The sequence below is a fragment of the Hydrogenophaga defluvii genome, assembly GCF_042665235.1.
Taxonomy (GTDB): Bacteria; Pseudomonadota; Gammaproteobacteria; order Burkholderiales; family Burkholderiaceae_C; genus Hydrogenophaga; species Hydrogenophaga defluvii_A.
The window spans coordinates 54,690-105,513 of sequence record NZ_JBHTBZ010000034.1 but is presented as its reverse complement, the minus strand read 5'-3'; the positions used below and the strand labels follow the sequence as shown (position 1 = coordinate 105,513).

The 50,824-nt window shown below is 66.5% G+C and carries 57 protein-coding genes (1 of these 57 running past the window's edge); 28 read left to right on the top strand and 29 right to left on the bottom strand.

Going from position 1 to position 50,824, the window contains the following annotated elements; all coding sequences use genetic code 11:
- Nucleotides 1–191: 191 nt before the first annotated feature.
- From ACFQU0_RS12880 to ACFQU0_RS12865, 4 genes are all read left to right on the top strand, one after another.
- Complete coding sequence (locus ACFQU0_RS12880; protein ID WP_382201394.1) at nt 192–617, top strand: hypothetical protein; 426 nt, start codon at nt 192–194, stop codon at nt 615–617.
- Between the two features lie 67 nt (nt 618–684).
- Nucleotides 685–1,152, top strand: coding sequence for an NUDIX hydrolase (locus ACFQU0_RS12875; protein WP_382201392.1), 468 nt, complete (start codon nt 685–687; stop codon nt 1,150–1,152).
- Nucleotides 1,149–1,307 (top strand): ASCH domain-containing protein, encoded by a 159-nt coding sequence (locus ACFQU0_RS12870; protein WP_382201389.1) that lies wholly within the window; start codon nt 1,149–1,151, stop codon nt 1,305–1,307. The genes ACFQU0_RS12875 and ACFQU0_RS12870 overlap by 4 nt, the downstream gene beginning before the upstream one ends.
- A 196-nt stretch (nt 1,308–1,503) precedes the next feature.
- Nucleotides 1,504–1,623 carry a toxin-antitoxin system HicB family antitoxin gene (locus ACFQU0_RS12865; RefSeq protein ID WP_382201387.1) on the top strand — a complete coding sequence of 40 codons (120 nt, stop codon included), beginning with the start codon at nt 1,504–1,506 and terminating at the stop codon, nt 1,621–1,623.
- 79 nt (nt 1,624–1,702) lie between these two features.
- Here the strand turns inward: ACFQU0_RS12865 and ACFQU0_RS12860 are convergent, their stop codons facing one another.
- The 3 genes from ACFQU0_RS12860 to ACFQU0_RS12850 form a co-directional block, all read right to left on the bottom strand.
- Entirely contained in the window at nt 1,703–2,677 is a 975-nt protein-coding gene (locus tag ACFQU0_RS12860) for a Bug family tripartite tricarboxylate transporter substrate binding protein (RefSeq protein WP_382201385.1), read from the bottom strand.
- A gap of 76 nt (nt 2,678–2,753) precedes the next feature.
- The gene (locus ACFQU0_RS12855) at nt 2,754–3,095 is read right to left on the bottom strand and encodes an AtuA-related protein (RefSeq protein ID WP_382201382.1); all 342 of its coding nucleotides are present in this window, start codon (nt 3,093–3,095) and stop codon (nt 2,754–2,756) included.
- On the bottom strand, nt 3,092–4,432 hold the full coding sequence (locus ACFQU0_RS12850) for an acyclic terpene utilization AtuA family protein (protein WP_382201379.1): 1,341 nt from the start codon (nt 4,430–4,432) through the stop codon (nt 3,092–3,094). The genes ACFQU0_RS12855 and ACFQU0_RS12850 overlap by 4 nt, the downstream gene beginning before the upstream one ends.
- Before the next feature lie 86 nt (nt 4,433–4,518).
- Here ACFQU0_RS12850 and ACFQU0_RS12845 point away from each other — a divergent pair, with 86 nt between their 5' ends.
- The 4 genes from ACFQU0_RS12845 to ACFQU0_RS12830 all read left to right on the top strand — a co-directional run bounded on the left by ACFQU0_RS12845 (nt 4,519) and on the right by ACFQU0_RS12830 (nt 9,641).
- On the top strand, nt 4,519–4,899 hold the full coding sequence (locus tag ACFQU0_RS12845) for a rhodanese-like domain-containing protein (protein ID WP_382201377.1): 381 nt from the start codon (nt 4,519–4,521) through the stop codon (nt 4,897–4,899).
- A 29-nt stretch (nt 4,900–4,928) separates the two neighbouring features.
- Complete coding sequence (locus ACFQU0_RS12840) at nt 4,929–6,704, top strand: diguanylate cyclase domain-containing protein (protein ID WP_382201374.1); 1,776 nt, start codon at nt 4,929–4,931, stop codon at nt 6,702–6,704.
- Between the two features lie 98 nt (nt 6,705–6,802).
- Entirely contained in the window at nt 6,803–8,602 is a 1,800-nt protein-coding gene (locus tag ACFQU0_RS12835) for an ATP-binding protein (RefSeq protein ID WP_382201371.1), read from the top strand.
- 19 nt (nt 8,603–8,621) lie between these two features.
- On the top strand, nt 8,622–9,641 hold the full coding sequence (locus ACFQU0_RS12830; protein ID WP_382201370.1) for an HD-GYP domain-containing protein: 1,020 nt from the start codon (nt 8,622–8,624) through the stop codon (nt 9,639–9,641).
- On the opposite strand, the gene ACFQU0_RS12825 is transcribed toward ACFQU0_RS12830, so the two are convergent.
- The 3 genes from ACFQU0_RS12825 to ACFQU0_RS12815 form a co-directional block, all read right to left on the bottom strand.
- Nucleotides 9,622–9,999 (bottom strand): SirB2 family protein, encoded by a 378-nt coding sequence (locus tag ACFQU0_RS12825; RefSeq protein WP_382201368.1) that lies wholly within the window; start codon nt 9,997–9,999, stop codon nt 9,622–9,624. The two genes, ACFQU0_RS12830 and ACFQU0_RS12825, sit on opposite strands and share 20 nt — an antisense overlap.
- 10 nt (nt 10,000–10,009) lie before the next feature.
- Entirely contained in the window at nt 10,010–10,663 is a 654-nt protein-coding gene (locus ACFQU0_RS12820) for a trimeric intracellular cation channel family protein (protein ID WP_382201365.1), read from the bottom strand.
- Between the two features lie 146 nt (nt 10,664–10,809).
- On the bottom strand, nt 10,810–11,745 hold the full coding sequence (locus tag ACFQU0_RS12815; RefSeq protein WP_382201363.1) for a LysR family transcriptional regulator: 936 nt from the start codon (nt 11,743–11,745) through the stop codon (nt 10,810–10,812).
- Nucleotides 11,746–11,956: 211 nt separating this feature from the next.
- Between ACFQU0_RS12815 and ACFQU0_RS12810 the strand changes: the two genes are divergently transcribed.
- Nucleotides 11,957–12,370, top strand: coding sequence for a hypothetical protein (locus ACFQU0_RS12810; protein WP_382201361.1), 414 nt, complete (start codon nt 11,957–11,959; stop codon nt 12,368–12,370).
- Between the two features lie 202 nt (nt 12,371–12,572).
- Complete coding sequence (locus ACFQU0_RS12805) at nt 12,573–12,734, top strand: pirin-like C-terminal cupin domain-containing protein (protein ID WP_382201358.1); 162 nt, start codon at nt 12,573–12,575, stop codon at nt 12,732–12,734.
- A gap of 3 nt (nt 12,735–12,737) precedes the next feature.
- Here ACFQU0_RS12805 and ACFQU0_RS12800 read toward each other — a convergent pair whose 3' ends face one another.
- The 20 genes from ACFQU0_RS12800 to ACFQU0_RS12705 form a co-directional block, all read right to left on the bottom strand.
- Nucleotides 12,738–13,520 (bottom strand): GntR family transcriptional regulator, encoded by a 783-nt coding sequence (locus ACFQU0_RS12800; RefSeq protein WP_382201357.1) that lies wholly within the window; start codon nt 13,518–13,520, stop codon nt 12,738–12,740.
- A complete protein-coding gene (locus ACFQU0_RS12795; protein ID WP_382201354.1) occupies nt 13,517–14,485 on the bottom strand; it encodes a Bug family tripartite tricarboxylate transporter substrate binding protein in 969 nt (322 codons plus the stop codon). The genes ACFQU0_RS12800 and ACFQU0_RS12795 overlap by 4 nt, the downstream gene beginning before the upstream one ends.
- Nucleotides 14,486–14,502: 17 nt before the next feature.
- Nucleotides 14,503–16,275, bottom strand: a complete 1,773-nt coding sequence (locus tag ACFQU0_RS12790; RefSeq protein ID WP_382201352.1) for an acyclic terpene utilization AtuA family protein — start codon at nt 16,273–16,275, stop codon at nt 14,503–14,505.
- On the bottom strand, nt 16,272–17,045 hold the full coding sequence (locus ACFQU0_RS12785; protein ID WP_382201350.1) for an enoyl-CoA hydratase-related protein: 774 nt from the start codon (nt 17,043–17,045) through the stop codon (nt 16,272–16,274). The genes ACFQU0_RS12790 and ACFQU0_RS12785 overlap by 4 nt, the downstream gene beginning before the upstream one ends.
- Before the next feature lie 19 nt (nt 17,046–17,064).
- Complete coding sequence (locus ACFQU0_RS12780) at nt 17,065–18,282, bottom strand: CaiB/BaiF CoA transferase family protein (protein WP_382201348.1); 1,218 nt, start codon at nt 18,280–18,282, stop codon at nt 17,065–17,067.
- A gap of 115 nt (nt 18,283–18,397) precedes the next feature.
- On the bottom strand, nt 18,398–19,975 hold the full coding sequence (locus ACFQU0_RS12775) for an MFS transporter (RefSeq protein WP_382201346.1): 1,578 nt from the start codon (nt 19,973–19,975) through the stop codon (nt 18,398–18,400).
- A 48-nt stretch (nt 19,976–20,023) separates the two neighbouring features.
- Entirely contained in the window at nt 20,024–20,314 is a 291-nt protein-coding gene (locus tag ACFQU0_RS12770; RefSeq protein ID WP_382201344.1) for a muconolactone Delta-isomerase, read from the bottom strand.
- Between the two features lie 3 nt (nt 20,315–20,317).
- Nucleotides 20,318–21,187, bottom strand: coding sequence for an isocitrate lyase/PEP mutase family protein (locus ACFQU0_RS12765; RefSeq protein ID WP_382201342.1), 870 nt, complete (start codon nt 21,185–21,187; stop codon nt 20,318–20,320).
- 10 nt (nt 21,188–21,197) lie between these two features.
- The gene (locus ACFQU0_RS12760) at nt 21,198–22,601 is read right to left on the bottom strand and encodes an FAD-dependent oxidoreductase (protein WP_382201340.1); all 1,404 of its coding nucleotides are present in this window, start codon (nt 22,599–22,601) and stop codon (nt 21,198–21,200) included.
- Nucleotides 22,598–23,098 (bottom strand): LeuD/DmdB family oxidoreductase small subunit, encoded by a 501-nt coding sequence (locus tag ACFQU0_RS12755; RefSeq protein ID WP_382201338.1) that lies wholly within the window; start codon nt 23,096–23,098, stop codon nt 22,598–22,600. Before ACFQU0_RS12755 ends, ACFQU0_RS12760 begins: the two co-directional genes overlap by 4 nt.
- The gene (locus tag ACFQU0_RS12750; RefSeq protein WP_382201335.1) at nt 23,095–24,387 is read right to left on the bottom strand and encodes a 3-isopropylmalate dehydratase large subunit; all 1,293 of its coding nucleotides are present in this window, start codon (nt 24,385–24,387) and stop codon (nt 23,095–23,097) included. The genes ACFQU0_RS12755 and ACFQU0_RS12750 overlap by 4 nt, the downstream gene beginning before the upstream one ends.
- Before the next feature lie 13 nt (nt 24,388–24,400).
- Entirely contained in the window at nt 24,401–25,192 is a 792-nt protein-coding gene (locus tag ACFQU0_RS12745; protein WP_382201333.1) for a GntR family transcriptional regulator, read from the bottom strand.
- Between the two features lie 16 nt (nt 25,193–25,208).
- On the bottom strand, nt 25,209–26,636 hold the full coding sequence (locus ACFQU0_RS12740; RefSeq protein WP_382201331.1) for an acyclic terpene utilization AtuA family protein: 1,428 nt from the start codon (nt 26,634–26,636) through the stop codon (nt 25,209–25,211).
- Nucleotides 26,633–26,959 carry a DUF4387 domain-containing protein gene (locus ACFQU0_RS12735; RefSeq protein ID WP_382201328.1) on the bottom strand — a complete coding sequence of 109 codons (327 nt, stop codon included), beginning with the start codon at nt 26,957–26,959 and terminating at the stop codon, nt 26,633–26,635. Before ACFQU0_RS12735 ends, ACFQU0_RS12740 begins: the two co-directional genes overlap by 4 nt.
- Nucleotide 26,960: 1 nt before the next feature.
- Nucleotides 26,961–27,722 carry an SDR family NAD(P)-dependent oxidoreductase gene (locus tag ACFQU0_RS12730; RefSeq protein WP_382201326.1) on the bottom strand — a complete coding sequence of 254 codons (762 nt, stop codon included), beginning with the start codon at nt 27,720–27,722 and terminating at the stop codon, nt 26,961–26,963.
- Between the two features lies 1 nt (nt 27,723).
- Nucleotides 27,724–28,425 (bottom strand): ABC transporter ATP-binding protein, encoded by a 702-nt coding sequence (locus ACFQU0_RS12725; protein ID WP_382201324.1) that lies wholly within the window; start codon nt 28,423–28,425, stop codon nt 27,724–27,726.
- Nucleotides 28,418–29,170 (bottom strand): ABC transporter ATP-binding protein, encoded by a 753-nt coding sequence (locus ACFQU0_RS12720; protein WP_382201322.1) that lies wholly within the window; start codon nt 29,168–29,170, stop codon nt 28,418–28,420. The genes ACFQU0_RS12725 and ACFQU0_RS12720 overlap by 8 nt, the downstream gene beginning before the upstream one ends.
- Entirely contained in the window at nt 29,170–30,156 is a 987-nt protein-coding gene (locus tag ACFQU0_RS12715; protein ID WP_382201320.1) for a branched-chain amino acid ABC transporter permease, read from the bottom strand. Before ACFQU0_RS12715 ends, ACFQU0_RS12720 begins: the two co-directional genes overlap by 1 nt.
- Complete coding sequence (locus ACFQU0_RS12710; RefSeq protein WP_382201318.1) at nt 30,153–31,022, bottom strand: branched-chain amino acid ABC transporter permease; 870 nt, start codon at nt 31,020–31,022, stop codon at nt 30,153–30,155. Before ACFQU0_RS12710 ends, ACFQU0_RS12715 begins: the two co-directional genes overlap by 4 nt.
- Before the next feature lie 106 nt (nt 31,023–31,128).
- Nucleotides 31,129–32,346: an ABC transporter substrate-binding protein gene (locus ACFQU0_RS12705; protein WP_382201316.1), complete on the bottom strand. Its 1,218-nt coding sequence runs from the start codon at nt 32,344–32,346 to the stop codon at nt 31,129–31,131.
- 125 nt (nt 32,347–32,471) lie between these two features.
- Here ACFQU0_RS12705 and ACFQU0_RS12700 point away from each other — a divergent pair, with 125 nt between their 5' ends.
- The 12 genes from ACFQU0_RS12700 (at nt 32,472) to ACFQU0_RS12645 (ending at nt 41,954) form a co-directional block, all read left to right on the top strand.
- On the top strand, nt 32,472–33,371 hold the full coding sequence (locus ACFQU0_RS12700; RefSeq protein ID WP_382201313.1) for a polysaccharide deacetylase family protein: 900 nt from the start codon (nt 32,472–32,474) through the stop codon (nt 33,369–33,371).
- 10 nt (nt 33,372–33,381) lie between these two features.
- Nucleotides 33,382–34,740 carry an MmgE/PrpD family protein gene (locus tag ACFQU0_RS12695; protein ID WP_382201311.1) on the top strand — a complete coding sequence of 453 codons (1,359 nt, stop codon included), beginning with the start codon at nt 33,382–33,384 and terminating at the stop codon, nt 34,738–34,740.
- Between the two features lie 98 nt (nt 34,741–34,838).
- The gene (locus ACFQU0_RS12690; RefSeq protein WP_382201309.1) at nt 34,839–35,525 is read left to right on the top strand and encodes an isochorismatase family protein; all 687 of its coding nucleotides are present in this window, start codon (nt 34,839–34,841) and stop codon (nt 35,523–35,525) included.
- A gap of 2 nt (nt 35,526–35,527) precedes the next feature.
- Nucleotides 35,528–36,445, top strand: a complete 918-nt coding sequence (locus ACFQU0_RS12685) for a polysaccharide deacetylase family protein (protein ID WP_382201307.1) — start codon at nt 35,528–35,530, stop codon at nt 36,443–36,445.
- Nucleotides 36,442–37,380 carry a polysaccharide deacetylase family protein gene (locus ACFQU0_RS12680; protein ID WP_382201305.1) on the top strand — a complete coding sequence of 313 codons (939 nt, stop codon included), beginning with the start codon at nt 36,442–36,444 and terminating at the stop codon, nt 37,378–37,380. Before ACFQU0_RS12685 ends, ACFQU0_RS12680 begins: the two co-directional genes overlap by 4 nt.
- 13 nt (nt 37,381–37,393) lie before the next feature.
- On the top strand, nt 37,394–37,954 hold the full coding sequence (locus ACFQU0_RS12675; protein WP_382201303.1) for a nuclear transport factor 2 family protein: 561 nt from the start codon (nt 37,394–37,396) through the stop codon (nt 37,952–37,954).
- Entirely contained in the window at nt 37,951–38,847 is an 897-nt protein-coding gene (locus tag ACFQU0_RS12670) for a polysaccharide deacetylase family protein (protein ID WP_382201301.1), read from the top strand. The genes ACFQU0_RS12675 and ACFQU0_RS12670 overlap by 4 nt, the downstream gene beginning before the upstream one ends.
- Nucleotides 38,844–39,521 carry a cysteine hydrolase family protein gene (locus tag ACFQU0_RS12665; protein WP_382201299.1) on the top strand — a complete coding sequence of 226 codons (678 nt, stop codon included), beginning with the start codon at nt 38,844–38,846 and terminating at the stop codon, nt 39,519–39,521. The genes ACFQU0_RS12670 and ACFQU0_RS12665 overlap by 4 nt, the downstream gene beginning before the upstream one ends.
- Nucleotides 39,514–40,299 carry an aspartate/glutamate racemase family protein gene (locus ACFQU0_RS12660; protein ID WP_382201297.1) on the top strand — a complete coding sequence of 262 codons (786 nt, stop codon included), beginning with the start codon at nt 39,514–39,516 and terminating at the stop codon, nt 40,297–40,299. Before ACFQU0_RS12665 ends, ACFQU0_RS12660 begins: the two co-directional genes overlap by 8 nt.
- 11 nt (nt 40,300–40,310) lie before the next feature.
- Complete coding sequence (locus ACFQU0_RS12655; RefSeq protein WP_382201295.1) at nt 40,311–40,679, top strand: phytanoyl-CoA dioxygenase family protein; 369 nt, start codon at nt 40,311–40,313, stop codon at nt 40,677–40,679.
- Nucleotides 40,613–41,032, top strand: a complete 420-nt coding sequence (locus ACFQU0_RS12650; protein ID WP_382201293.1) for a phytanoyl-CoA dioxygenase family protein — start codon at nt 40,613–40,615, stop codon at nt 41,030–41,032. Before ACFQU0_RS12655 ends, ACFQU0_RS12650 begins: the two co-directional genes overlap by 67 nt.
- Nucleotides 41,033–41,096: 64 nt before the next feature.
- The gene (locus tag ACFQU0_RS12645; protein WP_382201403.1) at nt 41,097–41,954 is read left to right on the top strand and encodes a pirin family protein; all 858 of its coding nucleotides are present in this window, start codon (nt 41,097–41,099) and stop codon (nt 41,952–41,954) included.
- On the opposite strand, the gene putA is transcribed toward ACFQU0_RS12645, so the two are convergent.
- A complete protein-coding gene (putA, locus tag ACFQU0_RS12640) occupies nt 41,955–44,897 on the bottom strand; it encodes a bifunctional proline dehydrogenase/L-glutamate gamma-semialdehyde dehydrogenase PutA (protein ID WP_382201291.1) in 2,943 nt (980 codons plus the stop codon). It lies immediately after the preceding gene.
- 91 nt (nt 44,898–44,988) lie between these two features.
- On the opposite strand from putA, the gene ACFQU0_RS12635 reads away from it, so the two are divergent.
- Both ACFQU0_RS12635 and ACFQU0_RS12630 read left to right on the top strand, forming a co-directional pair.
- The gene (locus tag ACFQU0_RS12635) at nt 44,989–45,450 is read left to right on the top strand and encodes an Lrp/AsnC ligand binding domain-containing protein (RefSeq protein ID WP_382201288.1); all 462 of its coding nucleotides are present in this window, start codon (nt 44,989–44,991) and stop codon (nt 45,448–45,450) included.
- A 48-nt stretch (nt 45,451–45,498) separates the two neighbouring features.
- Nucleotides 45,499–46,068, top strand: coding sequence for a DUF3617 domain-containing protein (locus ACFQU0_RS12630; protein WP_382201286.1), 570 nt, complete (start codon nt 45,499–45,501; stop codon nt 46,066–46,068).
- A 10-nt stretch (nt 46,069–46,078) separates the two neighbouring features.
- On the opposite strand, the gene ACFQU0_RS12625 is transcribed toward ACFQU0_RS12630, so the two are convergent.
- Nucleotides 46,079–46,777 carry a YggS family pyridoxal phosphate-dependent enzyme gene (locus ACFQU0_RS12625; protein WP_382201284.1) on the bottom strand — a complete coding sequence of 233 codons (699 nt, stop codon included), beginning with the start codon at nt 46,775–46,777 and terminating at the stop codon, nt 46,079–46,081.
- Between the two features lie 42 nt (nt 46,778–46,819).
- Here ACFQU0_RS12625 and ACFQU0_RS12620 point away from each other — a divergent pair, with 42 nt between their 5' ends.
- Together ACFQU0_RS12620 and ACFQU0_RS12615 are read left to right on the top strand one after the other, a co-directional pair.
- On the top strand, nt 46,820–47,863 hold the full coding sequence (locus ACFQU0_RS12620) for a type IV pilus twitching motility protein PilT (protein ID WP_382201282.1): 1,044 nt from the start codon (nt 46,820–46,822) through the stop codon (nt 47,861–47,863).
- Nucleotides 47,864–47,983: 120 nt separating this feature from the next.
- Complete coding sequence (locus tag ACFQU0_RS12615; protein WP_382201280.1) at nt 47,984–49,120, top strand: PilT/PilU family type 4a pilus ATPase; 1,137 nt, start codon at nt 47,984–47,986, stop codon at nt 49,118–49,120.
- Between the two features lie 18 nt (nt 49,121–49,138).
- On the opposite strand, the gene ACFQU0_RS12610 is transcribed toward ACFQU0_RS12615, so the two are convergent.
- On the bottom strand, nt 49,139–49,600 hold the full coding sequence (locus ACFQU0_RS12610; protein WP_382201277.1) for a type IV pilin protein: 462 nt from the start codon (nt 49,598–49,600) through the stop codon (nt 49,139–49,141).
- A 222-nt stretch (nt 49,601–49,822) separates the two neighbouring features.
- Here ACFQU0_RS12610 and ACFQU0_RS12605 point away from each other — a divergent pair, with 222 nt between their 5' ends.
- Nucleotides 49,823–50,605: a pilus assembly FimT family protein gene (locus tag ACFQU0_RS12605; protein ID WP_382201275.1), complete on the top strand. Its 783-nt coding sequence runs from the start codon at nt 49,823–49,825 to the stop codon at nt 50,603–50,605.
- Nucleotides 50,599–50,824, top strand: the start of a protein-coding gene (locus ACFQU0_RS12600) for a PulJ/GspJ family protein (protein WP_382201273.1). The gene runs 530 nt beyond the window's last position; 226 of the gene's 756 nt are visible here — the first part of the coding sequence; it begins with the start codon at nt 50,599–50,601; the stop codon falls past the right edge of the window. The genes ACFQU0_RS12605 and ACFQU0_RS12600 overlap by 7 nt, the downstream gene beginning before the upstream one ends.

Below are 50,824 nucleotides of genomic sequence, written 5' to 3'. Positions count from 1 at the left end.
ATGCCGCTGTAGTCCTCCAGCCAGAGCGAGGCGGGGGCAAGGTCAAACATCTGTTCAAAGTCGGAGCGGGCGGGCATGGTGGTGGGGCAGGGGGGGGGGCTGCCGGTTTGGTCGGAGGTAGTCACTTTAACAATCTGCCGGCGTGTGTCCGATATGCTGCGGGGCGTTTGCATTGGTTTTATGGGTAAAGCATGAGCACCTCGTCCATTCTTCTCACCGTCGCGGCGGCGGCATGTGTTGTGGCTGCGCTGCTCCACTTTGTGTGCATTCCATGGGGTGCTGCGGGCTATCGGTTTTTGGGTGCGGGTGAGAGTGTGGCCAATGCGGTGGCTGCAGGCGATTGGCGACCGCATGTGTCTGCCGTGCTGGTTGGAGCCATGTTGTTGGTTTGGGCTTGGTGTGCACTGGCAGGCGCCGGACTGGCTGCGCCGCCGCCGCTGCTTCAGCCTGCACTTTTCACGATCGCGATCGTGCTGATGCTGCGCGCGCTCGCATTTCCATGGCTCCGTCCGATTTTTCCAGGCAACAGTGAGCTCTTCTGGTGGGTCTCTTCAGCGCTGGTCGGTGCACTTGGCCTCTTGTTTTTGGTTGGAGCCATTTTGGGCAGCAAGCCATGACATCTTGCAACCGACTGGCACAGGTGCTCCACTGCGCTGTGCATCGTTGAGCAGAAACGCAAGTCTCATGATCTCGGTCCAGTTGAACGGCCAGCGCTTTCAAGTGCGCGCTGCGGCGATCATTCTTCACGAGGACTTCGTCCTCCTCCATCGAGCACCAAGCGACGACCATTGGGCATTGCCCGGGGGAAGGGTTGAGGTTGGCGAGTCGGCCTCAACGACCATCGTTCGGGAGCTGAAGGAAGAACTGGGCGAAAACGTTGAATGTGGACCGTTGCTGCATGTTGTCGAGAACTTCTTTGAACTCGCGGGGGCACGGAACCATGAAATCGGTTTCTACTTCCAGGTCTGCTTGGCTGAGTCTTCCGTTTTCTTGGACACATCCCGCACATACCGCGGTGTTGAACCCGAGCTGAATCTCGAGTTTCGGTGGTTTCCTTTGCAGGAGCTGGTGTCTGTCAACTTGAGGCCGGCATTTTTGCGAACCTATCTGTCGGCCAGCCCGCTTGCATTTGGGCATGCTGTTTGCAAATGACCAAGTACGTTGCGCTGTCCATCGTTTCGCCTCATGGCGGAAACATCGCTGCGGGAAGGAAGACGATGGAGGTTCGCTCATGGGTGCCGCCGACGCTGCTGATCAAAGACCTGCTGATCGTAGAGAACGCAAACTTCCTGACCGATGGGTTTTAAGTCGATCCGAATGGGCGAGCCGTCGCGCTGGTGGATGTGCGACTTGTCGAACCCTGGTTACCGCCACAGGTGGAGCCTGCCTGCTCAAGTGGGTGGCAACCTGGGTACTTTGCTTGGCACCTTGAGAATGTGCGGCCATTGGCCTCCACGGGTCGGGTATGGGCCAAATGGAAGCTCTACGAGGTTGAGTTGCCTCATGCAGGGTGTGGGCATTCCGCCGGAACTGCATGAACGGTTCGCCATCGCCGCACAGGCCGAAGGCAAGAGCATCAACGTCCTCGCTCAAGAGGCGCTTGCTCAGCGTGTCACTGCCTGATCAAGGTCAAAAGCGCCACCCATGAAAAAACCCGCCAGCCAGAAGGCGGGCGGGTTGTTCGTTGCAAGAGGCTCGCGGCTTATTGCGGTTCGATCTTGGCTTCGCGGATGGCTTTTTCCCACTTGACCGTTTCGATCTTGTTGCGCTCGGCCAGTTGCTGCGGCGTGCCGGGGTCGATGGCGAAGCCGTTGGGGGCGAACTTGTCCTGGATGTCCTTGCTGTTCGCCGCAGCATTGACGGCCGCGTTCATCTTGTTGATGGCATCGGCCGGGGTGCCGGCTGGGGCGAACACCGCAAAGTAGGCGGTCAGTTCGTAGTCCTTGAGGCCCAGGGCCTCGTTGACGGTGGGCAGGTCGGGAACGGCGGCGGCGCGTTTGGTCGAGGTCACGGCCAGGCCACGGATTTTGCCGCCTTTGTGCTGGGGCACGGTGACGCCAAAGTCGGCGGTGAACACCATCACCTGGCCGCCGATCAGGTCGGTCATGGCGGTGGGGCCGCTCTTGTAGGGGATGTTGTTGAACTGCACGCCGGTCATGCTGGCCAGCACGGCCGAGCTGACCTGTTGCGAGGTGCTGGCGTAGGCCACGCTGACCTGGCCGGGCTTGGCCTTGGCGAGGTCGATCAGCTCCTTGAGGGTCTTGGCCGGCACGTCGTTGTTGACCGCGACCATCAGCGGCACCGAACCCACGTAGGCCACCGGCGCAAATGCGGTGTCCTGGTCGTAGGGCAGTTGCTTCATCAGGAACTTGAGTGCCGCGTTGGTGCTGTTGGTGCCCAGCAAAAAGGTGTAGCCATCGGGCGCGGCCTTGGCCACGTCGGCCGCACCCAGCATGCCGTTGACGCCCGGCTTGTTCTCTACCACCACGGTCTGTCCCAGGGTCTCGGAGACCTTGGCCATGAAGGCGCGACCGATCTGGTCGGTGGCGCTGCCAGGGGCAAAGGGCACCACCACCCGGATGGGTTTGCTGGGGTAGCTCTGGGCCTGGGCCAGTGGTGCAGCGAAGCAGGCTGCGACGGCGGTGGCCATGGCGAGGCGGCGGGTCAACTGGGGCATGCGTGTGTCTCCGTGTGTTTGAGGTGAAAAATTCACATTTGAGTGTAGTGGCTGCCGAACGTGTGTGCTCTCATGGTTAGTGCGGAGGCCCGTCGCCGATGGTGATGGCCATCGCCAGCAGCAGAAAGCCAAATGACTTGCCGTGGGCGTCGAGGTTGAGCGACGCGTTGACGCCGCCTTCCAGCGCCTCGTGGAACACGAAGTTGATGCCCTGCAGGTGGGGCAGCTCAAAGCGCTCGATGGCACCGCGCCACAAGCTGGGGTGGGTGGCCTTCAGGCGTTCCACGGTGAGCGCGGCCTTGACCGCTTCATAGTGGCGTGGCTCGTACACCCACACGCACACGTTGGAGATGTTGCCTTTGTCGCCGGAGCGCGCGCCTGCAATCTCGCGCAATGCCACCGTGTGTGTGTTGGTCATGATGTCAGCACCTCGATGTTGAGCGCGATCGCCTCGCGGCCCACGTACATGGGTTGGGTGGTCACCGAGGGCGTGATGTGGCCCCGGTAGCCACCGCCGCCGGCCGGGCCGCCCAGCCACAGGCTTTCCACCTCTTCGAGCAGGTTCTCGGCCATGGCACGCGAGGGGGTGCGCAGGGCCGCGCGCAGGCGCACATCGGTGCACAACGCGGCGTGGGCGGGCAGGCCGTTCATGGCCGTGCCATGCAGGGCGTTGAGACCGATGAGGTCCAGCCGCAGCGGCTCGGTGTTGCCATGCACCTGGGCCATGCGTTCGCGCACGATCTCGGCCGCCAGCTGCGCGCGCGCGGCGGCACCCGGGCCGGCGTAGCTGATCTCGCCCTCGGCCAGAAAACCGCCGTCAAAGCCGACGATGGCCTTGAGCTGGCGCGGCCGTTCGCGCCCGCCCACGCCGCGCACGGCCACGCGGTCGGCGCCGGCTTGCGCGATGCGCGCGGTGGAAAAATCGGCCGCCACATCGGGTGTGAGGTAGGCGGCCGGGTCGTGCACCTCGTACATCAGTTGCTCCTTCACGGTCAGCTCGCTCACCAGGCCACCGGTGCCGTCGAGTTTGGTGATGACCGCGCTGCCATCGGCCGCCACCTCGGCCAGCGGAAAACCCAGCTGCGCGATGTTCGGCACCACCTTGTGCGGCGGGTCGGCAAAGTAGCCACCGGTCACCTGCATGCTGCACTCCAGCAAATGCCCCACGGCCGTGCCGGCGCCCAGGCGCGCCCAGTCGTCGCGCGCCCAGCCCAGGCGGTGCACCAGCGGCGCCAGAAACAGCGAGGGATCGGCCACACGTCCCGTGATCACCAGATGCGGCTGCTCGTCGAGCGCGGGCAACAGGGCATCGATGCCGAGGTAGGCGTTGGCGCCAACCACGCGCTGGCCGTGCTCGCGCAAGGTCTTGCCCATCTCGGGCAGCCAGGTGTCGCCGTTCACCTGCGTGGTCACGTCATCGCCCGTGACCACCGCGATGCGGATCTTCAATCCCAGCCGCTGCGCCAGTGCCTGCGCCGCGCGCCCGGCCGCGCGCGGGTTGGCCACGCCCATGTTGGTGACGATGGTGGTGCCGTGTTGCACACAGGCCGGCAGCACCGCGCCCAGGCGTTTGTCGAGCGCGGTGTGAAAGCCCTTGTCCGGGTCGGCCGCGCGTTGCAGGTGGCCGTAGGCCAGGGTGCGTTCGGCCAGGCATTCGAAGGCGATGAAGTCGAGCCGGCCACGCTCGGCCAGGTCGCGGGCGGGGGCGATGCGGTCGCCGGCAAAACCGGCGCCCGCGCCGATGCGCAGGGTCATGGGGCGTCCTCTGGGTGTGCCTATGGGGGTATGCACCGGCATTGTGCCTGCCCACCTAGAATGTCAAAAAAACATTGGAGATCCGCATGAAGTCTGCCCACGATCTGGTGGTTGCCGCCAAAAGCCGAGTCACCGAAGTGCCGCTGGAGCAGGCGGAGCAGGCCATCCGCGAGGCCGATGTGCTAATCGATGTGCGCGAGGCCGACGAATACGCGGCCGGCCACCTGCCCGGCGCGGTCCACATCTCGCGCGGTTTGCTGGAGTTCAAGCTCAGCGGCACACCGACCCTGGCCGCACGCGACCAGAAGGTGGTGCTGTACTGCAAGACCAGTGGCCGTGCCGCCCTGGCCGCTTGCGCCATGGCCGACATGGGTTACCTGAACGTGGTGTCGCTGGCCGGGGGCTTTGACGCCTGGCTGGCGGCAGGCAAGCCGGTGCAGCGGCCGGTGCCGCCGTCCTTCGATTGAGCCCGTCTGTGCTGGTGCCGCGCTTACGCTTGTTGCCTGCCCGGTGGCTGGCCTGGCTGGTGGGGTGGTGCCTGGGTGCCGCGGTGTGGGGTGTGGCGGCGTCGGCCGTGGCACAAACCCCGACGCCGTCGGTGCAAGGGGCTCCGGCCGAACTGGTGCTTGGGCCCAGCGCGCCTTCGGTCGCCGTATGGCCGGCGCTGCGCCGCTACCAGGGCGACACGCCCCTGCGCGACTGGACGCAGGCCAGCCTGTTGCGCGACAACTTTGTGCCCATGCCAGGAACCCATGCCACGCTGGGTCTGCAGCCGGAGCCGGTGTGGCTGCACCTGCCGCTGCGTGTGTTGCCCGGCGCCGAGGGCGTGTGGGTGCTGGACATCGACTACCCGCCGCTGAACCACGTGTCGCTCTATCTGGTGCGCAACGACATGGTGGTGGCGCAGGACAAGATGGGCAGCCGCGTGCCACGCGACGAACGGCGGCAGCCCGCGCGCGCACCGACCACCCAGCTCACCCTGAGCGAAGGCCAGTACGACCTCTGGCTGCAAGTGCAGACCAGCGGCGCCATGGTGCTGCCCATGACGCTCAGCCGCCCGGCGGTGTTTTATGCCCGCACGCTCGACGAGCAGATGCTGCAGGGCCTGCTCACGGGCCTGGCCCTGTGCCTGCTCTGCTACAGCCTGGCGCAATGGCTCTCTTTGCGCGACAGCCTGTTCCTCAAATACGGGTTGCTGTTGAGTGGCAGCCTGGCGTTTTCGCTGCACATGTTCGGCGTGGGTCGCCAGTACGTGTGGGGCGCCTGGCCTGGGGTGGAGGTCTATGCCTCCGGGGTGGCCGCCCTGGCGGCGGCGGCAGGCTCGTTTCTGTTCATCGAGCACACCTTGCGCGGGCCCGATCAGGCACGCTGGTGGCGCCTGGCCATGCGCGGTGGCGCTGCCCTGTGTGGGGCGGTGGCGTTGGGCTACGTGCTGGGGCTGCTGCCACTGCGGGTGGTCACGGCGCTCATGAGTGTGCTGGGCGTGGTGCCCGCGCTCATGGGGCTGCGCGGGGCCTTTCGTCGCGCGCGCGCGGGCGATCAGGTCGGCCTGACCCTGCTGCTGGCCTGGGCGGTGTACGGGCTGGGCACGGCGGTGATGATTGGCGTCATTCGCGGCTGGATGCCGGTGAATTTCTGGACCCAGCACGCCTTCCAGTTCAGTGCCACACTGGACATGTTGCTGTTCATGCGCGTGCTCGGTCTGCGCACCCACGCCATGGCACAGGCCGCCCTCCAGGCGCGGCACGACCTGGGCGTGATGGCCTCGCTGGCCCACACCGACCCCCTCACCGGCCTGCCCAACCGGCGTGGGCTCAATGCGGCACTGGCCGAGGTGTTGCCCCACGCCAGCCCCGGCCGGCTGGTGGCCTTGTACGCGCTGGACCTGGACGGCTTCAAACCCGTCAACGACCGCTTTGGCCACGACGTGGGCGACGAACTGCTGGTGGCGGTGGCGCAACGTCTGCGCGCCCACATCCGCAGCAGCGATCTGGTGGCGCGTGTGGGCGGTGACGAATTTGTGCTGGTGGCCCACGGCTTGCCCGACGAGCGCAGCGCGCACGAACTGGGCCTCAAGCTGTGCGACGCCTTTGTGTCACCGTTTGAGGTGCTGGGCGCGCCGGTGCGGGTGGGCCTGACCGCCGGCTACGCGCTGGCGCCGGTGGACGGCCACGACGCGGTGGACCTCCTCAGACGCGCCGATGCCGCCATGTACGCCGGCAAGCAGGCGGGCAAACAGCGGCTGGTGCGGGCCCAGCCGGTGCCGGTTTGATGTGGTAAAAACATGCCAATTTGAACCTGAAATTGACAATAAAATGATAATTTATTACATTTTCGGTTTGTGCCGGATGGTCCGGCCCGCCCGCCCCCATGCCAGATTCCCCTCCCCCGCCTGAGCCGGCTTCGGCAGACGATCCACTGCGCGTGCAACGCGAGCGCGAGTTGCAGTTGGCGCGCGCGTTGATCGCCGGCTCCAACGACGCCATCGTGGCGCAGTCGCTCGACGGCATGATCGAGTCGTGGAACCCGGGCGCCGAGCGCCTGTACGGCTACAGCGCACAGGAGGCCATCGGCCGCCACATCCAGCTGCTGCTGCTGCCGCAAGACCACGCGGCCGAGAGCCGGCTGCTGAGCCGGGTGCGCAAGGGCGAGGTCGTGCCCAACTACGAAGCCACCCGGCGGCGCAAGGACGGCAGCCTGGTCGAGGTGTCCATCAACGTGTCGCCCATGCGCGACGATGCGGGGCAGGTGGTGGGTGTGTCCAAGATCGCCCGCGATGTGGGCTACCGCCGCGTCCGGGCCGAGTTGGAGCAGGCGCGCGAGCGCGCCGAGCAGATGGCCGCCACACGCTCCGCCTTCCTGGCCACCATGAGCCACGAACTGCGCACACCCATGAACGCCGTGCTGGGTTTCACCAGCCTGCTCATGGACACGCCGCTGAACGAGGTGCAACGCGGCCACCTCGTCACGGTGCAAAACGCCGCACGCAGCCTGCTGCGCCTGCTCAACGACATCCTGGACGTGGCGCGCCTGGAAAAAGGCAAGCTGCAGCTGGAGGAGAAAGACCACGACCTGCACGAACTGCTCAACGGTCTGCGCCACGACTTCGGTGCCATCGCCCAGGCCAAGGGCCTGACCTTGTCGGTCCAGGTGCGGCCCGCCGTGCCCCAACGCGTGCATGGCGATGCCGTGCGGGTGGGGCAGATCCTGAGCAACCTGCTGGACAACGCGATCAAGTTCACTGCGGCCGGGCAGGTGCAGCTGCGCGCGCAGGTGCTGGATGGTCAGTTGTGTTTCGAGGTCAGCGACACCGGGCCGGGCATGGCGCCCAACCAACTGGCCCGCCTGTTTGAACCTTTCACACAGGGCGATGCTTCGCTGGACCGTCGATTTGGGGGCGCCGGCCTGGGCACCGCCTTGTGCAAACAACTGGCCACCCTCATGGGCGGCGACGTGGGCGTGCGCAGCACCCCCGGCGAGGGCAGCGTGTTCACCGTGCGCCTGCCGCTGCGCCATGCGGCGGCAGCGGCGCCGGCCGAGAGCACCCCATCGGTTTTTTTGGCCGAAGACCTGCCGCTGGTGAACGAGGCCGAGGCGCTGGAGATTTGGGGCGACATGCGCGATGTCTGGGTCGATGGCCTGACGCTGTTTGTGGAGCACCTGCCGGGGCACCGCGCCAACATTTTGGCCGCCTTGGGCAACAACGACCTGAGCGCCGCCGTGGCCCCGGTGCACGCCCTGCGCGGCAGTGCCGCCACGCTGGGCTTGCAGGCCCTGAGCCAGTTGCTCGCCATCGTCGAACACGCCTTGCGGCATGGCGACATCGCGCACGCCCAGGCCTTTGCCGCCGAACTCGGCCCCTTGCTGGACCGCACCGAGCAGGCGGTGTTGCCCTTGCTGGCGCCCACACAGAACCAGCCGCTGGACGTGCTGGGTGCGCCGCCCCGTGTCGTCGACGCGCTGGCCGCCATCGACCAGGTGGTGAGCACCTTGCAACGCGGCGAAGCCCCGCTGCGCCAGGTCGAGGTGCTCAAGGACGCCCTGGGGGCCGGCGTCGTGCAGGCCAGTTGGCAGGCGGCGGCCAAAGCGCTGGACAACTTCGAATTTGACCGCGCCGAGCTGGCCCTGGCAGACTTGCGTGCCTGGCTGACCCAGCAGCCGCAGACCTGACGTTCACACGGAGATGCACATGGTTGCGCAAGCAGAACAAGACGCCCGCAAGCTGTTGCTGCTCGTGGATGACGAAGCGGTCAACCTCAGGCTGTTGCAGCAAATCTTGCAGGACGACTACCGCCTGCTGATCGCCAAGGACGGCGCGCGGGCGCTGGAGCTGGCCGCCAGCGCTTTGCCCGACCTCATCCTGCTCGACGTGATGATGCCGGGCATGACCGGCCACGAGGTGTGCGAACGCCTCAAGGCGAGCGACGCCACACGCCACATCCCGGTCATCTTCGTGACCGCGCTCAGCGACGAGACCGATGAAACCCAGGGCTTTGCACTGGGCGCGGTGGACTACATCACCAAGCCCTTCAGCAACCCGGTGGTGCGTGCGCGCATCAAAACCCAGCTCTCGCTGGTGCGCGCCGAGGTGTTGCTGGCCACCCGCCAGCAGGTGGTGCAATGCCTGGGCGCAGCGGCCGAGTTCAAGGACAACGAAACAGGCCTGCACGTGGTGCGCATGAGCCACTACTCGCGCCTGATTGGTCAGGCGCTGGGCATGCCCAAGGTTTTGCTCGAAGACCTGTTCAGCGCCGCGCCCATGCACGACGTGGGCAAGATCGGCATCCCCGACGCCATCCTGCGCAAGCCGGGGCGGCTGGACGAAGACGAGCTGCTGGTGATGCGCCAGCACCCCGAAATTGGCGCCCGCATCATTGGCCGGCACCAGGACGGCATGTTGGCCATGGCGCACCGCATCGCGCTCTACCACCACGAAAAGTGGGATGGCAGTGGCTACCCCTTCGGCCTGGCCGGCGAGGCCATTCCGCTGGAAGCGCGCATTGTGGCGATCGCCGATGTGTTCGACGCACTCACCAGCGTGCGCCCTTACAAACGTGCCTGGACCTTCGACGAGGCACTGGGCCTGCTGCGCCAGGAGGCGGGCCGGCATTTCGATCCGAGCCTGGTGGCCGTGTTCCTGGGCCTGCTGCCGCAGGTGGCGGCGGTGGCGGCCGAATTCGGCGAGCCGCTCAACCACCCCAGCGCGTGAGCGCCAACGTCACCATGCTGCCCACGCAGACCAGGGCCAGCGCAAACCATGGGGCCTGGTGTTTGGCCGGCAGGTCGGCGCGCAAGGCCTGCTTGCCCGCCACGATGTAGGCCAGCAGCAGCACCAGCTTGGCCGCCAGCCACGGGTGTTGCGCGCCGGGGTACTGCGCGCTCCACACCATCAGCCCCACGCCGGCCGCCATCAGCACGCTGTCGTTGGCATGGGGCAGCCAGCGCAGCACCGGCCAGCGGCGGCGCCAGTCCACGCCCCACAGCCCCAAGCCACCGCGCAGCACAAACAGCGTGACCGACACCACCACACAGGTGAGGTGCAGGTGGCGCAACGCCAGGTAGCTCATCGTGCAGGTTTCAACGGTGGATGCGCAGGTCCGGCAGCCGCCAGTCGCGCCACATGGCCAGCAGGCGCAGGCCGCTGGCGGCCGACGCACCCAGGGCCAGGGCGATGCCACTGTCCAGCACGAGAAAGTGGCACGCCACCACCACCCAGCCGCCGGCAAACGCGCACACCGCGTAGGGCTGGTGGCCGTGGAAGGCCGAGGGGATTTCGTTGCACACCACGTCGCGCAGCACACCACCGAACACGGCCGTCATCACGCCCATCAGCACCGCGATGAGCGGGGGCATGTGGGCGGCCAGCGCGATCTGTGTGCCGCTGGCCGCAAACAGGCCCAGGCCCAAAGCGTCGGGCCACTGCATGGCGCGTTCGGTGAGGGCCAGGTGGTGGCCACGCAGCCACGCGCCTGTCACCACACACAGGCCCAGCACCGCCCACACGTACCAGCTGTGCTCGACCCAGAAGAAGGGCCGGCGGTCGAGCAGCACGTCGCGCAGCGTGCCACCGCCGAAGGCCGCCAGAAAGGCCACCACCGTCATGCCGACCACGTCCAGCTTTTTGCGCACGGCTTCCAGGATGCCGGAGAGCGCAAAGGCCGCCGTGGCCGCGATCTCGATGGCAATCTGTGCGGTTGTCAGCGTCTGGGTGACCAGCGGGTTCAGCGTCATACGGCCCGATGGTAGTCGGGGATGACCATGCCGGGGTGGTGAAGGGGCCGTCAAGTGCGCGCGCCAGCGGCGAGTCGGCCGAGTGTGGCGAGCCCAACAAGGCCGTGCTTTTGTCGGCCTGATCCGCGTCCACTTCAGCGCTCTGTTCAGCCCTCGCCGCAGCCCAGCTTCTGCGCCAGCGCAATGCGCTGGCGCATCTGGGTGACCAGGTGGTCCAGAAACGCGCGGCTGCGCGCCGGCATGAACTTGCGGCTGGGCAGGGCGGCATAGAGCTCCAGGCGGGCCGTGATCCAGGGCGACAACACGCGCACCAGGTCGCCGTTGCAAAGGTGTTCGGCAATCAGTTCGATGGGCTGCGAACTGATGCCCGCGCCCTCCAGCGTGGCGCGCAGCAGGGTGTCGGTGTGGTCGGCCAGAAAGGCCGGGCTCACCTCCTGTTCCACCACCCGGTCGCCTTCTAGCGGGTGCATCAGCCGCCACGGCGCCAAGCGCGCACCCGGCGTGCGCAGCCGCAGGCATTGGTGTAGCGCCAGGTCTTCGGGGGTTTGGGGCGCGCCGTGTTGGGCGATGTAGCTGGCCGAGGCGCAGACCACCGCCTCGCTGGAGGCCACATGCCGCGCCACCACCTGCTCGCCCAACTGATCGGTGGAGCCCACCAGGGTGATGTCGTGGTCCTCGACCGACAGCTCGTAGGCGGTTTCGACGTGCAGGTCGATGGTGATGCGCGGGTACTGGGCGCGAAAGCCTGCCACCAGCGGAGCCACGATGTTGACTGCCAGCACCGGAGGCGCCAGCACGCGCAACACACCCGACAGCTCCGAGGTGTGCGACTGCGTGACCGCAAAGGCCTCGTCTACATCCTGCAGGATGTGCCGGCTGCGCTTGAGCAGTGCATCACCGGCATCGGTCAGCGAAACCCGGCGCGTGGTTCGCTGCAGCAGCCGTGTGCCCAGGTGTTCTTCGAGGTCGGCCACCAGGCGGGTGACGCCGGCGGGGGCCATGTCCAGGGCGCGCGCGGCGGCCGCAAAGCCGCCTTCATCCACCACTTTCTGGAAGGCGCGCAGGCTTTGGAGTCGGTCCATGGGAGGGCTTTCGGTTTTTCAAGGTCTCTATTATTTCAAAATCAACAATAGAAAATTGAAAATGTGGATATTTATCTCGAAATAAAACGGTAATAAAGTACACCCCATCGATGAGGCAAACACCAGCGCGACTCACCGAGCAACGGGCAACCAGACGCTGTACCGGCGGATCAAGCCCGAAGGAAACACCCTCAACCTTCTAGGAAATACCATGAACATGACTTCGAAAATCACCTCCGCCATCGTTTTGTCTTTTGCCGCACTGGGTGCCGGCCATGCCATGGCTGTTGAAGGCGGCGACCGTGGCGTGGGTCTGGCCCAACACTTTGCCGCCACCAGCAATCAGACCCGCGACGCCGTTCGCGCCGAGTACCTGCGTGCCGCCGCTGCCGGCGAAGTGGTGGCCAGCGGCGACCGCGCCAGCCGCCTGGCAGCGCCGGTGGTGGCCCAGACCAACACCACCCGCGAGCAGGTGCGTGCCGAATACTTCCGCGCTGTGCGCAGCGGCGACATCGTTCAAAGCGGCGACGCTGGCGTCAAGCTCAATGAACTGTATCCCTCGCAATACCCCCAGGCCGAGCGCGCCAGCCGCGTGGCCGGTACGGCAACTGCCACCCAGCTGTAATCCGCACTTGTGTTTTGAGGCACGGGGGTGATCCCGCCGTGCCCTCGCCACACCCACGGCGCCGGTCATCCCCGGCGCCGTTCGTGTTTGTGGGGCGCCGTTTTATCGTTTGCCATCCAGCATGCGCACGGCCTGGTGTTGCAGCAGGTGCCGGCACAACACATGGCGTTGCTGGCCAAACGGCGCTGCGGCCGATGGGGTGGTGATCACCGCCAGCTCCGAGACCTGGTTGTTGCTGATCGCGGGCCAGCAGCTGCAAGAGCCCATCGTGCAGTACGGCCCGTTCGTGATGAACACGCAGCAGGAGATCTGGCAGGCGCTGAGTGATTTTTTGCGCCGGGCGCTTGGGCAACCAGCGGGTTGAGTGTCATGGCCCGCGATGGTAATCGGGGATGACCATGCCGGGATGGTGCAGCCACACGTCGAAGGGGATGGACTGGTCCATCACGAAGCGGTCGCCCCGGTACCAGAAGCGACCGGCCAGCACCACCTGGCCTTGGCGGTCGAGCACACGGCGCGTCATCTGCAGCACCGGTGTGCCGAAGGGGCAGTCGAGCGCGCGCGACAGTGGCAGGTCGGCCGGGGCCACGCTCAGCGTCTGTTGCACCTCGTGCAGCCGGCCGGGCGCGTGCTGGTTGATCAGCCAGGCGATCTTGTGGCGTTTTTCAGCGCCACGTGGAAACAGCGCGCGCACGCTGCTGTCCACGTGCATTTCGATCAGGCAGAAGGGCTCACCCTGGTGGATGTGGCGCTTCTTCACCATGTCGTAGCTGGCGCAAGGCTTGAAAGGGCCCAGCAGATCGGCCGGCAGCGGTTGGCGGCGTTGTTGCTCGATCAGGTCGATGCGCAGCTCGGCAGCGGCGGGGTCGTTGATGGCCGCGCGCAGGTGGGCGTCCAGCCCGGCGCCACGCTGCGTGGGCGCGTCGGCCACAAAGGTGCCGCGCCCTCGCGCGCTGTGCACCAGACCTTCGCGCGCGAGCACGCCGTAGGCCTGGCGCGCGGTGATGCGGGCCACGCCGTGGGCCTCGGCCAGCTCGGCCACGGTGGGCAGACGGGAGCCTGCGGGGATTTCGCCTTGGGCGATCTGGTGGCGCAGCACACTGGCCAGTTGCGCGTACTGCGCCACACCGGCTTCCACCGCCGTTTTCATGAGGTCTCGATGTTCATGGCGCGCACAAAAGGCACCCAGCGCGCGCGTTCGCGCTGGCCAAAGCTGTCGGCATCGGTGGGCGTGCTGGGGCCCAGGGCCTCGGAGCCGCCTTGCGCCAGCCGCTGCAACAAACCCGGTTGCGCCAGGGCCTGGTTGAGCGCGCGGTTGAGGCGGTCGATCACCGGCTGCGGCGTGGCGGCGGGCGCGAACAGGTTGTTCCAGGTGTAGGCCTGGTAGTCGGGCAAACCGGCCTCAGCAAAGGTGGGCACCTGTGGGCCCATGGCACTGCGCTGGGGCGCCGAGAGCGCGAGGATATGCGCCTTGCCTTGTTGCACCAGCGGGTTGGTGGCGAGGAAACCGTCGAACAGCAGATCCACGTGGCCGCCGGCCAGGTCGGCCAATGCCGGGCCGTTGCCCTTGTAGGGCACGTGCATCAACGAAATGCCTGCCGCCTTGGCAAAGGCCTCGCCCACGATGTGGCTGATGGAACCCGGCCCGCCCGAGCCGTAGGTGATCTTGCCCGGTTGTGCCTTGGCCTGGGCAATGAGCCCGGCCAACGTGGGCGGCATTTTGCTGCTGGCCACCAGGATCATGCCGGTGCGTGCCACCAGGCCGATGCTGCGCAGGTCGCGCTCCACGTCGAAAGGCAGGGTTTTGTACAGGCCCACGTTCATCACCATCTGAGAGCTGGTGCCCAGACCGATGGTGTAACCGTCGGCAGGCGCCTTGGCCACCGCGTCGGTGCCTACCGAGCCGCCTCCGCCAGGGCGGTTTTCCACCACCACCGGCTGACCCAGGGACTCGCTCATGTGTTTGGACAACTCGCGCGCGATCAGGTCGTTGCCGCTGCCCGCGCCAAAGGCCACGATCAGCTTGATGGGTTTGCTGGGAAAGTCCTGCGCCCACGAGGTGGCGGGCGCCAGGGTGGTGGCGAGCAGGGCGGTGAGGGTTTGGCGGCGGTCCATGGGCTTGTCTCCTTGTTCTACAGCAGGTGGGGGGGGACACGTAGGGGCATGGAAAGAAGGATCTGGGCCATGCCTTTGCCCAGCGGGTCGTTGCGCAGCGAGGCCATGCCCCCGCCGCCCAAGGCCTGTTCGCACACAAAATTGAATGCGTGGATGCCGGGCACTTCGAAGCGCGTGACCGGGCCTTGCACGAGGTGCGCGAGCCAAGTGGCCACGCGCTCGGGCGTGAGTTGTGCCCGCAGCAGCGGCAGCAGCTCGGGCCGGCGCGCAATCACGCCGATGTTGGAGGTGTCGCCCTTGTCGCCGCTGCGCGCCCAGGCCAGGCGCACCAGGGGCACGTCTACCGAGTCGGGTCCGGCGTCGACTGTGTGGCTGTTGTGTGTGGGTGCGGGCGGTGTGATGGGGGTGCCGGCGGGCACCGTCACGGCGATCGTTTCGCCATCGAGATGCACCTGCGGCATGACCCGTGACTTGTCGACCAAAAACGCGTACTGCCGGATAGAGGGTGACACCGAGGGCCGCCCGGCCGCGCCCGTGGTGCCGGGCGACCACGAGGTGCCGGCCGGTGCGATTTCGCGCGCAAACAGCTCCAGCGCCTCTTTGCTGCGGTGGGTCACGGTCAGGCGCAGGATGGCCTCGCGCGTGTCGGCGTGGCGCGCGTGTGGGCCGTAGCACGACTCGGCACCCAGCACCTCCAGGTGGTGTTCCTTGAACGCGCCCAGGCCCAGTGCAGCCAGCATTTTACCGGTGCGGATCAGGATGGCTTCGCCCGTGCGGCGCGCCTTGGCCACCGCGTCGATGCCGACGATGGTGAGCTGCGCCGAACAACGGAAGCCCGCCATGTGGGTGGCGCTGACCTTGTAAAAGGGCGTGGGCGGACGGCCCCGCGCGCCTTCCACGCGCACGCGGTGTTCGCCGGTCTGCGCCATGTGCACCTGGGTGAAGTCGCACACCACGTCGGGCAGCAGGTAGGCGGCGGGGTCGCCAATCTCGTACAACATTTGCTCGGCCACCACGGCGGGCACCACCAGGCCGCCGGTGCCCGTGGGTTTGGTCACCGTGAAGGCGCCGTTGGCCTCGCATTCCACGATGGGGTAGCCGATGTGTGCCCAGTCGGGCACACGGTCCCAGTCGGTGTGCAGGCCGCCCGTGCCCTGGGCGCCGCACTCGATGATGTGGCCGGCCAGCGCGCCGGCGGCCAGCAGGTCGTGCTGCTCGGGTGCCCAACCGAATTCGTGCATCAGCACGCCCAAGGTCACGGCCGAATCCACGCAGCGCCCGGTGATGACCACTTGCGCGCCCGCATCGAGCGCGGCCTTGACCGGCAGGGCACCCAGGTAGGCGTTGGCGCTGACCAGCTTTTCGGGCAACGGCGCGCCGCTTTGAAGCTCGCGCACGGGTGGCTGGGCTTCGCGCAGCGCGCCCACCTGGGGCATCAGGTCATCGCCGGTGACGACCGCGATTTTCAGCGCCACACCTTGCTCGGAAGCCAAGGCCGCCAACGCATCGGCGCAACCTTGTGGGTTCACGCCGCCGGCGTTGCTGACCACACGTATGCCCTGATCCACCACGTCTTTGAGAACTTGTTTCATGGCCACCGTCACGAAGTCGGTGGCGTAGCCCAGCTCCGGCTTCTTCAGGCGCGCGCCGGCCAGCAGCGACATGGTGAGTTCGGCCAGGTAGTCGAACACCAGGTAGTCGATCTGGCCACTGCGCACGAGCTGTGGGGCGCCCACGGCGCTGTCGCCCCAGAAGCCGCTGGCGCCGCCTATGCGTACCACTTTGCTCATCGGCCACTCCAGTTGGGTTGGCGTTTTTCGCGGAATGCGGCCTGGCCTTCGGCGGCGTCCTCGGTCAACGCAAACAGCGCGATCTGGCTTTCGGTGAAGGCCATCGATTGTTCGAAGCTCATGTGCTCGGTGTGTTTGAGCGTGTAGAGGCCGCGCCGGATGGCGGCGGGCGATTTGTCGAGCAACTTGTTCAGCACGGTTTGCAGCGCCTCGTCCACGTCGTCGGACACGCCGTTGATCAGCCCAACGTTCAACGCGCGTTCCGCGCTGAACGGTTCGCCCGTGAGGCACAGTTCGTTGAGCACACGCCGGGGCAACAGATCGCCCAGCACGCTGAGCACCTGGGCCGGGAACACGCCCACCTTGACCTCGGGCAGACCAAAAATGGCGTGGCGTGCGGCCACCACCAAATCGCACATGCCCATGAGGCCCATGCCACCGGCCATGCAGGCGCCGTTGACGCGGGCGATCAGCGGCACGTTGCTGGCGCGCGCCTGCCGCAGCACATTCGCAAAGCCCTGGTGTGGCTCCGAGTAGTCGAACTTGAACGAACTGCCGGTCTGCAAATCGGCCCCGGCACAAAAGGCCTTGCTGCCCGCACCGGTGATGACGATGGCCCGCGCCTCGCGTGTCTGGTTGACACGAGCGATGGCCGCGCCGATACCGTTCAGCACGGTCGCATTCATCGCGTTGCGGCGTTCTTCGCGTTGTATGGTCAGCCACAACACGTCGCCGCGTTGTTCTTCCTGCAGTTCGGAGATGTTGCTCATGGTTGTCCTTGTCAAGAAGTCATTCGCGCAGTGCGCCGCTGGCCAGCAGGGCCTTGATGCGCGTGTCGTCAAATCCGGCCTCGCGCAGCACGCTGCGGCTGTGTTCACCCGCGCGCGGTGCCGGCGTGGCCGGGCCGGGCGGTGTGCCCGACCACTCGCTCGGCACGGCGGTGTTGCGCACCGTGCCCACTTGTGGGTGTTCAAGCTCATTGAAGAAGCCGATGTCTTGCAGGTGGGGGTCGCCCAGCACCGACTCAAAGGTGTGCATGGGAAACACCGGGATGTCGGTGCCGCTCAGCAGCGCCTGCAGCTCGGCCGTGCTGCGCTGCGCGATTTCGTCTGATACCCACTGGTACAGCTCGGTGATGTGGCGGGTGCGGGTGCCGATATTGGCCAGGCGCGGGTCGGTGTCAAAGGCCTCGGGCTGGCCGATGGCGTTGAGGAACTGGCGCCACTGCTGGTCGGTGTAAATCAGGCAACACACATGGCCATCGCGCGTGGCGTAGGGCCGGCGCTCGGGCGACAGCAGGCGTGGGTAGCCAAAACCACCCTGTGCCGGCACAAAGGTCTGGCCGTACAGGTGGTCGCCCAGCACCTGCGGCAGCAGCGTTTCGAACATCGGTACGTCCACCCGTTGGCCCACGCCGGTTTGTTCGCGCGCGTACAGCGCCGCGCAGATCACACCGAAGGCGTGTTGTCCCACCATGCGGTCGGCCAGGGTGAAGGGCACGTAACGTGGCACGTCGCCGCTGCCCAGGGCCACGGCCTGGGGCAGGGCACAGGCCGCCTGGATGAGGTCGTCAAAGGCCGCGTTGCCGGCGTAGCGGCCGCGTTCGGAGAAGCCGAACATGCCCACATAGATGAGCCGCGGGTACAACGCCGCCAGCGTTTCAAAGTCCAGCCCCAGGCGGCGCATGGCGGGCGGACGCACGTTGTAGGTCAAGACGTCGGCGTCTGCCAACAGGTCCAGCAAAGCCTGTTTGCCCTCGGGGTGTTTCACGTCCAGCACCACACTGCGCTTGTTGCGGTTCAACCCCAGGAACAGCGGCCCCAAACCTTGCGCGCCTTGCGGGCCAATGCCGCGAATCACATCGCCGCCCGGCGCTTCGACCTTGATCACGTCGGCCCCCAGGTCGGCCAGCATCTGCGTGGCCGACGGGCCCATGAACACGGCCGTCATGTCGATGACGCGCACGCCCGAGAGTGGGCCGGCGCGGGGTGGTTCTGAGGGTTTCAATGCTGCACCTAAAAACCTATCAATAGGTTTAATGGGTGCATGTTATGAGGCGCTGGGTATCTCGCGTTTTAGGGGAAACCCGAGCCAGCTTCCAAGGCCCAGCGAAATCGGCGCCTCACCGCTCCGCAATGTAGTGCGTCATCTTCGCACTCTCACCCTCGGCCAGAAAGGCGCGCAACTGGGCTTCGAGTGACTGGTCGGCCACGGTGGCGCGGGCGCGCTGGTGCAGGTAGTCGGCCCAGGACTCGACGATGAAGCGTTCGGTGTAGCGCGCGGGCTGGCCCAGATCTTTGTAGACCCGCCAGAAGGTGGCGCCGTCGCGTTTGCGGGGTGCGCGCAGGCGGGCGGCGGCGTCCAGAAAGGCTTCGTCGGTGCCGGGGCGTATGCGGTAGCTGATCTCTACCGCGATGGGGCCGGCCTCGGGCGCAGGTTCGGCTTCGATGAAGAGTTCGTCCCAGGGCGTGCTCTGGGTCACCTCGTGTGTATCGCCCACACGCAGCGGGAAGGGTTTGACCAGCAGCAGGCCGGCGGCCATCAGGGCGGCGGCGCTCAGCAGGGCGGTGTTCAGCCCGAGGATGTCGGACACCGCCCCCCAGAAGGCCGAACCCATGGCGTAGGCGCCCAGAGCGGCCACCATGTGCAAGGCCACGGCGCGCGAGCGCACCCAGGGCGGCGCGCTGGCCTGGGTGGCGCTGTTGAAGATGGACATGGAGGTCATCCATGCCGCACCACCGGCGCCCATGGCCAGGTAGATCAGCCAGGGCACACGCACCAGCGCCGACAGTGTGAGCACCAGCGCAAACACCACGACGGTCACGATGACGATGCGGTCGAGCGAGAAGCGGGCGCGCAAGCGGCCCGCCACCATGCCAGCCATCACCGCGCCGGAACCCATGCAGCCCATCAGCAGGCCAAAGCCCTCGGCGCCGGTGCCCATGCGCTGGGCAATGGTGGGCAACAGCGCCCACAGGGCTGAGCCCGCCGCGCCATAGGCCATGACGCGCACCAGCTGCGCCAGGATGATGCGCGAGTGCCAGGCGAAGCGCAGGCCGCTGAGGGTGCCACCCCACAGGCGCTCGGCGGGCAGGCGGCTGGGCGGGTGGGGCTTGGGTGGCCAGCGGCGGGTGGCCTCCCACATGAGCGCGGTGGTGAGCACCGTGACGAGAAACACCCAGCCCGCCCCCAGGCGGGTGAACATGAGGCCGGCCAGTGTGGGACCGACAGCGCGTGCGGCGTTGTAAGCGATGCTGATGACGGTGATGGCTTGTGGCCATTCCTCGCGCGGCACCGGGTCCACCACCGAGGAGTTCCAGGCCGGCGTGAGCATGGCTAGGCAGCAGCCGCAAACAAACACGAGGAACAGCACCGATGCCGGCCCACCCCAGTGCCCCAGGGCCAACACGGCCAACAGGGCGCTGGCCACCAGTTGCGCCACCAGCGAGATGCTGATGAGGCGGCGGCGGTCGGTGGTGTCGGCCAGCACGCCGGCCGGCAATGCCAGCACAAACATGGGCAGGAACACGGCGGTCTGTACCAGCGCGGCCAGGAAGGACGAGCCGCTGAGTTCCATCATCAGCCAGGCCGCCACCATGGCCTGCATGCCGTTGCCGATGAAGAAGGCGGCGCCACACAACCACAGGCCTCGGAAGGCGGGTTGGCGCAGGGGGCTCCAGATCGAGGCGGTGGTGGACATCACCGCATTATTCATGGATCGACTGCGGCGATGTGCGGCGACGGGAGTTCAGAGACCCAGCGAGCGCGGGTCGTTCGGGTGTTCGGCCAGGGCGTGCACCTGAATGTTCATCCACGGGTACAGGGGGAGCGACGTCAGACAGGCGTGCAGCTCGGTGGCGTCGGCCACCTCGTACAGGGTCCAGTTGGCCCAGCGGCCGGGGATGCGCCACAGCCGCTTGAGCTTGCCCTCGCGCGCTAGCTTCTGGCCCTGCAGCAGCTCGGCGGCAAAGATTTCGTCTTTCAGCTTGGGGTCGTTGCCGGGCGGCCACTCGATCTCGATGTGCACCAGGAATTCCATGGTTCAGCCTTCGTAGGTTTTGCCCAGCGCCAGCAGTTCGGGCGTGCCGATCAGTTCGTTGAGCTGGTCGAAATCCAGCATCTCGTCCTTGAAGGGTGCGGTGGTGCGGTGCTGGTGCAGGCTGCCGTAGTAGCGGCGCAGGGTGTGGGCCACGGCGCGCGCGGTACCGCCGGGGAAGATGACGATGCGGTAGCCGATCTCGCCCAGCAGGTCGGCGCTCTGCACCGGCGTCTTGCCGCCTTCGACCATGTTGGCCAGCATCGGGATGCGGTGGGCAAAACGGCCGCAGGCGGCGTCCATCTGCTCGCGGCTGCGAACGGCTTCGATGAACAGCGCGTCCACGCCGCAGGCCAAGTAGGCCTCGGCGCGTTCCATCGCGGCATCAAAGCCTTCCACCGCTACCGCGTCGGTGCGTGCGAGGATGAGTGTCTGGTCCGACTGGCGCGCATCCAGCGCGGCGCGCAGCTTGCCACACATCTCGGCCACGGGCACCACGCCCTTGCCGTCCAGGTGGCCGCAGCGTTTTGGGAAGGTCTGGTCTTCCAGTTGCACCATGGCCGCGCCCGCGCGTTCGAAGGCGCGCACCGTGCGCTGGGTGTTGAGCGCGTTGCCAAAACCGGTGTCGGCATCCACGATCACCGGCGTGCGCACCCGCTCGGTAATGCGCGCCAGCGTGTCGGCCACCTCGGTGGCGGTGGTCAGGCCGATGTCGGAGCGGCCCAGGCGCGTGTAGGCGATGGAGGCACCCGAAAGGTACAGGGCCTCAAAGCCGGCCTGCTCGGCCACCAGAGCGGTGAAGGCGTCGTAGATGCCCGGGGCCAGCACTGCGCCGGGGTGTTGGAGGCGTTGTTTGAAAGGGGTGGGGGTGTTCATGGCGTTGGCATCAGGCCTGGAGTTGTTCAATGAGCGTGGTGGCCGCCACCCAGCCGCCGCCCACGGCGCTGAGCAGCCCGTTGCCGGCCAGGTAGCCCCAGGCGTCGTTGCCCGAGACACCGCGCGCCGCACCGCCCGCGGCCAGCAGGTTGGGCAGCACCGAGCCATCGGCGCGGCGCACGCGGCAATGGGCGTCGATGTCGAGGCCGCCCTGGGTGTGGAACAGCGCGCCGGTGACCTTGACCACGTAATAGGGCGCTTGCAGGCGGCGCTTGAACCGGCGCCCCAGCGGATCGGGCCGGGCCGGGTCCACGCTGTCCAGCGTGGCTTGCAGCGTGGCCTCGTCGCAGCCAATGATCGCCGCGAGCTGAGCCACGTCGTCGGCGCGCTTGAGGGCGCCGGCGGCTTCGGCCGGAACGAAGTCCGGGAAGCTGCGGGTCAGCGGCAGCAGCGCTTCGTCAAACACCTCCCAGGCCACGCTGCCGGGCTGGTGCAGCACGTGCACGGCCGCTTCCGAGTAGCCCTGTGACTCGTCCTGAAAACGCTCGCCCCGCGCATTGACCTGGATGCCGCCTTCCATGATGGTGGCCCAGCTCATCAACGCGCCCTGCGGTGTGATCCACGAGCCGTGGCCCTGGTAGCCGTGCAGGTCGGCGAGCGCCGCGCCGAGGCCGCGGCCCCAGGCGATGGCGCTGCCGTCGTTGCCCACATGGCCGCCGAAAGCGGCATCGGCCATCGGGGGCAGCAGTTCGCGCACCATGTCGGCGTTGCCGCCAAAGCCGTTGCAGGCCAGCACCACCGCGCGGCAGGCCAGGTGCTCGAGGCTGCCGTCTGGGCGCTGATAGCCCACGCCGATCACGCGGTCGTTGTCATCGGCCCAGACCTCGCGCACCAGCGCTTCGGTCAGCAGGTCGGCGCCCAGGCCGGTGGCGGTGCGCTCCAGCGCCGCCATCAGCGCAGCACCGGTGTGTTCGGGCACGCCGTGCATGCGCCGCACGCGGTGGCCGGGGTACAAAAAACCGTCCTGTACCTCAAACGCAATGCCCAGCGACTCCAGCGTGTCCAGCGCCTGCGGCACCGCGGCCACGTAGGCCTGCACCAGGTGTGCGGGCGCCTCGCCATCGGTCTTGGTGATGATGTCCTCGGCCAGCATCGCCAGCGAATCATCAATGCCCAGCGACTGTTGCAGCCGCGTGCCCGCCGCCGGGATCAGCCCCGAGGACAGCGCGGTCGAGCCGCTGGGCAGCGCGTCGCGCTCCAGCAACACACAGTCGATGCCGGCCTGGCGCAGGCGGATGGCAGTGGTCAGGCCGCAGGCGCCAGCGCCGACGATGGCCACGGCCACCTCGGGCGCATCGGCGGGCATGGTGGTGGCGCGCACCACGCGCGGGGCAGAAGTCGTGTCCTGGGTCATGCGGGGGTTTGCAGTCGCTGTCGGAGTTGGTTGAGCAGGCCGCCGGCCTCGACCATGTCGAGCAGGAAGCCTGGAATGGGTTCGCACGGCAGGCGGCTGCCGTTGGCGCGCAGCACGCGGATGTCGGGCAGGTGCTGCAGGTCCAGCGCCACCTGTTCGCCTTCCTGTAGTTGTTCGGCCTCAGCGCAGGTCAGCAGCAGCAGGCCCAGGTTGAACGCATTGCGGAAATACAGCCCGCTGAACGAAGGCGCAATCACCGCCTTGACGCCCAGCTTCACCAGCGCGCCCACAGCTTGTTCGCGCGAGGAGCCGATGCCGAAGTTGGGCCCGGCCGCGATCACGTCACCCGGCTGCACTTGCGCTGCAAATTCAGGCCGCACACCTTCAAGGCAATGCGGCGCAATGCCTTCAATGCCCAGCTTCATGTAAGCGCCGGGCGCGAGCTGGTCGGTGTCGATGTCGGCGCCGAGCTTCCATACCTTGTGTGCCGTGTTCATGCCATCACCTCGCGGGGGTCGGCGATGCGCCCGCGCAGAGCGGACGCCGCCACGGTGTAGGGCGAAGCCAGATACACCTGCGCGGTGGCCGAGCCCATGCGGCCCTTGAAGTTGCGCGCGGTGGTGGCGATCACGTTGGCGCCGTCCGGTATGTTGCCGCCGTAGCCCGAACAGGCGCCGCAGGCGGTGGGCAGCAGTTCGGCGCCGGCCTCGCGCAGCACGCCCATCACGCCTTCGGCCTCAGCCTGTTGCTGGTCTTGCTGGCTGGCCGGTGCCACCATCAGGCGCACCCCGCTGGCCACGCGCTGGCCGCGAAACACGTGGGCTGCGGCGCGCAGGTCGTCTAGCTTGGCACCGGTGCAGGCGCCGATGTAGGCCACCTGCACGGCAACGTCATCGAAATGGCCGACCGGGTGCGTGTTGGCTGGGCTGTGGGGCGCGGCCACCTGGGGCGCCAGCGTGCTGGCATCAAAGCGCCAGGTGCGTGCGTCGGCTTCGCCCACGTCGTCGTCGGTGAACCAGGGCGTGATGTCGATGGCGTCGGCGGGCACGCCGGTGCCCAGCAGCCAGTCGCGGGTGACGTCGTCGGGTGCGATCAGTCCGGCCTGGGCGCCCAGTTCGGCGCTCATGTTCGAGAGCGTCATGCGCTCCTGCATCGACAGCGCGATCACGGCCGGCCCGCCAAATTCCACCGCCTGGTAGGCGCCGCCGTTCATGCCGAAGCGGCCAATCATGTGCAGCATCATGTCCTTGGCGCTCACGCCCGCGGGCAGGCGGCCGTCCCACCACATGCGGTAGGTCTGCGGCACGCGCACCCAGAGCTCGCCGGTCACCACCACGCCCAGCATTTCGGTGCTGCCGATGCCGAACATGTAGGCGCCAAACGCACCGCCGGTGGGCGAATGCGAGTCGCCACCGACGCAGAACATGCCGGGGCGCAGGTGTCCTTTTTGCGGCAGCACCACATGGCAGATGCCCTGGCTGTCGTACACGTGCGGCAGGCGCTGCTCGGCGGCCCAGTCGCGCGCGATGCGCACGATGCGGCGCGAGTCGTCGTCCTGCTCGGGCACGTAGTGGTCCATCACCAGCACCACGCGGTTCTTGTCCCAGATCTGTGCGCCCAGCTCCTCCAGCATAGGCTTGAGGCGGCGCGGGCCGGACGAGTCGTGGAACATGGCCAGATCGACTTTGCAGCTCACGATCTCACCGGTGGCCACATGGTCGCGGCCACAGGCTTTGGCAATGAGTTTCTGGGCCAGCGTCTGGGCCGGCCGCCGTGGGGTGTTCATGAGAGGCACCTTGTCATGGGAGGATTTCCTTGGCGACGATGCGCGCGTCGATGGCACCGACCTGCGACAGCTCCATCTGGTATTCGTAGCGGTCCGGGCGGTACAGGCCGTGCAGCAACTGCACCGGGCGGTCCTGCGTGTCGAACACCAGGCGGCGCACCTGCAGCAGCGCGGTGCCCACGGCCACCTGCAGCTCGGCAGCCACTTGCGCGTCGGCCTGGCGGGCCGAGATGGTCTGGCGGGCGCGGCCCGGCACGATGCCGGATTCCTCCAGCAGTTGCAGCATGGGCTTGACCGCCAGCTCTTTGCGGCCGTAGCCGCGCACCAGTTCGTCGGGCACGTAGGTGGTGATCAGCGACACCGGGCCGGCGCTGGCGCTGCGCCGGCGCACGGCCTTGCGCAGCTTGGTGCCCTCGGGAACCTGCAGGGCCTGCGCCATGTCGGGAGAGGCCTGGATGATGCGCCAGTCCAATACCTTGACCGAGGTGCTGCGACTGACCTGCACCAGGTTCTCCAACAGCCCGTTCAGGCGCGAGCCGGAGTGCTCCAGCGGCGCTTGCGCGGGCGGGTTGCGGCCCTGCTCGGCGCGGGTGGTGGGGCGCGTGCCGCGGCCCGCCTCGCGAACGATCAGGCCCTCGTCCACCAGTTGCTCCAGCGCGCGCCGCACCGTCACCCGGCCGACGCCAAATTGTTTGGTCAGCTCCAGCTCGCCCGGCAGGCCATGCACAAAACGGCCCTCTTCCAGTTGTTCGCGCAGTACCAGGTAAATCTGGTGGTATTTGGTCAGTGGCAGCGATGCCGGCATGTGTTTCCCTCCCTTTTCAGTGTGTCGTACTGCCGTTGATGTCTTCAACGGTCACGGGGAAGAGATTGTCCAGGGGCGCCTGCGCCATCACGTGGTAGAGCACAAAGCGGTGGCTGTCGTGGGCGTCCATCTCGCTGGGTGTGAAGGCAAAGGCCAGATTACCGGCGGTGCTCACTCGGCCTGGGTAGCCGTGGTGCAACAGGTTCTGTTTGAACACCGCCGCCACCGTACGTGCGAGTTCGGAGTCGGGTGCGATGCATTCCACCACCAGCCCCGCCTCGTGCTGGCTGCGGTGCTCGGGCGGCAGCGGGCGCACCGCGCCATGGCCGTACACATGCGGGAACAGTTGCCATGGACCGGGCACCAGCTCGCGCACTTTGGCCTCCACGGCCGCCAGCACCGGCCCGATGTGCTGCAGCAGCGTGGGGTCGGCCACACCGGCCACAAGCACCGCGCGCGCGCCCACGCGGGCCGCGCCTTCGATCTTGAGGCTGGGCAACGCGCGTGGCACAAAACGCGCACCGCTGACACGGGTGCGGTGTTCGTCGAGTGCGGTGTAGCGGGCTTCGCGCAAATCCAGCGTGCCTTCGGGCTCTTCCACAAAGTGCGGGTCGGCCTGTTCATACAAGGCATGTGCCGCCACCGACGCCGGTGTGGCGTGGCGCTGCGGGTGCATGCTCTCCAGCGTGAAGCCGCCCATGTCCAACTCTGCCAGCATGGCGTCGCGCCCGCCGGGCACGCAGCACAGCGAGGTGCATTCGATGATCTTGGCCATGTGCAGCGCCAGCGCCAGCGGGTAGCCCAGCAACTGCGGCAGCGCGGCAAAGATGGCGGTGTCGCAGGCGCGGCCGGCAATCAGCACGTCGGGGTCGGTCTGCAGCGCGCGGGCCAGGGCGTCGGTGCCGCACTGGGCCACGATGTGGCGGCAGGCGCGGATGTCGGCTTCGCTGGGCTCGGCCATGGGGCCGATGGGCGCGAGCCGGCCTTCGTTCAGCGCCTGCACCACGGTGTCGGCCGGCACGTCGCTGTGCACGGTGGCCAGGCGCAGGCGCAGCCCGCGCTCGGCCGCCAGCTCGCGCACCACGGCCACGGTGGCTGCCAGGTGCGGCGCGGCGCCTGCGGTGCCTGCACTGCCGATCACCAGCGGAATGCCCGCGCTCAGCGCGGCTTCCAGCACCAGGGCCAGATCGCGCTTGACCATGCCCAGCGGCGCGGCCAGGGTGCCCGAGCCCAGGTAGTGCGGCCCGGGGTCGATGGAGCCCATGTCAGCGCCGATGCAATGCGGTTGGCGTGCCATGCCGCGCGCCAGGCTGTCGGCTGGAATGCCATAGCCCAGTTGGCCCGAGGCAGACAACACCCGCAGCGGCTCGGCACCTGGGCGGTGTCCTTGCAGCAGGCGCTGTGTGGCGCGGGTTGCGCGGGCAGTGGGCAGCGCTGCGTTCAAAGCCACACCTCCAGCAAGGGGCCATGCTGCTGCGCGCCGTACACATCGCCGTCGCCTGGCGAGCCGGCGCACACACGGCGCGGCAAGGTGAACTTGATCGCGCGAATGCCGGGCAAGGCAAAGCGCTGCACCGCCTGCGCCGGGCAGCGGTACAGATGCGCCACCGCATCGGCCTGCAAGGCAGGGCTGCTGGCCGCGCGCTCGAACGCCTGCGCGTCGCGGAAGAACAGGTCCAGCGTGAGCAAGGTCGGGCCCGCGTTTTTGCTGCGGATCACCGGCGCGAGTTCGGTGAGGGCCACGAGAGCGGTGGTGGGCTCAGTCATGTCAGCGGGCCGTGAAGCCGCCATCGGCACAGATGAGCTGGCCGGTGATGAAGGACGCCCGGCTGGAGAGCAGAAAGCTCACCAGTTCGGCAATCTCTTGCGGCTGCCCCAGGCGCGCCATGGGAATGCTGGCCTGCATGGCGGCCAGCGCGGCGGGGTCGGCCTTGGTCGCTGCCACCATGGGCGTGTCCACCGGGCCGGGGCCCACCGCGTTGATGCGCACACCTTCGGCCGCCCACTCCAGCGCCAGCGAACGCACCATGCCGTTGATGCCCGCCTTGGACGCGGCGTAGGCCGCGCCGCGTGCGTGGCCCACATGGCCGATCTGGCTGCTGATGACCACCACGCTGGCGTTGGCCACACGCTGTGCGCGCATGTGCGCAATGGCTGCGCGGCTCAGCACAAAGCTGCTGGTCAGGTTCACCTCCAGCGTGTGGCGCCATTCGCCCATCGAGGTGTCGTCCGAGCCTTTTTTGTAGAAGATGCCGGCGCAACAGGCCAGCCCATCGAGCCCGCCCAGCGCCTGTGCGGCGCGGCCGGGCAGGGCGGCGGTGCCGGCGTCGTCTAGCAGATCTTGCACCAGCACCACCGCGCCGGGCGCGGCGGCCGTCAATGCGCCGCGCTGCTCCTCGCTCTGCACCACCGCGGCCACGCGGGCGCCCTGGGCGGCGGCCACGGCCACGCAGGCCAGGCCAATGCCCGAACCGGCCCCCGTGACGAGCACGTGGCGGTCTTGCAACTCGAGGGCAGGCTGTGTGTTCATCTCAGAGGCCCAGGTAGTTCTTGCGCAGGTCTGGGTCGTGGATCAGGTCGGCCGCCTTGCCCTGCATCGCCACATGCCCGTTTTCGATGATGTAGGCCCGGTTGGCAATCGCCAGCGTCTGTACCGCGTTCTGTTCCATCAGCAAGATGGACTGGCCTTCGCGGTTGATCTTCTGGATCAGCGCAAACATCTCCTCCACCAGCAAGGGCGACAGGCCCAGCGAGGGCTCGTCCATGATCAGCAGCTCGGGCTCGCTCATCAGACCGCGGCCGATGGCCACCATCTGCTGCTCGCCGCCCGAGAGCGTGCCAGCCAGCTGCGTGAAGCGTTCTTTCAGGCGCGGGAAGATGCTCACCACATGCTCGATGTTCTGCTTGCGCCGCGCCGTGCCGCGCACCAGGCTGCCGAGTTCGAGGTTCTCCAGCACGTTCAGGTTGGGGAAGATGCGCCGGCCTTCGGGCACGTGGATCACGCCGCGCTTGACGATGTCGGTCGAGCTGCGCCCCACCAGTTCTTCGCCCTTGAAGCGGATCGAGCCCGAAAACGGCCGGTACAGGGCCGAGATGTTGTTGTTCAGCGTGGACTTGCCCACGCCGTTGCTGCCCAGCACGGCCACGATCTCGCCCTGGCCGACATCGAGGTCGATGCCGCGCAGAATTTCCACCGAACCGTAGCCGGCCCGCAGGCCGCGAATTTCAAGCATGGGAAGCCTCCACATGGCCGGCGGCCATCTTCTCGGCCGCACCGCGGCCCAGGTAGGCTTCGATCACGGCCGGGTTGCTCACCACCTCGCGTGGCGCCCCCTCGGCAATGATCTTGCCGTAGGACAAGACGTAGATGTGTTCGGACAGGCTCATCACCGCCTGCATCACGTGCTCGATCAGCAGCACGGTCACGCCGCTGGCGCGGATCTTCTGGATGATCTCGATGATCTCGACGATCTCGGAGGGATTCAGGCCCGCCATCACCTCGTCGAGCAGCAGCAGCTTCGGCCCAGTGGCCAAGGTGCGCGCCAGCTCCAGGCGCTTGCGCCCGGCCACCGTCAGGTCGGCCGCGGGCTGCTCCAGCATGGCGCCCATGCCCACCTGTTCGCCGATGCGGCGCGCGTGTTCCCAGGCCTCATCGCGCCGCGCAAAGCGCTGGTAGGCGCCCACAGCAATGTTCTCGTGCACGCTGAGCTTGGCAAACGGCTGCGTGATCTGGAAGGTGCGCACCATGCCGCGGCGCGCGATGTCGTGCACCGCCATGCCGGTGATGTCCTGGCCCAGCAGCGTGACCTTGCCCGAGTTGGGTTTGTGAAAGCCCGCGATGGCCGCGAACAGCGTGGTCTTGCCGGCACCGTTGGGGCCAATCAGGGCCACGATGCGGCCTTCGGGCACCTCCAGGCTGGCGTTGTCCACCGCCCGCAGGCCGCCGAAGATTTTGGTCAGTCCTTCTACCTTGAGCATCATTTCTCCCCTTGGCGCGCCACCGCTTTGCTGCGTTTGAACATGCGCTGAAACAGATCGATCAGGCCGTTGGGCAGGAAGGCAATGATGATCACCAGCAAGGTGCCGTAAATCACCAGCGACAGGCCCTGCACATTGGTCAGCACGCGGGCACCATCGCCCACGGCGGCCAGCAGCACCGCACCGATCAGCGGGCCGTACACCGTGCCCGCACCACCCACCATGCTGACCAGCAGCATCTCGACCGACTTGTCGACGCCGAACACGATCATCGGGTCGATGTAGAGGAAGTACTGCGCAAAGAACGCGCCGCCCATGCCACACAGGGCACCCGAGAGGATCAGCACCTTGACCTTTTCCTGGAAGATGTTGATGCCCAGGGCACGCGCGGCGTCTTCGTTCTCGCGGATCGCAGCCAGTTGCGCGCCAAAGCGCGAGTTTTTGAGCCACACCGCTACCGCAATCGAGCCCACGGTCAGCACCAGAATTACCCAGTAAAAACCAATGCGTTCGGAGAACTGGAAGTTGGCTGCGCTGGGCTTGGCCGGAATCAGCATGCCCAGGCCGCCGCCGGTGATTTCCACCGAGTTGGCGACGATGCGCAGCACCTCGGCAAAGGCCAGTGTGATGAGTGCAAAGTACGAGCCCTTGAGCCCGGCACGGAAGGACAGGAAGGCGATCACGAAGCCCACCACACCGCCGGCCACGGCGCTGGCCGGCAGGCCCCACCAGGGGTTGAAGCCGAAGCGGATTTGCAGAATGACGGACGCGTAGGCCCCGGCACCAAAGAACACCACATGGCCGAAGGAGAGTTGCCCGGCAAAGCCGCCGGCGATGTTCCACGACTGCCCGATGAAGGCGTAGAACAGCGCCAGCACGCCGAAGTTGACCCAGAAGGGCGACGAAAAAACCAGGGGAAAGGCGATGGCGACGGCCAGCAGGCCACCGTGCAGCATCCAGCCCTGGCTGCGGTTGAGCGTGTTCATTGTTTGGCTCCAAACAGGCCCGACGGACGGAACAGCAGGATGAGGATGAAGATGAGCGAAATGCCGATCTGGCCCAGGCTCTCACCCAGGAACAGGCCGCCAAAGGACTCGGTCAGGCCCACCAGCAGGCCGCCCACCATCGCGCCCACGAAGCTGCCCATGCCGCCCAGCACCACCACGGTGAAGGCCACCAGCACGAACACATGGCCGGTGGAGGGCGAGACGTAGAAGATGGGCATCAGCAGGCAGGCCGCGGCACCCAGCGTGGCCAGGCCAATGCCGTAGGAGATGGCAAACACCTTGTCCACATCAATGCCCACCAGGCGCGCGCCCACGCGCTCCTTGGCCACGGCGCGGATGGCCTTGCCCACGTCGGTGCGCTGGATCACCAGGCCCAGGATCAGGCACAGCAGCATGGCCGCGCCGAACGAAATCAGCTTGGGCAGCGACACCAGGTGCGGGCCGAGTTCGACCATGGTGTCGGAGTACGAGACCGAGATGGTGCGGGTGTCGCCCTTGAAAAACATCAGCGCCAGGTTCTCGATCAGGATGGACAGGCCCAAGGTGATCAGCAGGATGTTTTCGTCCTTGCCCTTGGCCAGCTTGCCGATCAGGAATTTGTAGAGCAGGTAGCCGACCGCAAACATCAGCGGCACCATCACCAGCAGTGACAAGTAAGGGTCGATGCCCAGTTTGGTCAGCAGGTAATAGACACCGAACATCGCCAGCATGAGCATGCTGCCGTGGGCGAAGTTGATGATATGCAGCACGCCGTAGATCAGCGTCAGTCCGGAGGCCACCAGGGTGTAGATGCCCCCGATGAGCAGGCCGTTGAGGGCGGCCGAAACAAGTATGGTCAGGTCCACGTGCAGTTCCCGATGGTGTAGGGGCGCAATAGGCCACCGCCCGCTGGCGTGAGCGGGCTGGTGGTCTTGAATATCAGGTGCGCCCGGGCGGCCGGGCGCTCGGGGGTCAGCTCAGCTTGGGGCGCGGGAAGACCGCCTTGGCCGAGGCGAACTGGTTGGGCCACACGGTTTCGATGTCGGTGGTGCTGGCCTGCAGCAGCACGCCGGTGCCGCCGGTGTTCTGGCCGTTGACGAACTTGGTGGCGCCGTAGGGCATGAAGTGGTTGGACCAGGTGCTGCTTTCCAGCGCAGCGATGACCTTTTCTTTGTCGGCGGTGCCGGCACGCTCCAGCGCATCGGCGTAGAGCATGACCGAGTTCCAGCCGCAGTACACCTCGAAGGTGAACAGATTGCCGGTGGCTTCGACCTTGCGCTTCATCTCCAGCGCCTTGGGGTTCTTGGGGTCGAACCAGTGGTTGAAGTCCATCATGTGCTGGGCCACCTGTGGCTGCTCCTTGACCAAGCGGTAGTTGAAGCCGCCGCCCAGCACGCTGAACATGGCTGCCACGTCGATGCGCTGCTGGTGCAGCGTGCGCGCCAGCAGCACGTATTCGTTTTGGTAGTTGCTCATGATCACGACATCGGGCTTGAGGCTGCGGATGCGCAGCGCCACGTTGGAGAAGTCGCGCGTGGGGTTGGCGTGCTTGATCGTTTCGATCGGCTGGATGTTGATGGAGGGCAGCTTGCCGGCCAGCAGGCGGGCGGTGCCGGTGCCGAATTCCGACTCTTCGTGGATGAGCACCGCGGTCTTGGCCACGTTACCGGCGGCGCCGTTGACCTGGCCCAGTGCCACGATGGCGTCATCCACACATTTGCCGAAGCCGGGTGCCAGGCGGAACACGTTCTTGAGGCCGCGGTTGACGATGTTGTCGGACACGCCCACGTCGATCAGGAATGGGGTGTTGTACTTGGCTGCCGCCTGGGTGGCCGGCAGTGCGATGGCGCTGGAGAAGCAGCCCACGTAGGCCGACACGCCGTCTTGGTGCAGACGCTCGACTTCGGACACGCCCACTTCGGGCCGCGACTGCGAATCCCCCAGCGCCGCTTCCAGCTTGGCGCCGCCCATGGACTTGATGCCACCAGCCGCGTTGATGGCGTCGATGGCCAACTGACAACCCAGGCGGCCTTGGCCTCCGCTGTAGGCCAGGCCACCGCTGACCGGATGGACCAGACCAATTTTGATGGGACGGGCTTGCGCAAACAACAGGCCGGGCGCACCCAGCACGGAAGTGGCGGCACCGGCCTGTAGCACCAGGCGACGGGAAATGCGAGCTTGGGAAGTCATGGCGTGTCCTCGAAAATGGGATGTGGATTAATTGTTCTAAACATAGAACAATTGGGCTAGACTATGAATCGATGCCACGGCGGTGTCAAGACCCGCGAACGAAAAACCCCCCAATAGGTTGGCCCATGGATCACGCCCATCACGGCTACTCGGCTTTGCCACATCGCCCGGCGGTGTCGTTTCCGAACGGGCCCAGGCTGCACGCCTTTGTGGTGCTGTGCCTGGAGCACTGGGACGCCGAGCCGCGCCCCGATGCGGTGCGCGACCCGCGTTTTGTGGGCGAGTTCGGCAGCTTCAGCCCCGACTACCGCAGCTGGACGCAACGCGAATACGGCCTGCGGCTCGGGCTGTTCCGGGTGCTCGATGCGCTGCGCGAGTCCGGCATCACCCCTGCCGTCGCGGCCAATGCGCACGCCTTGTTGCGTCTGCCCGAGCTGGCGCGGCAACTCGCGGTCCAAGGCTGCGAGTTCATCGGGCATGGCCTGGCGGCCAACGACCTCATGCATGGCGACATGCCGCTCGACACACAGCGCGACCACATCGCGCGCAGCCTGGTCGCGTTTGATGATGTGCTGGGCCAGCGCCCCACCGGCTGGCTGAGCCAGGACTGGGGCACCAGCCCCGACACCTTCGAGCTGCTGGCCCGGGCCGGCTTGCGCTACACGCTGGACTGGTGCAACGACGACCAGCCCTACCAGCTGAACACCACCCCGGCGCTGACGGCGGTGCCGCTGTCGGCCGAATGGGACGATGTGCAATGCCAGTGGCTGCGTCAGATGGCCCCAATCGACCACGCCGCGCTGGCGCAGCAGGCGTTCGATCGGCTGCACCACGAATGTGCCGCGCACCGCCGCGGCGCGGTGTTTGGCCTGGCCTTGCACCCCTGGGTGTGTGGCATGGCCAGCCGCATCGCTGCGTTGCGCGGTCTGCTGCAAACACTGCGCGCGTGCGACGGCGTGGCCTGGGTGCAACCGGCCCAACTGTTGCTTCCGATTCCGTCGCATGCCATCAACCCTTCTGCCTGAATCCGATACCGTGACCACCTCTGTCGATACCCTGCAAACCCTGAGCGAGTGGGCGGCCAGCCTGCGTTACGACGCACTGCCTGCCGATGTGCACAACCACACCGGTTGGATCCTGGCTGACACGGTCGCGGCCATCGTGGGCGGCTCGGCCGAACCCGAGTTGCGCCGCTGGGTGGCGCGGCAGACCGGCGGCGGCAGCGCCACGCTGGTGGGCTTGGGGCAGCGCACACAGCCAGCCACCGCGGCACTGATCAACGGCACGGCCGGCACCTTCCTGGAGATGGACGAGGGCAACCGTTTTTCGCGCGGTCACCCAGCCGTGCATGTGCTGCCCGCGCTGTTGGCCCTGGCCGACACGCAACGCCTGGCGCGTGCTGACTTTCTGGCCGCGCTGGTGGTGGGCTACGAGGTGGGATCGCGCATTGGAGCCGCCTCACAACTGCGCGGCGACATGCACCCGCACGGCACCTGGGGCACCATTGGCGCGGCCGCCGCCAGCGCGCGCGCCCACGGCTACAGCGCTGCCTTGATGCAGGAGACCATCAACGTCAGCGCCTCCATGACCATCGCCACCTCCAAAAAGACCATGCTCGAAGGTGGCCTGGTGCGCAACCTGTACGCCGGTCTGAGCAACCACAACGGCCTGCTGGCCGCGCAACTGGCGGCCTGCGGCTTCACCGGCGAGCGCGACGGGGTGGCCTCGCTGTTCGGGCAGATCGTCTCTGAGCGCTATGACAGCGCCGAGGTGCTGCGCGACCTGGGCACCGACTGGCACCTGATGCACAACTACTTCAAGCGCCACTCCTGCTGCCGCTACAACCACGGCACGCTGGACGCGCTGGACGTGATGGCGCAGCGCGAAGGCTTGCCCGCCCCTGAGCAGATCGCGAAGGTGGAGGTGCGCACTTACGGCCTGGCGGCGGAACTGATCGACCCCGCGCCGCGCAACACGCTGGCGGCCAAGTTCTCGGTGCCTTTTGCGGTGGCCACCCGCATCGTTCGGGGCAGCAGCGGCCTGGCCAGCTTCACCTGGGAGGCGGTGCGCGACGAGCGCGTCTTGGCGCTGGCCCAGCGTGTGACGGTGACCGAAGACATCGCCATGACCGCGCGGCTGCCGCAGGAGCGCCCGGCGCAGGTCCGCATCACCACCACCGATGGGCGCGTGTGGCAGGCCGAGGTCGGCGTCAACCGCGGCGACGATGCCTCGCCCTACACACCACAAGAGCTGAGCGCCAAGTTCATCGAGCTGTGCACCCGCGTGTGGCCCACGGCCCATGCCGAGCAGGTGCTGCACACCACGCTGTCGCTGGCCCAGGACGACGGCACGCTGGACGACTGGTTGCAACTGCTGCGGCACCCGCCTTTGTAGTAACGCCGCTGTCAAATGTTCTATTGACAGAACAAATAGAGGCATGCAGTATGCCCAACCACTTCGACGCCTGATTGTTTCATTCGAAAGTTCCAGCCATGCAAACCTCCGACAAAACCGCCCGGCAACTGTTTGCCGAAGTGAAAGCCAACCCCACCCGCAAGCGCTTCGGCTTTGGCCGCATGCCGGCCCTCATCAACGTGGATCCGCAAAAGGCCTACACCTGCGTGGGCGAGTTCGCCACTGCTTACGAAACCGATCCCCGCCAGCTGGAGTACATCAACGCGCTGGCGGCCGAGTTCCGCGCGCGCGGCTTTCCGGTGGTTTGGACCTACGTGGCCTACATGGATTCAGGTGAAGACTGCGGCGTGTGGGGCACGCGCAGCAACACGCCCGATTCGCTGCAGAACATCAAGGTGGGCAGCCGCCGCTCGGAGTTCGACGACCGCCTGGTGATCGACCACAAGCGCGACATCATCATCAACAAGCGCATGGCCTCGGCCTTCTTCGAGACCAACCTCGGCTCAATCTTCACTTACCACGGCGTGGACACGGTGGTGGTCACCGGCGGCTCCACGTCGGGCTGTGTGCGCGCCACCGTGGTGGACAGCTTGCAGCGCAGCTTCCGCACCATCGTGCCCGAGGAGTGTGTGGCCGACAAACACGAAAGCCCGCATTTCGCCAACCTCTACGACATGGCCCTGAAGTACGCCGACGTGCTTACGTTCGAAGAGACCATGGCACAGCTCAAGCAGGTGCCTGCGCGTGCCGCCACCGGAGGCTGACCATGGCCCGCGATCCCGGCTTCTACGACTACCTGCCCTACGACGACCGCCGCCCGCCCATCCGATGGCCCGGTGGCGCGCGTGTGGCCTTCTGGGTGGCGCCCAACGTGGAGTTCTACGAGCTCAATCCGCCGCGCAACCCGGCGCGTGCGCCCTGGGCCCGCCCCGCACCCGATGTGCAGAACTACAGCTACCGCGACTACGGCAACCGCGTGGGTTTCTGGCGCATGCTCGACGCCATGAAGCGCTGCAACATGCGCGGCAGCGTGTCGCTCAACGTGGCGGTGTGCGAGCACCACCCCGAGGTCATCGAGGCCTGCGCCGACAACGGCTGGGAGTTCTACTCGCACGGCACCTACAACACCCGATACCTGATGGGCATGACCGAGGCGCAGGAGCGCGCGGTGATTCAGGATTCGATCGACACCATCAAGAAACACACCGGCCAGAAGCTCGACGGCTGGCTGGCGCCTGCGCTGACCTACACCGAGCGCACCATGGACCTGGTGGCCGAGATGGGCCTGACCTATGTGTGCGACCTGTTCCACGACGACCAGCCCGGCCCAGTGAAGGTGAAGCAGGGCAAGCTCACCAGCATTCCCTATTCGCTGGAGATGAACGACACCATCGTCTACAACGTCAACCTGGTGTCGCCGCGGCGGTACGTCGACATCCTCAAGCGACAGTTCGACCGGCTGTATGCCGAAGGCGAAAAGTCGGGCACGGTGATGTGCATTCCGCTGCACCCCTACCTGATCGGTCAGCCCTACCGGCTGGCGGCGTTTGAAGAAGCGCTGTCCTACATCACCAGCCACGACAAGGTGTGGCTGGCCACCGGCCGCGAGATCGCCGCCCATTACAACGAGCATTACCACGACGCGTTTGCCGCTTCGGCGCTGCCGGTCGGAGAAGCCCCATGAGCGCTGTGTTGCCCAACGACTACCTTGAGTACCCCCTGCGCCGCCATGGCATGGACCACGAGCGTTACGACTGGTCGATGTTGCCGCGCCGCGCACCCGTGCGTTGGCCCGGCGGCGCGCGCATCGCCCTGTGGGTGGTGCCGGCGCTGGAGTGGTTTCCGCTGGACATGAAGGGCCAGCCCTTTAAGCCGCCAGGCGCCATGCAGACCGCCTACCCCGACTTGCGCCACTACACGCTGCGCGATTACGGCAACCGCGTGGGCATTTTTCGCATCATGCAGGCGCTGGAGCGCCACGGCATCCCGGCCACGGCGGCGATCAATGCGGCGGTGGCCGTGCGCTACCCCTCGCTGATCGAGGCTTGCACGCAGCGCGGCTGGGAAATCATTGGCAACGGCCTGGACATGGACCACCTGCACCACGGCGGGCTCGACCCCGAGCAGGAGCGCGTCTGGATTGCGCAGACGCTGGACATCCTGAATCGGGCCACTGGCCAGAAAGTGCGCGGCTGGCTCTCGCCCGCCAAGTCCGAGTCCTTCAAGACGCCCGATCTGCTGGCCCAGGCCGGCCTGGACTACCTGTGCGACTGGGTCAACGACGACATGCCCTACGCCATGCGCACCGAGCACGGCCCGCTGGTGGCCATGCCGCACCCCATCGACATCGACGACACCACCATCCTGGTGCAGAACCACCACGCCGAGGACGACTTCCGCGATGCGCTGATCGACCAGTTCGACCTGCTCTACCGCGAAGCCAGCGAGGACAACGGCCGCGTCATGGCGATCTCGCTGCACCCCTGGGTGATCGGCCAGCCTTACCGCATCGGCGCGCTCGAGGAAGCGCTGGCCCACATCATGCGCCACCGCGGCGTGTGGGCCACCACCGGCAGCCAGATCCTCGACGCCTGGCGCGCGGCGCAACCCCAGACCTGAACAGGAGCAAGCCATGCCCGTGATCGACATCACCCTGCTGCCCGGCTACGGCCCTGAGGTGGAGGGTCGGCTGGTGCAGCGTGTGGCGCAGGCCACGCGCTCGGTCATCGCCGCGCAGGCGGCGGGCACGGTGGTGTTTGTGCGCAACGCCAGCACCTACCAGCGCGACGGCCGCGTGTTCAGCGGCGGAGGCCCGGCGCGGCCCGATGCGTCGGCTCTGGTGCGGCGCTTTCTGGAAACCATGCAGGCGCGCGACCTGCCCGCCGCGCAGCAGATGCTGGCGCCGGGGTTCGTGATGCATTTTCCCGGTGCAGTGCCCATGCAGCGCCTGGAAGAACTGGTGGCCTGGGGCCGGGGCCGCTACCAGCGTGTGGGCAAGACCTACGAACGTTTCGACGAGAGCTGGGGCGACGAGGCCACGGTGGTCTATTGCAGCGGCACACTGCACGGCGTGTGGCTCGATGGCAGCGCGTTCGAGGGCATTCGCTTCATGGACCGTTTCGAGATCGTGGACGGCCTCATCACGCGCCAGGACGTGTGGAACGACCTAGCCGAAGTGCGGTCCCGAGCTTGATCGAGGACGCCGCCGTGGTGGCCATGCACGAGCGCATCGCCTACTCGGCCTGGCCTGAGCGTGCGCCCATCGTCTGGCCCCAGGGCGCACGCATCGCGCTGTGGGTGGCGCCCAACATCGAGCACTACGAGTATCTGCCGCAGGTGGTGCGCGTGCGCAACCCCTGGCCGCGCGTGCCACACCCCGACATCCTGGGCTACGGCCTGCGCGATTACGGCAACCGCGTGGGCGTGTGGCGGCTGATGGACGTGTTCGATCGCTTCGACCTGCGCTGCACTGTGTCGCTCTCGATGGCGGTGCTCGACATGTACCCCGACATCGCCGAAGCCATGCTGGCTCGCCGGTGGGAGTTCATGTCGCATGGCCTCTACAACACGCGCTACCACTGGGGCATGAGCGAGGACGAGGAGCGTGCTGCCATCGACGAATGCCAGGCCATCCACCGCCGCCACACCGGGCGCGATTTGCCGGGCTGGTTTTCGCCGGCGGCGTCCAACACGCTGCTCACGCCCGATCTGGTGGCCGAGGCCGGCATCGCCTACCTCTGCGACCTCTACCACGACGATCAGCCCACGCCCATCCGCGTGCGCCGTGGCGAGCTGTTCTCGCTGCCGTACAGCATGGAGATCAACGACAGCATCGCCTGGCGCCGTGGCATGGAGGGAGCGGCCTTTGCGCAAAAAATATGCGACGAGTTCGACACCCTCTATGCCGAAGGCGGGCAGGTGATGAACATCGCCGTCCACCCTTTCATCATGGGCCAGCCGCACCGCATCGAACACCTGGCACGCGCGCTGGAATACATCCTGGGCCACAGCGGCGTGTGGTGCGCCACCGGCTCGCAAATCATCGACTGCTACCGGCAGCAAACCACCGCGACACCCACGACATGAGCACCTCCAACGACTACATCCGCGCCTACCAGGCCGAACGCACGGTGGAAGCCGCGCGCGCCGCCCTGGTCATCATCGACATGCAGTACGCCACCGGCTCGCGCCAGGGCGCGCTGGCGCGCAAGCTGTTGGCCGAAGGCTCCAGCGTGGGCGATTACCGGTTTGACCGCATCGAACGCTTTGTGCTGCCCCACACGCTGCGCCTGCGCGAGCACTTTGCCGCGCTGGGCCGCCCGGTGCTGCACGTGACGGTGGGTGCCGCGCTGCCCGACGCCAGCGACGCCCCGCTGCACATGCGCAAGCTGTTTGTGGAGTTCAAGAACCACCTGGGCAGCCGCGAGCACGAGATCGTGGACGAACTCAAACCCCGACCCGGCGAGCACGTGCTGCGCAAGACCACCATCGGTGCCTTCGCCTCCACCAACATCGACAGCCTGCTGCGCGCGCTGGGCTGTGAGCAGCTCTACATGACGGGTGTCTCCACCAACATGTGTGTGGAGACCACCGCCCGCGAGGCCGCCGATCGCGGCTACGGTGTGACGCTGGTGGAAGACGCCTGCGGCACCACTCACGAAGATCTGCACCACAACACCATGCGCAACTTCCAGCGCCTGTTTGGCCGCGTGCGCAGCACCGCCGAATCGCTGGCCGAACTGGGGGCAGCCCATGTCTGAAGGCACGGTTCAGCGCGTGCTGGTGGTCGTGCCGTTTGCCATGTCGGCCGACAACCTGCTGCTGCGCCAGGCGCAGTTGCAGGGCCTGTCGTTCGGCGATGGCATCCGCTTCGAATACCGCGCCGTCAAGGTCGGCCCGCTCAACTATTCGAGCCACCACGACTTCGTGCTGGCCGATGCCGCCAACTTCGAGGCCGGCTGTCGCGCGCAGGAGGAGGGCTATGACGCCGTCTGCATCGACACCATGAGCGATTCGGGCGTGGCCGCACTGCGCTCGGTGCTCGACATCCCGGTGTTCGGGCCCGGTAAAACATCGATGCTGGCCGCGCTCATGCTGGGCGACCGTTTCTCCATCCTCACCATGGCCAGCCGCTGGAAGCCGCTGTACAAAAAGGCGCTGGACGAACTGGGCCTGCACCACAAGTGCGCTTCGGTGCGCGCCATCGAGGTGCCGCCCGACAGCCAGAACCTGCTCTCGGGCAAAGAGGAAGACGTTTTCCCGCTGCTGGAGGCCGCCGGTCGCCGCGCCATCGAGGAAGACGGCGCCGAGGTGCTGATCCTCGGATCGACCACCATGCACCAGTCGCACGCCTACCTGAGCGCGCGCCTGCCGGTGCCCGTCATCAACCCCGGCCCGCTGAGCTACAAGATGGCCGAAGCCGCGCTGGCGCTGGGCCTGCGCCACAGCCGCGTGGGCTACCCGGCGCCCATGCACCCGCGGCTGGACATGCTGCACCACATGTTCGATGCCGCCCAGACCTGGGCACCCAAGCCCTGAGGAGTGCCCCCATGCCCCGACTGCTGAGCGATGCACAGGTGGCCGCCTACGCGCGCGACGGCTTTGTGTTCCCCATCGACGTGCTCACCCCCGACGAGGTGCGCAGTTACCGCGGCGAACTGCAAGCCTGGGAGGCAGCGCAGGGCAAGCCCATCGACTTTCCGGAAAAGTCCAAGTCCTACCTGCTGTTCAACTGGGCCGACCAGTTGGTGCACCATCCCAAGGTGCTGGACGTGGTGGAGGACGTGATCGGCCCGGACATCCTGGTCTATCACTCGACGCTGTTTCTGAAGGAAGCCCACACGCCGGCTGCATGCGCGCGCTGCCGGGCAGCCACACCTGGGGCGCCTTCGCGCACGACGACCGGCCTGAGCCGATGAACATGATCCGCCGGGGCCAGGGCATCAGCGACCGCTTTGACCACGAGACCGGCACCTTCATGCCGGTGCGGGCCGGGCAGATGTCGCTGCACCACACCGACCTGGTGCACGCCAGCGGATCGAACGACAGCGACGACCGGCGCATCGGCTTCGCCATCAGCTACATCCCGGCGCATGTGCGGCCGACCGGCCTCATCCGGCCCTCGGCCTTTTGCGTGCGTGGGCGTGACCATGGCCACTTCGTGCCCGAACAACGACTGGGCATCCCGCTGTCCGACGAGGCCCGGTGCGCCCACGCCGAAGCGCTGGCCCACTTTCGCGCACTGCAGGACGCCGGTTTTGCGTCACACTAGCACCTGAAGGCGCGTCCGAGCGCGCGCATCGCTGAACGTTTATGAGGACACCGACGTGCTGCAGATGCTGATCACGGCCCGCGAGGGCGACCTAGGAAATGGCCTGAAAGTGCGACGCGTGTTGCCCTACGCCAAGCGCCGCATGGTGGGGCCTTTTGTGTTTTTTGACCACGCCGGCCCGGTGACCCTGCCGCCCGAGGCGGTGCGTGCGGCCGACGTGCGGCCCCACCCTCACATTGGCCTGTCCACCATGAGTTACCTGCTCAGTGGCGAGATCGTGCACCGCGACAGCCTGGGCGTGGTGCAGCGCATCCGCCCGGCCGAGGTCAACTGGATGACCGCAGGGCGTGGCATTTCGCATTCCGAGCGTTTCGAACACCCGGCGTCGTTTGCAGGCGGCGGCCTGGAGCTGATGCAGTTCTGGGTGGCCCTGCCCGAGCTCGACGAGGAGTGCGAGCCCACCTTCACCCACTATGGCAGCGAGGCGCTGCCGGTGATCGAGCGGCCCGGACTGCATTGCCGCGTGCTCGCGGGTGAGGCCATGGGCCAGCGCAGCGCGGTGCGCACCTCATCACCCTTGTTTTGTGCCCATGTGGCGCTGAGCGCCGGCACGCGTTTCACCCTGGACGGTGTGTACCCCGAGCAAGCGGTGTACGTGGCGCGTGGTGCCATTGCCAGCGGCGGCCAGACCGCCGAGCCGGGCCAGCTGATGGTGTTCAACCAGGGTGCCGACGAGGTGTTGGCCGAGCAGGACAGCGTGCTCATGCTGCTGGGCGGCGAACCCGTGGGGCCACGCCACATCTTCTGGAACTTCGTCTCGTCGCGCCCCGAGCGCATCGAGCAGGCCAAGGCCGACTGGCGTGCCGGGCGCATCCCGCTGCCGCTCGACGACCACGACGAATTCATCCCGCTGCCCGGCTGATCACAGGCCCGCCAGCAACGTGGCGTTGCCACCTGCCGCCGTCGTGTTCACCGTGACGGTTTGTTCGGCGCAGAAGCGCAGCAGGTAGTGGGGGCCGCCGGCCTTGGGGCCGGTGCCACTCAGCCCTTCGCCACCGAATGGCTGCACACCCACCACCGCGCCAATGATGTTGCGGTTCACATAGACGTTGCCGACGTGGGCGCGTGTGGCCAGGGCCTGGGCGCGGCTGTCGATGCGGGTTTGTATGCCCAACGTGAGGCCGTAGCCCAGCGCGTTGATCTGGTCGATCACCGCTTCGGGTTCGCCGCGCCAGCGCAACACGTGCAGCACCGGACCAAAGATTTCCTGTGTCATGTCGGCCACGGCCTTCACCTCGAACATGCGCGGTGGCACCAGGTGCGCGGGCTCGGCCGGCAACGCCTGGGGTGGCAGCAGATCGTGTGCTTCGCGCGCCAGCCGGGCCACATGGCGCTCGATGTTGTCGAAGGCTTCGCGGTCGATCACGGGCCCCACATCGGTGGCCAGCTGGGCTGGATCGCCCACCACCAGTTCGCGCGCGGCCCCGCGGATCATCTCGATCACGCCATCGGCAATCACCTCATGCACACACAGGAGCCGCAAGGCCGAGCAGCGTTGGCCGGCGCTGCGGAACGCGCTTTGCACCACCGCGTCGGCCACCTGCTCGGGCAGGGCGGTGCTGTCCACCAGCATGGCGTTGATGCCGCCGGTTTCGGCGATCAGCGGCACGATGGGGCCGTCTTTGGCGGCCAGGGCGCGCTGGATGATTTTGGCCACCTGCGTGGAGCCGGTGAATACCACACCGGCCACGCCGGGTTGCGCCACCAGGGCGGCGCCCACCGTTTCGCCCGCGCCGTGGTGCAGTTGCAGCACGTCGCTTGGCACGCCGTGGCGGTGCAGCAGATCGACCATGGCTTGGGCCACCGCAGGGGTTTGTTCGGCCGGCTTGGCCAACACGCCGTTGCCGGTGGCCAAGGCCGCTGCCACCTGGCCGGCGAAGATGGCCAGCGGAAAGTTCCATGGGCTGATGCAGACCCACACGCCGCGCGCGGTGAGAAGCAAGGTGTTGCTTTCGCCGGTGGGGCCGGGCAGTTCGATGGGCGCCATCACGCGCTCGGCTTCGACCGCGTAGTAACGCAAAAAGTCCACCGCCTCGCGCACCTCGGCCACCGCGTCGCCCCAGGTTTTGAAGGCTTCTTGCACCAGCAGGGCGCAGAAGCGGGGCAGTTCGGCTTCGAGCGCATCGGCGCTGCGACGCAGGGCCTGGGCGCGTTCGCCTACCGGCACCTCGCGCCAGACGCGGGCGGCGGTGGCGCAGCGTTCAAACGCGGCGGGCAGGGCTGCAGGGTCGGTTTCGGTCACCACCGGTACGGGCGTGGTGGGCAGGGCATCGAGCAAGGGCTGGCGCTGGCTGGTCACGCTCAGGTCCACCCCCATGCTGTTGGCCCGCTGCGCACCGAACAAGGCGACCGGCAGCGGCTGGCTGGGCTCGGGCGCCAGGTGCAGGGGAGAGACCAGCAGGTCTTCCAGGCCCACCGTGGGGTCGGCCAACTGGTGCACAAAAGAGGAGTTGGCGCCGTTTTCCAGCAGGCGGCGCACCAGGTAGGCCAGCAGGTCGCGGTGGGCGCCGACGGGCGCGTAGACGCGGCAGCGCACCAGTGGGTTTTTGAGTACCTCGCGGTACACGCCTTCGCCCATGCCGTGGAGTCTTTGAAATTCAAATGGCGTTCCTGCTTTGGCAGCCATTTGTTGTATGGCGGCAATCGTCGCCGCGTTGTGCGTGGCGAACTGCGGGTAGATCACGTCGCTGGCATCCAGCAACGCGCGCGCGCAGGCCAGGTAAGAGATGTCGGTGTGGTGTTTGTGGGTGAACACGGGGTAGTGCGGCAGGCCCAGTTCCTGGGCGCGTTTGATTTCGGCGTCCCAGTAGGCGCCTTTGACCAGGCGGCACATCAGGCGCACGCGGTGCTGCCGTGCGAGCAGGGTGACATGTTGGATCAGCTCCAGCGCGCGTGTTTGGTAGGCCTGCAGCGCCAAGCCAAAACCGGTCCACTGTGGCTGCTGCTTGGCCACTCGGGCCAGCAGGGCGTCGAACACATCGAGCGAGAGTTCCAGCCGGTCCACCTCTTCCGCGTCAATGGTGAGGTTGATGCGCGCTTGGGCCGCCTGCTCGCACAAAGCCCACACGCGTGGGACCAGCTCGGCCATCACGCGGGGGTGTTGCGCGTCTTCGTAGCGCGGGTGCAGGGCACTCAGTTTGATGCTGATGCCGTCGTTGTTGCGCTCGTCGCCATCCGCTTGCGATGCGATGGCCGCGATGGCTTGCTGGTAGCTGTGGAAGTAACGCTCGGCATCGTCCGCCGTGCGCGCCCCTTCGCCCAGCATGTCGTAGCTGAACGTCAGGCTGGGCGTGTCCTTTCGGGCTTGGGCTGCCGTCTTCATGGCCGACTGGATGGTTTCGCCCAACACAAACTGGTGGCCCAGCAACTGCACCGCGCGCAGCGTGGCAGCCACCACGGTGCGGGCGCCGAGTTTGCCCAGCAAACCGCCCGATTCACCGCCGGGCAAAAAGCGCTTGCTCAGACCGATGGCGCTGGAGGACAGCCGTGCGAGCGCCGGGTGGCCGGCGGCATCGAAGTCGGCGCGGCCCAACTGGTCGGCGGTGAGGGCGATGGCGGTTTCGGCGTCGGGCACGCGCAGCAAGGCTTCGGCCAGGCGCATCAAAGCCAGGCCCTCGGCGCTGCTGATGGGGTATTCCTTGAGCAGGCTTTCCATGGCCCAGAAAGGCGGCGGGTTGTCGCGCACGGCCTGCACCCAGGGCGCGGCCACGCGCGCGGCGGCCTGCCAGTCGAGCCGGCCATCCAGCTGGGCCAGGCGGTGGACGACGGTCACCGCCTCGGGGCGGTAGGGGGTGGGCAGGCGCATGACAGAACTCCGTGAATTTGGTGAATGAACGGATGTTCTGCGTTTTAGTGGTGAATAATTCACCAAAAAATGGCCATGATGTAGTTAAAAAATGGAAGACCTGGACCGCACCGACCGCCGCATCCTGCACCTGCTGCAGCAGGACGGGCGCATCAGCAACCTCAAGCTGGCCGAGGCCGTGGCGCTGTCGCCCACGGCGGTGCTGGCCCGCACCCAGCGGCTGGCGCGCGAGGGCTACATCCTGGGTTACGAGGCGCGGTTGGATCCGCTCAAGCTGGGCCGGGGCATGCTGGTGTTTGTGGAGGTGCTGCTGGACCGCACCACGCCCAACGTGTTCGAGCAGTTCAAGGCGGCGGTGCAGGTGCGCGACGAAATCATGGAATGCCACATGGTGGCCGGCGGCTTTGACTACCTGCTCAAGACCCGCGTGGCCGACATGGCCGCCTACCGCGACTTTGCTGGCACCGTGTTGTGGCAGCTGCCCGGCGTGCGCGAAACCCGCACCTACGCGGTGATGGAGGAGGTAAAAAACAGCACGCGGCTGGCGTTTTGACCTGTCGAACGCGAGAATGGGGCTCTGTCGAACTGTGAGGAACTGCGCATGAACACATCACGCCCCATCGCCGTGGCCGGTTTGGCCCTGCTGCTGGCCAGCGGCGCCGCCTGGGCCCAAAGCACCAAACCCGGCCTGTGGGAAATCCAGCACAAAATGGGCGGCAACCCCGAGATGGACAAGGCCATGGCCGAGATGCAAAAGCAGCTGGCGGCCATGCCGCCCGAGCAGCGCAAGATGATGCAGGACATGATGGCCAAACAGGGCGGCGCCATGCCCACCGTGGGCGCGGGCGGTGGCATGGCCATGAAGATTTGCATCACCCCCGAGATGGCCGCGCGCAACGACATGCCCAAACAAACCGAAGGCGACTGCACCACCACCGTCACTTCGCGCAGCGGCAACACCATGAAGATGAAGTTCGTTTGCACCAACCCGCCCTCCAGCGGCGAAGGCACCTACACCTTCATGGGCGACACGGCTTACAACATGAAGATGGTGATGACCAGCCAGCACCAGGGCAAGCCACAAAACATGACGATGGAAGGCCAGGGCAAGTGGCTTGCGGCCGACTGCGGCAACGTCAAGCCCATGCAAGGGCCTGGGCCGAAAAAGTGACGGGGCCGCGTCAGGCCGTGGCGTAGCTTCGCGCGCCAAACACCCCCCGCCCCACCCGCACCATCGTGCTGCCGGCGGCCACGGCGGGTTCCAGGTCGTCGCTCATGCCCATGGACAGTGTGTCCAGGCCCAAACCATGTGTGTTGAGCGCCTCGAACAGCACGCGCACGTGGGCAAACACCGCTCGCGCCGACTCGGCATCGGGGGCGGGCTCGGGAATGGCCATGAGCCCGCGCAGCTTAAGGCGCGGCAAGGCGGCCACGGCGCTGGCCAACGCGGGCAGTTCGGCCGGGGTGACGCCGGATTTGTTGGCTCCGCCATCCACGTTGACCTGGATGCACACCTGCAGGGGTGCCAGGTGTGTGGGGCGTTGCTCGCTCAGGCGCTGGGCAATTTTGAACCGGTCCACGGATTGCACCCAGTCGAAGTGTTCGGCCACGGGGCGCGTCTTGTTGCTTTGTAGGGGGCCGATGCAGTGCCATTCGATGCCCGGCACAGCACCCACCGCAGCGATCTTGTCCACCCCCTCTTGCACGTAGTTCTCGCCGAAAGCGAGTTGACCGGCCGCCAGTGCATCCCGCACGGCGTTGGGCCCGAAGGTCTTGCTCACCGCCAACAGCCGCACCGCATCAGGCGGCCGCCCGGCTTGTTCGCACGCACGCCACAGCCGTGCGCGCTGGCTTTGGAGATTGTCGCCAATCGTGGTCATAATGGGATTGTCAAAAACAATTTGAGGATGGGGCCCTAGGGAATGGACATCACCCAACTGCTCGCGTTCAGCGTCAAGAACAAGGCGTCGGACCTGCACCTCTCGGCCGGCTTGCCGCCGATGATACGGGTGCACGGCGACGTGCGGCGCATCAACGTGGATGCCCTCGACCACAAGCAGGTGCATGCCATGGTGTACGACATCATGAACGACACCCAGCGCAAACACTACGAGGAATTCCTCGAAGTGGACTTCTCGTTCGAGATCGATGGCCTGGCGCGTTTTCGCGTCAACGCCTTCAACCAGAACCGGGGTGCGGCGGCGGTGTTCCGCACCATTCCGAGCAAGATCCTGACGCTGGAACAGCTCAACGCGCCCAAGATTTTTGCCGACCTGGCGCTCAAACCTCGTGGGCTGGTGCTGGTGACCGGGCCCACGGGTTCGGGCAAGTCCACCACGCTGGCGGCCATGGTGAACTACCTCAACGAAAACGAGTACGGCCACATCCTCACGGTGGAAGACCCGATCGAATTCGTGCACGAATCCAAGAAGTGCCTGATCAACCAGCGCGAAGTGGGGCAGATGACGCTGAGCTTCGCGGCCGCGCTCAAGTCAGCGCTGCGCGAAGACCCGGACGCCATCCTGGTGGGCGAAATGCGCGACCTGGAGACCATCCGCCTGGCCATGACGGCCGCCGAAACCGGCCACCTGGTGTTCGGCACCCTGCACACGTCGAGTGCCGCCAAAACCATCGACCGCATCATCGACGTGTTCCCCGCCGAGGAAAAAGAGATGGTGCGGGCGATGTTGTCCGAATCGCTGCAGGCCGTCATCTCGCAGACGCTGTGCAAGACCAAGGACGGTCAGGGCCGCGTGGCGGCGCACGAGATCATGATTGGCACACCTGCCATCCGCAACCTCATCCGCGAGGCCAAGGTGGCGCAGATGTATTCGGCCATCCAGACCGGCAACGCCGCCGGCATGATGACGCTGGACCAGAACCTGACCGAGCTGGTTCGCCGCAACGTCATCAGCGCCGGCGAGGCGCGCGGCAAGGCCAAGATTCCTGAGAACTTTCCTGGGTGAACATGGCCCCCACGCTCCGCCGCTTCGCGGGTCGCTGCCCCCCCAAGGGGGCTGGCCTTGCTTGGGGCGGCCCTGCGCTGCGGCCGGCCCTGCCGCTGCTGACCACAAGGACACCACACAATGGAACGCGATCAAGCCACCAAGTTCATCAACGACCTGCTCAAGCTCATGGTCAGCCGCAACGGCAGCGACCTGTTTCTGACGGCCGAATTCCCGCCCGCCATCAAGGTGGACGGTAAGATCACCAAGGTTTCGCCCCAGCCGTTGACCGGGGTGCACACCCAGGCGCTGGCGCGTTCCATCATGAGCGACAAGCAGGCGGCCGAATTCGAGCGCACCAAAGAATGCAACTTCGCCATCGCGCCGGGTGGCATCGGTCGTTTTCGCGTCAACGCTCTGGTGCAGATGGGCAAGGTTGGACTTGTTTTGCGCACCATTCCCAACACCATTCCCACACTCGATGGTCTGGCGCTGCCGCCCATCCTCAAAGACGTGGCCATGACCAAGCGTGGCCTGTGCATTTTTGTGGGCGCCACCGGTTCAGGCAAGTCCACCTCCTTGGCGGCCATGGTGGACTGGCGCAACGACAACAGCTATGGCCACATCATCACGGTGGAAGACCCGGTGGAGTTTGTGCACCCGCACAAAAACTGCATCGTCACCCAGCGTGAGGTGGGCGTGGACACCGAAGGCTGGGAAATCGCGCTCAAGAACACCTTGCGTCAGGCGCCCGACGTGATCCTGATGGGCGAAATTCGCGACCGCGAAACCATGGAGCACGCCATTCAGTTTGCCGAGACCGGCCACCTCTGCTTGGCCACGCTGCATGCCAACAACTCCAACCAGGCGTTTGACCGCATCGTCAACTTCTTCCCCGAGGAGAAGCGTCAGCAACTGCTGATGGACTTGTCACTCAACACCCGCGCCTTCATTTCGCAGCGCCTCATCCCCAAACAGGATGGCAAGGGCCGCACGGCCGTGATCGAAGTCATGCTCAACAGCCCGCTGATCGCCGATCTGGTGCTCAAGGGCGAGCTGACCGAAATCAAGGAGGTGATGAAGAAGAGCCGCAACATCGGCATGCAGACCTTCGACCAGGCGCTCTACGACGCCTTCGAAAACAACCTCATCAGCTACGACGAGGCCATCCGCAACGCCGACTCGGCCAACGACCTGCGCCTGCACATCAAGCTCAACAGCCAGCGCGCCAAGAGCATGGACCTGGCGGCCGGGACAGAGCACCTGACGATCGTCTGAGCCACCGTCGCTGGCGCATCACCAGCACTCGGTGGATTGGACAAAGTTGCCACTCACAGGGTCGAGGTGGCCTTTCTGAACCCCGGTGAAGCTCACCAGGATCGCGATCTTTTTGCACGCAGCGGTCGAGTCGGCGTTCTGTTTGCCTGTGCTGACGGCCGTGGCCGATGCACGGTAGCCAGCGCGGTTGGCCGTGCCTGCGTCGATTTGCACCTGGTAGAACTGGCGCTCTGAAAAGTAGTCACTCCCCACCTTGGGCAGCTTGGTCTGCAGGCTGTCTGGGGTGCTCGCGTAACTTCCGTTGGTGGTGCGAAAACGCTCTTGCGCCAGCTGCAGCTCCAGCAAGCCGTTGCGCGCGTCGGATCGATCGGAGCGGATCAGGATTTGCCGGAAGCTTGGGAAAGCGACAACCACCAATATGCCAATGACGGCGATGACGATCATGATTTCGATCAGCGTGAATCCTCGGCTGTTGCGCATGGCCAAATCCTCTTGAGAAGGCCGCAACGGGCGGCTGGCCGACGCCTCATCTGTGTCCCGTTGCCCGGCGGCGACCACAAGGTCCAGAGGGTGGTTGTTTTGCATTTTTTGACTTGCAAGAAGGGGCGTTGGCGCATTTTGTCATTTAAGACGCGGGGGTTGGCCCATGAAGCCGCCTGAAAACCGCATCCAACGGGACGACCGGTTGACATTGGTTGATGAATGGGGGTGCATCAATGTCATAAACAGTTAAATTTCTCCCGTACAAAGTTGCCAGTGTCTTGGCCGAATCGGTGTGGGGTTCGCCTGGGGTTGGCAGTCGTGTTGTTTCACCGGGGCTCGATTTTGGCTGTCACCTCTCCCATCGGATTTGCATTGCCTGCCCACGTGGCGGGGAGGCAGGCCTGCCTGTGGCGCCAACGGCGTGTGGCGGGGTTTACCATGATCGAGTTGATGATCGCGCTGGCGATTTTGGCCACCCTGCTGATCCTGGCAGCGCCCTCTTTCCGCGACACGATTGACCGGCGCCGTGTGACCAATGCCGGCGTGGAGCTCAAGGACCAGCTGCAGCAGGCGCGGTCGTTGAGTGTGTTGCTCAACCGCCCGGTGGCGCTGGAGTTTCGGTTTGCAGACGCCAACAACTGGTGTTTTGGCATCACCGACCGTGCGGGGTGCGACTGCAGCAACGCCGCCCTGGGGGTGGCCGATGCCGGGAGTTGTTCGTTTGCCAAGCCCGATGACCTGAACGACCGGGTCATGGCGGTCACCAGCAGCGCCTCCTATCCCGGTGTCCGCTTGCTGGAGTCGGATGCCACCAACACCACCGAGCGCATTGTGTTTGAGCCAACCCGGGGCGTGCGAGACGATTTGCTCACACCAACCGTGTCCTACAACCTGACCTCCACGCAGACCACCCGGAACGTCAGGGTGTCCGTCAACGTGATCGGGCGCACCACCTTGTGCTCCACCTCTGGCGCCATGATTGGGGGGGTCAACGCATGTTGAACCGCAGTTTTGCCCGTGCCCGACAGGGGGGCGTGACCCTGATCGAGCTGATGGTCGGCCTGAGTGTCGGGGCGATTGTGGTGGTGGGCCTGCTGGTGGCCTGGTCCGTGTTTGTCCAGCAGAACGACTACCTGTTGCGCTCGGCCCGGCTCAACCAGGAAGTGCGCGCGATATTTCAGGTTGTGACGCAAGATTTGCGGCGTGCGGTGAGCCCCGTGG

What these genes read in the sequence shown, in the direction of transcription:
- ACFQU0_RS12720 (WP_382201322.1), bottom strand. Translation starts at nt 29,170, where the DNA reads ATGCTCAAGGTAGAAGGACTGACCAAAATCTTCGGCGGCCTGCGGGCG.
- ACFQU0_RS12750 (WP_382201335.1), bottom strand. Translation starts at nt 24,387, where the DNA reads ATGAACACCCCACGGCGGCCGGCCCAGACGCTGGCCCAGAAACTCATT.
- ACFQU0_RS12835 (WP_382201371.1), top strand. Translation starts at nt 6,803, where the DNA reads ATGCCAGATTCCCCTCCCCCGCCTGAGCCGGCTTCGGCAGACGATCCA.
- ACFQU0_RS12765 (WP_382201342.1), bottom strand. Translation starts at nt 21,187, where the DNA reads ATGAACACCCCCACCCCTTTCAAACAACGCCTCCAACACCCCGGCGCA.
- putA (WP_382201291.1), bottom strand. Translation starts at nt 44,897, where the DNA reads ATGCGCCTGCCCACCCCCTACCGCCCCGAGGCGGTGACCGTCGTCCAC.
- ACFQU0_RS12705 (WP_382201316.1), bottom strand. Translation starts at nt 32,346, where the DNA reads ATGACTTCCCAAGCTCGCATTTCCCGTCGCCTGGTGCTACAGGCCGGT.
- ACFQU0_RS12680 (WP_382201305.1), top strand. Translation starts at nt 36,442, where the DNA reads ATGAGCGCTGTGTTGCCCAACGACTACCTTGAGTACCCCCTGCGCCGC.
- ACFQU0_RS12820 (WP_382201365.1), bottom strand. Translation starts at nt 10,663, where the DNA reads ATGACGCTGAACCCGCTGGTCACCCAGACGCTGACAACCGCACAGATT.
- ACFQU0_RS12700 (WP_382201313.1), top strand. Translation starts at nt 32,472, where the DNA reads ATGGATCACGCCCATCACGGCTACTCGGCTTTGCCACATCGCCCGGCG.
- ACFQU0_RS12850 (WP_382201379.1), bottom strand. Translation starts at nt 4,432, where the DNA reads ATGACCCTGCGCATCGGCGCGGGCGCCGGTTTTGCCGGCGACCGCATC.
- ACFQU0_RS12800 (WP_382201357.1), bottom strand. Translation starts at nt 13,520, where the DNA reads ATGAAAACGGCGGTGGAAGCCGGTGTGGCGCAGTACGCGCAACTGGCC.
- ACFQU0_RS12655 (WP_382201295.1), top strand. Translation starts at nt 40,311, where the DNA reads ATGCCCCGACTGCTGAGCGATGCACAGGTGGCCGCCTACGCGCGCGAC.
- ACFQU0_RS12660 (WP_382201297.1), top strand. Translation starts at nt 39,514, where the DNA reads ATGTCTGAAGGCACGGTTCAGCGCGTGCTGGTGGTCGTGCCGTTTGCC.
- ACFQU0_RS12830 (WP_382201370.1), top strand. Translation starts at nt 8,622, where the DNA reads ATGGTTGCGCAAGCAGAACAAGACGCCCGCAAGCTGTTGCTGCTCGTG.
- ACFQU0_RS12625 (WP_382201284.1), bottom strand. Translation starts at nt 46,777, where the DNA reads ATGACCACGATTGGCGACAATCTCCAAAGCCAGCGCGCACGGCTGTGG.
- ACFQU0_RS12810 (WP_382201361.1), top strand. Translation starts at nt 11,957, where the DNA reads ATGAACATGACTTCGAAAATCACCTCCGCCATCGTTTTGTCTTTTGCC.
- ACFQU0_RS12755 (WP_382201338.1), bottom strand. Translation starts at nt 23,098, where the DNA reads ATGAACACGGCACACAAGGTATGGAAGCTCGGCGCCGACATCGACACC.
- ACFQU0_RS12610 (WP_382201277.1), bottom strand. Translation starts at nt 49,600, where the DNA reads ATGCGCAACAGCCGAGGATTCACGCTGATCGAAATCATGATCGTCATC.
- ACFQU0_RS12785 (WP_382201350.1), bottom strand. Translation starts at nt 17,045, where the DNA reads ATGAGCAACATCTCCGAACTGCAGGAAGAACAACGCGGCGACGTGTTG.
- ACFQU0_RS12845 (WP_382201377.1), top strand. Translation starts at nt 4,519, where the DNA reads ATGAAGTCTGCCCACGATCTGGTGGTTGCCGCCAAAAGCCGAGTCACC.
- ACFQU0_RS12735 (WP_382201328.1), bottom strand. Translation starts at nt 26,959, where the DNA reads ATGACTGAGCCCACCACCGCTCTCGTGGCCCTCACCGAACTCGCGCCG.
- ACFQU0_RS12650 (WP_382201293.1), top strand. Translation starts at nt 40,613, where the DNA reads ATGCGCGCGCTGCCGGGCAGCCACACCTGGGGCGCCTTCGCGCACGAC.
- ACFQU0_RS12825 (WP_382201368.1), bottom strand. Translation starts at nt 9,999, where the DNA reads ATGAGCTACCTGGCGTTGCGCCACCTGCACCTCACCTGTGTGGTGGTG.
- ACFQU0_RS12665 (WP_382201299.1), top strand. Translation starts at nt 38,844, where the DNA reads ATGAGCACCTCCAACGACTACATCCGCGCCTACCAGGCCGAACGCACG.
- ACFQU0_RS12690 (WP_382201309.1), top strand. Translation starts at nt 34,839, where the DNA reads ATGCAAACCTCCGACAAAACCGCCCGGCAACTGTTTGCCGAAGTGAAA.
- ACFQU0_RS12685 (WP_382201307.1), top strand. Translation starts at nt 35,528, where the DNA reads ATGGCCCGCGATCCCGGCTTCTACGACTACCTGCCCTACGACGACCGC.
- ACFQU0_RS12865 (WP_382201387.1), top strand. Translation starts at nt 1,504, where the DNA reads ATGCAGGGTGTGGGCATTCCGCCGGAACTGCATGAACGGTTCGCCATC.
- ACFQU0_RS12630 (WP_382201286.1), top strand. Translation starts at nt 45,499, where the DNA reads ATGAACACATCACGCCCCATCGCCGTGGCCGGTTTGGCCCTGCTGCTG.
- ACFQU0_RS12870 (WP_382201389.1), top strand. Translation starts at nt 1,149, where the DNA reads ATGACCAAGTACGTTGCGCTGTCCATCGTTTCGCCTCATGGCGGAAAC.
- ACFQU0_RS12875 (WP_382201392.1), top strand. Translation starts at nt 685, where the DNA reads ATGATCTCGGTCCAGTTGAACGGCCAGCGCTTTCAAGTGCGCGCTGCG.
- ACFQU0_RS12770 (WP_382201344.1), bottom strand. Translation starts at nt 20,314, where the DNA reads ATGGAATTCCTGGTGCACATCGAGATCGAGTGGCCGCCCGGCAACGAC.
- ACFQU0_RS12675 (WP_382201303.1), top strand. Translation starts at nt 37,394, where the DNA reads ATGCCCGTGATCGACATCACCCTGCTGCCCGGCTACGGCCCTGAGGTG.
- ACFQU0_RS12725 (WP_382201324.1), bottom strand. Translation starts at nt 28,425, where the DNA reads ATGCTTGAAATTCGCGGCCTGCGGGCCGGCTACGGTTCGGTGGAAATT.
- ACFQU0_RS12795 (WP_382201354.1), bottom strand. Translation starts at nt 14,485, where the DNA reads ATGGACCGCCGCCAAACCCTCACCGCCCTGCTCGCCACCACCCTGGCG.
- ACFQU0_RS12815 (WP_382201363.1), bottom strand. Translation starts at nt 11,745, where the DNA reads ATGGACCGACTCCAAAGCCTGCGCGCCTTCCAGAAAGTGGTGGATGAA.
- ACFQU0_RS12790 (WP_382201352.1), bottom strand. Translation starts at nt 16,275, where the DNA reads ATGAGCAAAGTGGTACGCATAGGCGGCGCCAGCGGCTTCTGGGGCGAC.
- ACFQU0_RS12855 (WP_382201382.1), bottom strand. Translation starts at nt 3,095, where the DNA reads ATGACCAACACACACACGGTGGCATTGCGCGAGATTGCAGGCGCGCGC.
- ACFQU0_RS12730 (WP_382201326.1), bottom strand. Translation starts at nt 27,722, where the DNA reads ATGAACACACAGCCTGCCCTCGAGTTGCAAGACCGCCACGTGCTCGTC.
- ACFQU0_RS12620 (WP_382201282.1), top strand. Translation starts at nt 46,820, where the DNA reads ATGGACATCACCCAACTGCTCGCGTTCAGCGTCAAGAACAAGGCGTCG.
- ACFQU0_RS12880 (WP_382201394.1), top strand. Translation starts at nt 192, where the DNA reads ATGAGCACCTCGTCCATTCTTCTCACCGTCGCGGCGGCGGCATGTGTT.
- ACFQU0_RS12775 (WP_382201346.1), bottom strand. Translation starts at nt 19,975, where the DNA reads ATGTCCACCACCGCCTCGATCTGGAGCCCCCTGCGCCAACCCGCCTTC.
- ACFQU0_RS12745 (WP_382201333.1), bottom strand. Translation starts at nt 25,192, where the DNA reads ATGCCGGCATCGCTGCCACTGACCAAATACCACCAGATTTACCTGGTA.
- ACFQU0_RS12605 (WP_382201275.1), top strand. Translation starts at nt 49,823, where the DNA reads ATGGGGGTGCATCAATGTCATAAACAGTTAAATTTCTCCCGTACAAAG.
- ACFQU0_RS12615 (WP_382201280.1), top strand. Translation starts at nt 47,984, where the DNA reads ATGGAACGCGATCAAGCCACCAAGTTCATCAACGACCTGCTCAAGCTC.
- ACFQU0_RS12860 (WP_382201385.1), bottom strand. Translation starts at nt 2,677, where the DNA reads ATGCCCCAGTTGACCCGCCGCCTCGCCATGGCCACCGCCGTCGCAGCC.
- ACFQU0_RS12715 (WP_382201320.1), bottom strand. Translation starts at nt 30,156, where the DNA reads ATGAACACGCTCAACCGCAGCCAGGGCTGGATGCTGCACGGTGGCCTG.
- ACFQU0_RS12645 (WP_382201403.1), top strand. Translation starts at nt 41,097, where the DNA reads ATGCTGATCACGGCCCGCGAGGGCGACCTAGGAAATGGCCTGAAAGTG.
- ACFQU0_RS12760 (WP_382201340.1), bottom strand. Translation starts at nt 22,601, where the DNA reads ATGACCCAGGACACGACTTCTGCCCCGCGCGTGGTGCGCGCCACCACC.
- ACFQU0_RS12635 (WP_382201288.1), top strand. Translation starts at nt 44,989, where the DNA reads ATGGAAGACCTGGACCGCACCGACCGCCGCATCCTGCACCTGCTGCAG.